At 60.4% G+C, this 56,324-nt stretch carries 51 protein-coding genes and 1 pseudogene (2 of these 52 running past the window's edge); 37 read left to right on the top strand and 15 right to left on the bottom strand.

Annotated features, from left to right (window positions below):
• Nucleotides 1–368, top strand: the 3' portion of a protein-coding gene (gene argA / locus J1G33_RS04530; RefSeq protein ID WP_005792368.1) for an amino-acid N-acetyltransferase. Its footprint begins 931 nt before the window's first position; only the last 368 of its 1,299 coding nucleotides appear in the window; its start codon lies beyond the left edge, outside the window; the stop codon is at nucleotides 366–368.
• Between the two features lie 113 nt (nucleotides 369–481).
• Here argA and tauA read toward each other — a convergent pair whose 3' ends face one another.
• The gene (gene tauA, locus J1G33_RS04525; protein ID WP_223017753.1) at nucleotides 482–1,468 is read right to left on the bottom strand and encodes a taurine ABC transporter substrate-binding protein; all 987 of its coding nucleotides are present in this window, start codon (nucleotides 1,466–1,468) and stop codon (nucleotides 482–484) included.
• A 370-nt stretch (nucleotides 1,469–1,838) separates the two neighbouring features.
• On the opposite strand from tauA, the gene J1G33_RS04520 reads away from it, so the two are divergent.
• From J1G33_RS04520 to J1G33_RS04485, 8 genes and pseudogenes are all read left to right on the top strand, one after another.
• Complete coding sequence (locus tag J1G33_RS04520; protein ID WP_032878849.1) at nucleotides 1,839–3,179, top strand: OprD family porin; 1,341 nt, start codon at nucleotides 1,839–1,841, stop codon at nucleotides 3,177–3,179.
• 273 nt (nucleotides 3,180–3,452) lie between these two features.
• Nucleotides 3,453–4,091 (top strand): peroxiredoxin, encoded by a 639-nt coding sequence (locus J1G33_RS04515; RefSeq protein WP_003195267.1) that lies wholly within the window; start codon nucleotides 3,453–3,455, stop codon nucleotides 4,089–4,091.
• Between the two features lie 317 nt (nucleotides 4,092–4,408).
• Nucleotides 4,409–4,989: pseudogene (gene ssuE / locus J1G33_RS04510) on the top strand (NADPH-dependent FMN reductase).
• 96 nt (nucleotides 4,990–5,085) lie between these two features.
• Complete coding sequence (locus tag J1G33_RS04505) at nucleotides 5,086–6,054, top strand: sulfonate ABC transporter substrate-binding protein (protein WP_032878852.1); 969 nt, start codon at nucleotides 5,086–5,088, stop codon at nucleotides 6,052–6,054.
• A gap of 25 nt (nucleotides 6,055–6,079) precedes the next feature.
• The gene (ssuD, locus tag J1G33_RS04500; protein ID WP_005792361.1) at nucleotides 6,080–7,228 is read left to right on the top strand and encodes an FMNH2-dependent alkanesulfonate monooxygenase; all 1,149 of its coding nucleotides are present in this window, start codon (nucleotides 6,080–6,082) and stop codon (nucleotides 7,226–7,228) included.
• A 9-nt stretch (nucleotides 7,229–7,237) separates the two neighbouring features.
• Entirely contained in the window at nucleotides 7,238–8,023 is a 786-nt protein-coding gene (ssuC, locus tag J1G33_RS04495; RefSeq protein WP_032878854.1) for an aliphatic sulfonate ABC transporter permease SsuC, read from the top strand.
• Nucleotides 8,020–8,826 (top strand): aliphatic sulfonates ABC transporter ATP-binding protein, encoded by an 807-nt coding sequence (gene ssuB, locus J1G33_RS04490; RefSeq protein WP_005792359.1) that lies wholly within the window; start codon nucleotides 8,020–8,022, stop codon nucleotides 8,824–8,826. The genes ssuC and ssuB overlap by 4 nt, the downstream gene beginning before the upstream one ends.
• A 19-nt stretch (nucleotides 8,827–8,845) precedes the next feature.
• Nucleotides 8,846–9,061, top strand: a complete 216-nt coding sequence (locus tag J1G33_RS04485; RefSeq protein WP_003176783.1) for a TOBE domain-containing protein — start codon at nucleotides 8,846–8,848, stop codon at nucleotides 9,059–9,061.
• Nucleotides 9,062–9,126: 65 nt separating this feature from the next.
• On the opposite strand, the gene J1G33_RS04480 is transcribed toward J1G33_RS04485, so the two are convergent.
• Nucleotides 9,127–9,789 (bottom strand): TetR/AcrR family transcriptional regulator, encoded by a 663-nt coding sequence (locus J1G33_RS04480; protein WP_223017752.1) that lies wholly within the window; start codon nucleotides 9,787–9,789, stop codon nucleotides 9,127–9,129.
• A gap of 230 nt (nucleotides 9,790–10,019) precedes the next feature.
• Entirely contained in the window at nucleotides 10,020–11,396 is a 1,377-nt protein-coding gene (locus J1G33_RS04475) for a glutamine synthetase family protein (RefSeq protein ID WP_003213894.1), read from the bottom strand.
• A 597-nt stretch (nucleotides 11,397–11,993) separates the two neighbouring features.
• On the opposite strand from J1G33_RS04475, the gene J1G33_RS04470 reads away from it, so the two are divergent.
• The 7 genes from J1G33_RS04470 (at nucleotide 11,994) to J1G33_RS04440 (ending at nucleotide 20,269) form a co-directional block, all read left to right on the top strand.
• Nucleotides 11,994–13,352, top strand: coding sequence for a glutamine synthetase family protein (locus tag J1G33_RS04470; protein ID WP_003195249.1), 1,359 nt, complete (start codon nucleotides 11,994–11,996; stop codon nucleotides 13,350–13,352).
• Between the two features lie 58 nt (nucleotides 13,353–13,410).
• Nucleotides 13,411–14,775, top strand: a complete 1,365-nt coding sequence (locus J1G33_RS04465) for an aspartate aminotransferase family protein (protein WP_103734202.1) — start codon at nucleotides 13,411–13,413, stop codon at nucleotides 14,773–14,775.
• A gap of 149 nt (nucleotides 14,776–14,924) precedes the next feature.
• Nucleotides 14,925–16,019 (top strand): polyamine ABC transporter substrate-binding protein, encoded by a 1,095-nt coding sequence (locus tag J1G33_RS04460; protein ID WP_032803992.1) that lies wholly within the window; start codon nucleotides 14,925–14,927, stop codon nucleotides 16,017–16,019.
• A gap of 149 nt (nucleotides 16,020–16,168) precedes the next feature.
• Nucleotides 16,169–17,263, top strand: a complete 1,095-nt coding sequence (locus J1G33_RS04455) for a polyamine ABC transporter substrate-binding protein (protein WP_005792355.1) — start codon at nucleotides 16,169–16,171, stop codon at nucleotides 17,261–17,263.
• Between the two features lie 65 nt (nucleotides 17,264–17,328).
• On the top strand, nucleotides 17,329–18,471 hold the full coding sequence (gene potA, locus J1G33_RS04450) for a polyamine ABC transporter ATP-binding protein (protein ID WP_003195240.1): 1,143 nt from the start codon (nucleotides 17,329–17,331) through the stop codon (nucleotides 18,469–18,471).
• Nucleotides 18,472–18,506: 35 nt separating this feature from the next.
• Nucleotides 18,507–19,388 (top strand): ABC transporter permease subunit, encoded by an 882-nt coding sequence (locus tag J1G33_RS04445; RefSeq protein ID WP_323134846.1) that lies wholly within the window; start codon nucleotides 18,507–18,509, stop codon nucleotides 19,386–19,388.
• Nucleotides 19,385–20,269: an ABC transporter permease subunit gene (locus tag J1G33_RS04440; RefSeq protein ID WP_078822585.1), complete on the top strand. Its 885-nt coding sequence runs from the start codon at nucleotides 19,385–19,387 to the stop codon at nucleotides 20,267–20,269. Before J1G33_RS04445 ends, J1G33_RS04440 begins: the two co-directional genes overlap by 4 nt.
• Nucleotides 20,270–20,397: 128 nt before the next feature.
• Here the strand turns inward: J1G33_RS04440 and J1G33_RS04435 are convergent, their stop codons facing one another.
• A complete protein-coding gene (locus J1G33_RS04435; protein WP_032878860.1) occupies nucleotides 20,398–21,039 on the bottom strand; it encodes an HD domain-containing protein in 642 nt (213 codons plus the stop codon).
• Between the two features lie 240 nt (nucleotides 21,040–21,279).
• On the opposite strand from J1G33_RS04435, the gene J1G33_RS04430 reads away from it, so the two are divergent.
• Nucleotides 21,280–22,245, top strand: a complete 966-nt coding sequence (locus J1G33_RS04430) for a GlxA family transcriptional regulator (RefSeq protein ID WP_103734203.1) — start codon at nucleotides 21,280–21,282, stop codon at nucleotides 22,243–22,245.
• Between the two features lie 10 nt (nucleotides 22,246–22,255).
• Here J1G33_RS04430 and J1G33_RS04425 read toward each other — a convergent pair whose 3' ends face one another.
• On the bottom strand, nucleotides 22,256–24,610 hold the full coding sequence (locus tag J1G33_RS04425; RefSeq protein WP_223017750.1) for a penicillin acylase family protein: 2,355 nt from the start codon (nucleotides 24,608–24,610) through the stop codon (nucleotides 22,256–22,258).
• Between the two features lie 26 nt (nucleotides 24,611–24,636).
• Nucleotides 24,637–25,212: a DUF6436 domain-containing protein gene (locus tag J1G33_RS04420; RefSeq protein ID WP_223017749.1), complete on the bottom strand. Its 576-nt coding sequence runs from the start codon at nucleotides 25,210–25,212 to the stop codon at nucleotides 24,637–24,639.
• Between the two features lie 99 nt (nucleotides 25,213–25,311).
• Here J1G33_RS04420 and J1G33_RS04415 point away from each other — a divergent pair, with 99 nt between their 5' ends.
• Nucleotides 25,312–26,253: an alpha/beta hydrolase gene (locus J1G33_RS04415; RefSeq protein WP_032881182.1), complete on the top strand. Its 942-nt coding sequence runs from the start codon at nucleotides 25,312–25,314 to the stop codon at nucleotides 26,251–26,253.
• Between the two features lie 40 nt (nucleotides 26,254–26,293).
• On the opposite strand, the gene J1G33_RS04410 is transcribed toward J1G33_RS04415, so the two are convergent.
• Nucleotides 26,294–27,046 carry a DUF2059 domain-containing protein gene (locus J1G33_RS04410; RefSeq protein ID WP_148853829.1) on the bottom strand — a complete coding sequence of 251 codons (753 nt, stop codon included), beginning with the start codon at nucleotides 27,044–27,046 and terminating at the stop codon, nucleotides 26,294–26,296.
• A 132-nt stretch (nucleotides 27,047–27,178) separates the two neighbouring features.
• On the opposite strand from J1G33_RS04410, the gene J1G33_RS04405 reads away from it, so the two are divergent.
• The gene (locus J1G33_RS04405; RefSeq protein WP_005792345.1) at nucleotides 27,179–27,811 is read left to right on the top strand and encodes a 2OG-Fe(II) oxygenase; all 633 of its coding nucleotides are present in this window, start codon (nucleotides 27,179–27,181) and stop codon (nucleotides 27,809–27,811) included.
• A 67-nt stretch (nucleotides 27,812–27,878) separates the two neighbouring features.
• Here the strand turns inward: J1G33_RS04405 and J1G33_RS04400 are convergent, their stop codons facing one another.
• Nucleotides 27,879–28,373 carry a transporter substrate-binding domain-containing protein gene (locus tag J1G33_RS04400; RefSeq protein ID WP_223017748.1) on the bottom strand — a complete coding sequence of 165 codons (495 nt, stop codon included), beginning with the start codon at nucleotides 28,371–28,373 and terminating at the stop codon, nucleotides 27,879–27,881.
• A 134-nt stretch (nucleotides 28,374–28,507) separates the two neighbouring features.
• Here J1G33_RS04400 and J1G33_RS04395 point away from each other — a divergent pair, with 134 nt between their 5' ends.
• On the top strand, nucleotides 28,508–28,948 hold the full coding sequence (locus tag J1G33_RS04395; RefSeq protein ID WP_032878870.1) for a DUF4399 domain-containing protein: 441 nt from the start codon (nucleotides 28,508–28,510) through the stop codon (nucleotides 28,946–28,948).
• A gap of 64 nt (nucleotides 28,949–29,012) precedes the next feature.
• Here the strand turns inward: J1G33_RS04395 and serA are convergent, their stop codons facing one another.
• Nucleotides 29,013–30,242: a phosphoglycerate dehydrogenase gene (gene serA, locus J1G33_RS04390; RefSeq protein WP_005792342.1), complete on the bottom strand. Its 1,230-nt coding sequence runs from the start codon at nucleotides 30,240–30,242 to the stop codon at nucleotides 29,013–29,015.
• 205 nt (nucleotides 30,243–30,447) lie between these two features.
• On the opposite strand from serA, the gene J1G33_RS04385 reads away from it, so the two are divergent.
• From J1G33_RS04385 to J1G33_RS04370, 4 genes are all read left to right on the top strand, one after another.
• On the top strand, nucleotides 30,448–31,842 hold the full coding sequence (locus tag J1G33_RS04385) for an FAD-binding oxidoreductase (RefSeq protein ID WP_005792341.1): 1,395 nt from the start codon (nucleotides 30,448–30,450) through the stop codon (nucleotides 31,840–31,842).
• A gap of 22 nt (nucleotides 31,843–31,864) precedes the next feature.
• Nucleotides 31,865–32,530, top strand: coding sequence for a fumarylacetoacetate hydrolase family protein (locus J1G33_RS04380; protein WP_223017747.1), 666 nt, complete (start codon nucleotides 31,865–31,867; stop codon nucleotides 32,528–32,530).
• 250 nt (nucleotides 32,531–32,780) lie between these two features.
• The gene (locus J1G33_RS04375; protein ID WP_223017746.1) at nucleotides 32,781–33,704 is read left to right on the top strand and encodes an SdiA-regulated domain-containing protein; all 924 of its coding nucleotides are present in this window, start codon (nucleotides 32,781–32,783) and stop codon (nucleotides 33,702–33,704) included.
• A 121-nt stretch (nucleotides 33,705–33,825) separates the two neighbouring features.
• Nucleotides 33,826–34,734 (top strand): SdiA-regulated domain-containing protein, encoded by a 909-nt coding sequence (locus tag J1G33_RS04370; RefSeq protein ID WP_032878873.1) that lies wholly within the window; start codon nucleotides 33,826–33,828, stop codon nucleotides 34,732–34,734.
• On the opposite strand, the gene J1G33_RS04365 is transcribed toward J1G33_RS04370, so the two are convergent.
• Nucleotides 34,735–36,681, bottom strand: a complete 1,947-nt coding sequence (locus tag J1G33_RS04365) for an autotransporter domain-containing protein (RefSeq protein WP_223017745.1) — start codon at nucleotides 36,679–36,681, stop codon at nucleotides 34,735–34,737.
• Nucleotides 36,682–36,998: 317 nt separating this feature from the next.
• Complete coding sequence (rpiA, locus tag J1G33_RS04360; RefSeq protein WP_099585891.1) at nucleotides 36,999–37,670, bottom strand: ribose-5-phosphate isomerase RpiA; 672 nt, start codon at nucleotides 37,668–37,670, stop codon at nucleotides 36,999–37,001.
• A gap of 138 nt (nucleotides 37,671–37,808) precedes the next feature.
• Between rpiA and ilvA the strand changes: the two genes are divergently transcribed.
• Complete coding sequence (gene ilvA / locus J1G33_RS04355; RefSeq protein WP_032878878.1) at nucleotides 37,809–39,323, top strand: threonine ammonia-lyase, biosynthetic; 1,515 nt, start codon at nucleotides 37,809–37,811, stop codon at nucleotides 39,321–39,323.
• A 40-nt stretch (nucleotides 39,324–39,363) separates the two neighbouring features.
• The gene (locus J1G33_RS04350) at nucleotides 39,364–39,777 is read left to right on the top strand and encodes a DUF2269 family protein (protein WP_078822576.1); all 414 of its coding nucleotides are present in this window, start codon (nucleotides 39,364–39,366) and stop codon (nucleotides 39,775–39,777) included.
• Nucleotides 39,778–39,871: 94 nt separating this feature from the next.
• Here the strand turns inward: J1G33_RS04350 and J1G33_RS04345 are convergent, their stop codons facing one another.
• Nucleotides 39,872–40,528, bottom strand: a complete 657-nt coding sequence (locus J1G33_RS04345; protein ID WP_032878883.1) for an HAD family hydrolase — start codon at nucleotides 40,526–40,528, stop codon at nucleotides 39,872–39,874.
• 143 nt (nucleotides 40,529–40,671) lie between these two features.
• Here J1G33_RS04345 and J1G33_RS04340 point away from each other — a divergent pair, with 143 nt between their 5' ends.
• Together J1G33_RS04340 and ptsP are read left to right on the top strand one after the other, a co-directional pair.
• Nucleotides 40,672–41,151 carry an RNA pyrophosphohydrolase gene (locus tag J1G33_RS04340; protein WP_003176750.1) on the top strand — a complete coding sequence of 160 codons (480 nt, stop codon included), beginning with the start codon at nucleotides 40,672–40,674 and terminating at the stop codon, nucleotides 41,149–41,151.
• A 22-nt stretch (nucleotides 41,152–41,173) separates the two neighbouring features.
• Entirely contained in the window at nucleotides 41,174–43,453 is a 2,280-nt protein-coding gene (gene ptsP, locus J1G33_RS04335; RefSeq protein ID WP_005792331.1) for a phosphoenolpyruvate--protein phosphotransferase, read from the top strand.
• Between the two features lie 98 nt (nucleotides 43,454–43,551).
• On the opposite strand, the gene J1G33_RS04330 is transcribed toward ptsP, so the two are convergent.
• Complete coding sequence (locus tag J1G33_RS04330) at nucleotides 43,552–44,298, bottom strand: NRDE family protein (RefSeq protein ID WP_223017744.1); 747 nt, start codon at nucleotides 44,296–44,298, stop codon at nucleotides 43,552–43,554.
• 216 nt (nucleotides 44,299–44,514) lie between these two features.
• Between J1G33_RS04330 and lgt the strand changes: the two genes are divergently transcribed.
• Both lgt and J1G33_RS04320 read left to right on the top strand, forming a co-directional pair.
• Nucleotides 44,515–45,327, top strand: coding sequence for a prolipoprotein diacylglyceryl transferase (lgt, locus tag J1G33_RS04325; protein WP_005792329.1), 813 nt, complete (start codon nucleotides 44,515–44,517; stop codon nucleotides 45,325–45,327).
• Nucleotides 45,328–45,378: 51 nt separating this feature from the next.
• Complete coding sequence (locus tag J1G33_RS04320) at nucleotides 45,379–46,212, top strand: thymidylate synthase (RefSeq protein ID WP_005792328.1); 834 nt, start codon at nucleotides 45,379–45,381, stop codon at nucleotides 46,210–46,212.
• Nucleotides 46,213–46,344: 132 nt separating this feature from the next.
• Here J1G33_RS04320 and cadR read toward each other — a convergent pair whose 3' ends face one another.
• The gene (gene cadR, locus J1G33_RS04315) at nucleotides 46,345–46,785 is read right to left on the bottom strand and encodes a Cd(II)/Pb(II)-responsive transcriptional regulator (RefSeq protein ID WP_103734214.1); all 441 of its coding nucleotides are present in this window, start codon (nucleotides 46,783–46,785) and stop codon (nucleotides 46,345–46,347) included.
• A gap of 85 nt (nucleotides 46,786–46,870) precedes the next feature.
• Here cadR and J1G33_RS04310 point away from each other — a divergent pair, with 85 nt between their 5' ends.
• The 7 genes from J1G33_RS04310 to J1G33_RS04280 all read left to right on the top strand — a co-directional run bounded on the left by J1G33_RS04310 (nucleotide 46,871) and on the right by J1G33_RS04280 (nucleotide 55,971).
• A complete protein-coding gene (locus J1G33_RS04310) occupies nucleotides 46,871–49,177 on the top strand; it encodes a heavy metal translocating P-type ATPase (protein ID WP_032878887.1) in 2,307 nt (768 codons plus the stop codon).
• Between the two features lie 16 nt (nucleotides 49,178–49,193).
• The gene (locus J1G33_RS04305) at nucleotides 49,194–50,057 is read left to right on the top strand and encodes a LysR family transcriptional regulator (RefSeq protein ID WP_005792324.1); all 864 of its coding nucleotides are present in this window, start codon (nucleotides 49,194–49,196) and stop codon (nucleotides 50,055–50,057) included.
• A gap of 161 nt (nucleotides 50,058–50,218) precedes the next feature.
• Complete coding sequence (locus J1G33_RS04300; protein ID WP_223017743.1) at nucleotides 50,219–51,283, top strand: putative 2-aminoethylphosphonate ABC transporter ATP-binding protein; 1,065 nt, start codon at nucleotides 50,219–50,221, stop codon at nucleotides 51,281–51,283.
• A gap of 1 nt (nucleotide 51,284) precedes the next feature.
• A complete protein-coding gene (locus J1G33_RS04295) occupies nucleotides 51,285–52,997 on the top strand; it encodes a putative 2-aminoethylphosphonate ABC transporter permease subunit (protein WP_223017742.1) in 1,713 nt (570 codons plus the stop codon).
• Nucleotides 52,998–53,019: 22 nt separating this feature from the next.
• On the top strand, nucleotides 53,020–54,042 hold the full coding sequence (locus tag J1G33_RS04290; protein ID WP_223017741.1) for a putative 2-aminoethylphosphonate ABC transporter substrate-binding protein: 1,023 nt from the start codon (nucleotides 53,020–53,022) through the stop codon (nucleotides 54,040–54,042).
• A gap of 125 nt (nucleotides 54,043–54,167) precedes the next feature.
• On the top strand, nucleotides 54,168–55,301 hold the full coding sequence (locus tag J1G33_RS04285) for a TIGR03364 family FAD-dependent oxidoreductase (protein WP_223017740.1): 1,134 nt from the start codon (nucleotides 54,168–54,170) through the stop codon (nucleotides 55,299–55,301).
• A gap of 154 nt (nucleotides 55,302–55,455) precedes the next feature.
• Nucleotides 55,456–55,971 carry a hypothetical protein gene (locus tag J1G33_RS04280; protein WP_032878892.1) on the top strand — a complete coding sequence of 172 codons (516 nt, stop codon included), beginning with the start codon at nucleotides 55,456–55,458 and terminating at the stop codon, nucleotides 55,969–55,971.
• 14 nt (nucleotides 55,972–55,985) lie between these two features.
• Here J1G33_RS04280 and J1G33_RS04275 read toward each other — a convergent pair whose 3' ends face one another.
• Nucleotides 55,986–56,324, bottom strand: the 3' portion of a protein-coding gene (locus J1G33_RS04275; protein WP_032878894.1) for a DUF3482 domain-containing protein. 1,029 nt of this gene lie beyond the right edge of the window; the window shows 339 of its 1,368 coding nt (coding positions 1,030–1,368); the start codon falls outside the window, past its right edge; the stop codon is at nucleotides 55,986–55,988.

Raw genomic sequence — 56,324 nt, 5'->3', positions numbered from 1 at the left:
TTCTGGTGCGTCGTTCGCGGGAAGTGCTGGAGCGGGAAATCGAACAGTTCAGCGTGGTCGAGCGCGAAGGCATGATCATCGCGTGCGCAGCGCTGTATCAGATTGCGGATTCGGATGCGGGCGAGCTGGCGTGCCTGGCGGTGAACCCGGAGTACCGCCACGGCGCACGCGGCGATGTGTTGCTCGAACGCATCCAGACCCGTGCACGTGCTCAGGGGTTGAAGACCTTGTTCGTGCTCACCACGCGCACGGCCCACTGGTTCCGTGAGCGCGGTTTTGTGCCGAGCAGCGTGGACCGCCTGCCGTCGGCGCGTGCGTCGCTGTACAACTATCAGCGCAACTCCAAGATCTTTGAAAAGGCCCTGTAAAAGAGTACGGCTCTGTGTGGGAGCTGGCTTGCCTGCGATAGCAGCGCCTCGGTTTATCTGAACGACCGAGATGCTGGCATCGCAGGCAAGCCAGCTCCCACCGAAGACTGTATTTATTGTGTGATGAACTTGTCGGTCACATAGGCCGAATAGTCCGGCAACACCGTCTCCACCTTGCCTTGCTCTTTCAAGAACTTCGCCGTCTCCCCAATCGCCTTCGCCGTGCCGCCCTTGAGCAGCGCTTCGGTCTGTTGTGCCTGCGCATCGGGAAACGTCGTGCCCGCCAGCAACTCTGGAATATCGTCGGCATTGGAGCCTGTCAATTTGGCGATCTTCTGCACCGGTTCCGAATCCACCGTCCAACTGTCTTTATGCGCGGCATAGTCGGCGAATGAATCGAGGGTGACCTTGGCAAACCTGGCCACTACCTCAGGATGTTTTTCGGCGAAATCCTTGCGCGCGACCCACACTTCAAACGTCGGTGCGCCCCATTGGCCCACCTGCGCCGCATCGGTCAGGGTTTTGCCGGTCTTGCGGATTTCGCCCAGGGCCGGTGACCACACGAATGCGCCGTCGATATCGCCGCGCTTCCAGGCGGCGGCGATTTCGGCCGGTTGCAGGTTCACCACTTTGACTTGTTTAGTGTCCAGCCCCCAATGCTTCAGGGCGCCGAGCAGGCTGTAATGGGAGGTTGAGACGAAGGGTGTGGCGATGGTTTTGCCGATCAGGTCTTCGGGTTTGTCGATGCCACCGCCATTACGCACTACCAGGGCTTCAGAAGCGTTGATCTGTGCCGATACGATAAACGCGACGATGGGTAGATTGCGCGAAGCGGCTGCGGCGAGGGGGCTGGAACCGAGGTTGCCGATTTGTACATCACCCGAGGCAATGGCCGTGACCACCTCCGGGCCACTGTTGAACCGGCGCCAGGCGATTTTCTCACCAATGGTTTTTTCGTAGAGACCGTCGGCCTGGGGGACTTTGCTGGGATCGATGCCGGTCTGGTAGCCGACCGTCAAATCGGCCGCGCTGACACCAAAAGAAAGTAATACCGATACAAAAACTGTAACAAATTGACGGGAGGATGTGCGTTTGGCCATGATGGCGTCGCCTTTTTGATCGTGAGTGACGTATGCAACCGTACGGTCACACTAATCGATCTAAAAAAGCACTGGTAAATACCCTTTAGGAATTAGCTTATGGAGCGGTTCGTGTCACTCGACCCACCCGCTTCACGCATCCGCTTATTCCCGAATCGTATGAAAAAGAATGAAACAATTCTTTTTGGGTGTATGAAAAACTCATTACCCTGCAGGGACCAAATCAACTGCGATTAGACGAAGGTAGTAGACACACAAGGTTACGATTGACTTGCTAGTCACTATCTGGCGCTAATCGCGCATCTGTGGATCCAGGGCGTCAGACCCGGGGCCAAAGAAATACAAAAATTAGAAACGAGAGGAGCGGTACATGAAGAAGTCCACCTTGGCTGTGGCTGTAGCTTTGGGCGCAATCGCCCAGCAAGCAGGCGCCGCCGGTTTCATCGAAGACAGCAAGGCCACACTGGGCCTGCGTAACTTCTACATCAACACCGATAACCGCGAAGGTGCTGGTGCGAACAAGAACGAAGAGTGGGGCCAAGGCTTCGATCTGCGTTTCATCTCCGGTTACACCCAAGGCACCGTCGGCTTCGGTCTTGACGCTATCGGCCTGCTGGGTGTTCGCCTGGATTCCGGCGGCGGCACCAACGGCGCGACCGCCAGCTCGTATGGCGGCACCATCTTCCCGAGCAAGTCCAATGGCGAAGCCGTTGATAACTACTCCAGCCTGGGCCTGACCGCCAAAGCGAAGATCTCCCAGACCGAACTGAAGCTGGGTACCTTGCAACCCAAGCTGCCGGTCATCGTCACCAACGATGGTCGTATGCTGCCGCAGACCTTCCAGGGTGGCCAGATCACCTCCAGCGACATCAAGGACCTGACCCTGGTTGCCGGCCAGATCGAAAAAGCCAAGGGCCGTAACTCCAGCAACAACGAAAGCCTGTCCATCTCCGGCGCCAACAGCCGTGGCGTGAACTGGCGTTCGAGCAACAAGTTCTACTACGCCGGTGGTGACTACAAGATCACCAAGGACCTGACCGCCCAGTACTACTACGGCAACCTGGAAGATTTCTACAAGCAACACTTCCTGGGCCTGACCCACAACTGGGCTATCGGCCCTGGCGTGCTGAAGTCTGATCTGCGTTACTTCAACAGCTCCGACGACGGTAACAACGGCAACCAGTCCGCCTACTTCTCCACAGGCAACTACGGTGGCGTCAACTCCGGTCGTGGCAAGGTCGACAACAACCTGTACAGCGGCCTGTTCCTGTACTCGGTTGCCGGCCACACCTTCGGTGGCGGTTACCAGGTCAGCAACGGCAGCAGCGACTTCCCTTGGCTGAACCAGGGTGACGGCTCGTCGGCCTACATCACTACCGACATGCAGATCCAGAAGTTCGCCCGTGCCGGCGAGCGCACCTGGCAAGCTCGCTACTCCTACGACTTCGCCAAGGTGGGCGTACCTGGCCTGACCGCTGGTGTGGTTTACCTGAAGGGTGATCATATCGACACCGTTGCCAGCAACCGTGCCGAGTTCACCGGCCAGTCCGAGTGGGAACGTGACATCACTGTTGCCTACGTCGTACCGGAAGGTCCGCTGAAAAACGTCGGCGTGGCGTGGAAAAACGCTATGTGGCGCAGCGACATCGCCAACGCACGTAACCAGGACGAAAACCGCCTGATCGTCAGCTACTCGATCCCGCTGTTGTAAGACTGTAAAGCCTTGCCCGGCGCAATGCCGGGCAAGGTGTACTGCTTTCAAGTCGGGCTCAACCCCCGCAAGCCCTTCCTGAAACCCTCTTTACTACAGCGACTCAAGGCCTTCTCGAACCTTGAAAACAATGTTGATCTTCGCCTGTGCCCAAGTCCAATGAACACATTTTTAATATTCCTTTATCGTCTAGATAAATCGATATTTATTCTTTTTAAATAACTCCAAATCCATGCACAGTGGGCTCCATAAGCACTCATCAGGAGCCACACCATGAGCCTAAGACTGGGCGACATCGCCCCCGACTTCGAACAGGATTCCAGCGCCGGCAAGATTCGCTTCCACGAATGGCTGGGCGACAGCTGGGGTGTGTTGTTTTCCCACCCGGCAGACTTCACCCCGGTGTGCACCACCGAGCTGGGCTTCACCGCCAAGCTCAAGGACGAATTCGCAAAACGTGGCGTCAAGGCCATCGCCCTGTCGGTAGACCCGGTGGACTCGCATCACAAGTGGATTGAAGACATCAATGAGACCCAGAACACCGTGGTCAACTTCCCGATCCTGGCCGACGCCGACCGCAAGGTCTCGGACCTCTACGACCTGATCCATCCCAACGCCAGTGACACCCTCACCGTGCGCTCTTTGTTCGTGATCGACCCGAACAAGAAGATCCGCCTGACTATCACCTACCCGGCCAGTACCGGGCGCAACTTCCATGAAATCCTGCGGGTGATCGACTCGCTGCAACTGACCGACAACCACAAGGTCGCCACGCCGGCCAACTGGCAGGATGGGGATGAGGTGGTGATCGTGCCGTCGCTCAAGGACGAGGAAGAGATCAAGAAGCGCTTTCCAAAGGGCTACCGCGCGGTGAAGCCGTACCTGCGCCTCACCCCACAACCCAATCGTTAAGGCGGATATCGCCATCGCGGGCAAGCCCGGCTCCCACAGTTGACCGCATTCCCCTGTGGGAGCCGGGCTTGCCCGCGATGGCGGCCTCATGAACAGCAAAGGCATCAAGTTGCAAACCGTCTCACACAGCAGGGGTTTTCAGGCCGTTTTCACGGCCTTTTTTTCGCCTGGCGATTGATAAACGGCTTATGTATTTATGGAATAAACAAATGAATAAATAAGATTTATAGATATATGAATCTACTGATATGGTCTGTTCCATCTTGGCGCCATCGCCGTACAGCGAACCGCCGACACTTGCTCAAGGAATTTCCTACATGCTGGTCGTAACACTTGGAGGCAGTCCCAGCCAGCGTTCGCGCTCCGGGGTGTTGCTGGATAAAACCCGTCAATGGCTGCAACAGCAGGGCGTAGAGGTGGTGAGTTACCAGATACGCGACTTCCCGGCTGAAGACTTGCTGCACGCACGGTTCGACAGCCCCAAGGTCATCGACCTGTTGCAACAGGTGGCCAATGCCGACGGCCTGGTGATCGCCACACCGGTGTACAAGGCATCGTTCTCCGGTGCGCTGAAAACCGTGCTGGACCTGCTGCCCGAACGTGCCTTGGCCCATAAGGTGGTATTGCCGATGGCTACCGGCGGCAGCATCGCCCACATGCTGGCGGTGGACTACGCCCTGAAGCCGGTGCTGTCGGCTCTCAAAGCCCAGGAGTTGCTCCACGGCATTTTCGCCGAAGACAGTCAGATCGCTTACGGCGAAGGCAGTGTTCAGGCGCAGTTGGTGCCAGTGCTTGAGAAACGTTTGCACGAAGCCCTGGAGCAGCTCTATAGCGCCATGGCGCGCTGGATCCGGACGTGTTGAATGAACGTTTGTTGAGTGCTCGCTGGAGCATCTGAGCCTTACCCCCGAATCGAGAAACACTCACCTTACTCAGCCGCCAACGGCCAAGCAGGTGCAGCCAAAACCCTAATCGCAACTGTGGAGAGAGCGCCATGCGCACTGTCATCTTGCGTCGTGGTCTGGTCGCACTGTTTGCTGCGGCTGTGTCCTTCGGCGCCATTGTTCAAGCCCAAGCCGCCGAGACCCTGCGGATCGGTTATCAGAAGTACGGCACCCTGGTGCTGCTCAAGGCCAAGGGCACCCTGGAAAAACGCCTGGCCGCCCAGGGCGTGCAGGTGCAGTGGACCGAGTTCCCCGGCGGCCCGCAGTTGCTTGAGGGCCTGAACGTCGGCTCCATCGACTTCGGCGTCACCGGTGAAACGCCACCGGTGTTTGCCCAGGCGGCCGGCGCCGACTTGCTTTACGTCGCCTACGAACCGCCCGCACCTACCAGTGAAGCGATCCTGGTGCCCAAAGACTCACCGATCAAATCGGTCGCCGAGCTCAAAGGCAAAAAGGTTGTGCTCAACAAAGGCTCCAACGTGCATTACCTGCTGGTGCGAGCCCTGGAAGATGCCGGCCTCAACTACACCGACGTGAAAACCGTATTCCTGCCACCTGCCGATGCCCGTGCCGCCTTCGAGCGCGGCAGTGTGGATGCCTGGGTGATCTGGGACCCGTACCAGGCCGCCGCCGAGAAACAACTGCAAGCCCGTACCCTGCGTGACGGCACCGGCATTGCCGACAACCATCAGTTCTACCTGGCCACCAAACCCTACGCCGAGCAACACCCTGAAGTGATCAGGGCGCTGGTGGAAGAAGTGCGCGCGGTGGGCGAGTGGTCCAAGGCCAACCCGCAGGAAGTCACCGAACAAGTCGCACCGCTGCTGGGCCTGCCCGCCGACATCACCCTGACCTCGGTGAAACGCCAGGGCTACGGTGCGCTGTTCCTGACCCCGGAAGTGGTCGCGGCCCAGCAGAAAATCGCCGACAGCTTCTACCAGCTCAAACTGATCCCCAAGCCCTTGAGCATCAAGGACGTGATCTGGACGCCACCCGCCGCGGTTGCCAAAGCGCCGTAATCCGATTCCTTCAGGAGACAACTCCATGAGCCTCAATATTTTCTGGTTCCTGCCTACCCACGGCGACGGCCATTACCTTGGCACCGCCGAAGGCGCCCGCGCCGTCGATCACGGTTATTTGCAACAAGTGGCCCAGGCCGCTGACCGCCTGGGTTTCGGCGGGGTGTTGATCCCTACCGGTCGCTCCTGCGAAGACTCGTGGCTGGTGGCTGCCTCGCTGATTCCAGTGACTCAGCGTTTGAAATTCCTGGTTGCTCTGCGCCCCGGGATCATTTCCCCGACGGTGGCCGCACGCCAGGCCGCCACCCTGGACCGGTTGTCCGGTGGTCGTGCGTTATTCAACCTGGTAACTGGCGGTGACCCGGAAGAGTTGGCTGGCGATGGCTTGTTCCTCAGCCACGAAGAACGCTATCAGGCATCGGTGGAGTTCACGCGCATCTGGCGCCGCGTGCTCGAAGGCGAAACCGTGGACTACGACGGCGAGCACATCAGCGTCAAAGGCGCCAAGCTGCTCTACCCACCGGTCCAGCAACCGCGCCCGCCGCTGTACTTCGGCGGTTCCTCCGAAGCGGCCCAGGACCTGGCGGCCGAGCAGGTGGAAATGGTCCTGACCTGGGGCGAGCCGCCGGCTGCTGTCGCGGAAAAAATCGCCCAGGTTCGCGCCAAGGCCGAGAAACTCGGGCGTACCCTGCGCTTCGGCATTCGCCTGCATGTGATTGTGCGCGAGACCAACGAAGAGGCCTGGAAAGCCGCCGACAAACTCATCTCCCATCTGGACGACGACACCATTGCCCGCGCCCAGGCGTCGCTGGCGCGTTTCGATTCGGTCGGTCAGCAACGCATGGCCGCTTTGCATGGCGGCAGCCGTGACAACCTGGAGGTCAGCCCCAACCTGTGGGCCGGCGTCGGCCTGGTGCGTGGCGGGGCAGGCACGGCGCTGGTCGGCGATGGCCCAACGGTTGCGGCGCGGGTCAAGGAATACGCGGACCTGGGTATCGACACCTTTATCTTCTCCGGTTATCCACACCTGGAAGAGTCGTATCGGGTCGCCGAACTGTTGTTTCCGCATCTGGATATCGAACGTCCCGAGTTGCCGAAAAGCGCCGGTTACGTCAGCCCGTTTGGCGAGATGGTCGCCAACGACATCCTTCCCAAAGCTGCGTCACAGAGTTGAGGCGCCGTTATGGACTTTGAAAAATTCAGCCATCGCGTGGCGCCCTGGGTGCTGCCGATCTTGTTGCTGGCGGTGTGGCAGTTGTCGGTGTCGGCGGGGTGGTTGTCGACGCGCATTTTGCCAGCGCCGAGTGCGGTGATCGAAGCCGGAGTCAACCTGGTGGTCAGCGGCGAAATCTGGACACACCTGGCCATCAGTGGCTGGCGTGCTGGCCTGGGCTTTGTGATCGGCGGCAGCATTGGTTTGGCCCTGGGCTTTATCACCGGGTTGTCGAAGTGGGGCGAGCGCTTGCTGGACAGCTCTGTGCAGATGATTCGTAACGTGCCGCACCTGGCGCTGATTCCACTGGTGATCCTGTGGTTCGGCATTGACGAGACCGCGAAGATTTTCCTGGTGGCACTCGGCACGTTGTTCCCGATCTACCTGAACACCTATCACGGTATCCGCAACGTCGACCCGGCGCTGGTGGAAATGTCGCGCAGCTATGGCCTGTCGGGGTTCAGCCTGTTCTGGCAAGTCATCCTGCCTGGCGCGCTGCCGTCGATCCTGGTGGGCGTGCGCTTTGCCCTGGGCTTTATGTGGCTGACGCTGATCGTGGCGGAAACCATCTCGGCCAGTTCCGGCATCGGTTACCTGGCGATGAATGCCCGTGAGTTCCTGCAAACCGATGTGGTGGTGCTGGCCATCGTGATGTACGCGATCCTCGGCAAACTCGCCGACCTGGCGGCGCGTGGCCTGGAACGGGTATGGCTGCGCTGGCACCCGGCGTATCAAGTCAAAGGAGGTGCGGCATGACAGCTCAACAACCCCCGCGCCTGCTCAAGGGCATTCCCCTGGCGGTGCGCAAGTTGCGCAAATCCTTCGGCACTCGCGAAGTGCTCAAGGACATCGACCTGCATATTCCGGCCGGTCAATTCGTGGCCGTGGTAGGTCGCAGCGGCTGCGGCAAGAGTACCTTGTTGCGCCTGCTGGCGGGGCTGGACAAGGCCAGTGGCGGCGAGCTGCTGGCCGGCTCCGCGCCGCTGCACGAGGCGATTGAAGACACACGATTGATGTTCCAGGAAGCGCGTTTGCTGCCGTGGAAAAAGATCATCGACAACGTCGGCCTCGGCCTTACGGGCAACTGGCGCCCCAGGGCGCTGGAGGCCCTGGAAGCGGTGGGCCTGGCCGAGCGCGCCAATGAATGGCCGGCGGCCTTGTCCGGTGGCCAGAAGCAGCGTGTGGCGTTGGCCCGTGCGCTGATTCACCAGCCGCGGCTGTTGCTGCTCGATGAGCCGCTGGGCGCACTGGACGCCCTGACCCGCATCGAGATGCAGCAACTGATCGAGAACCTCTGGCGCAAGCACGGTTTCACTGTGTTGCTGGTGACCCACGATGTCAGCGAAGCCGTGGCGATTGCCGACCGGGTGATTCTGATCGAAGACGGCGAAATCGGTCTCGACCTCGCCGTCGACCTGCCACGCCCACGGGCCCGTGGTTCACACCGCCTGGCCGCGTTGGAGGCCGAGGTGCTCAACCGCGTGCTGTCGCTGCCCGGTTCACCGCCGGAACCCGAACCTGTTTCACCGCTGCCGACGCAATTGCGTTGGGCTCAATAACCCACACAGGAAAAACATCATGACTATTAAAGCCATCAACGTGCGTAACCAGTTCAAAGGCACCATCAAGGAAATCGTGGTCGGTGACGTACTGTCGGAAATCGATGTACAGACTGCCTCGGGCATCGTCACTTCGGTGATTACCACTCGCTCGGTGAAAGAGCTAGAGCTGGTGATTGGCAGTGAAGTGATTGCCTTTGTGAAATCGACTGAGGTGTCGATTGCAAAATTGTGATTCGCGTCGCTCTTGAGCTCGCTATCGCAGGCAAGCCAGCTCCCACATTTGAATGTATTCACAGATCAAAAATGTGGGAGCTGGCTTGCCTGCGATGAGGCCCGTTTGGACAAATATGCGGGTAAGTAGAGCCCCACATAGGCATCAAACACCCGCATTCCTTCCTCAGCCATACGCGGCGTAATCAGCCCATGCTGATGCACTGAGCGCGCATACACGCGGTCGCTCAACTCCAGCGCCAGGGCAAATACATCCACATCCTTGGGCAAGCTCGGCACTTCGAAGTGGCGGTTGAACACCTCCAGCATCAAGTCCCCCAACTCCAGGTCATGCTGACGATCGGCCTGGGTGACTTCGGTCAGCCCGTGTTGGGCCAGGATCAACTGGCGTGCAGCGGCGTCCTGGTCATAAACGGTGAGCATGCGTTGTTCAACGATGCAGGACAGGTCGCGCCAATGCCTGAGTGACTCATGCTCGATAGGCGCCTGGATGGCAGCGCGAAAGGCTGCGTGAACGTCAGCCGTCAATGCTTCCAGCAATGCCGGCACGCTGGCGAAAAAGTGATACACCGACGATGGTGGGATTTGCGCACGTTCGGCCACGCTGTAGATCGACAAACCGGCCACGCCTTCGGCGGCCAGCAAGGTGCGGGCGGCTTCAAGGATCGCGTCGATCCGCGCCTGGCTGCGGGCGCGGGGTTTGCGAGGGGCGGCGGGGCGGGTGGGCATGGAGTTCTCCTACAAGGCAGCGGGCATTGTATGAGCAGGGAGGTGTGTTGTCTGCCAGGCCGCCATCGGGAGCAAGCCCCCTCCCACAGTTGACCCCATTCCAAATCTGGAACTCGGTCAGTGTGGGAGGGGGCTTGCTCCCGATGAGGCCAATTCGGTCCCCCGGAATAAGCCCATAAAAAAACGCCACAGACCCTAAGCCTGTGGCGCTTCTTCAATGCCGCAACCGCTTACACGGTATGCAGGTACCAGTTGTACTCAAGGTCGGAGATGGAGTGTTCAAACTCTTCCAGCTCACTTTCCTTACAGGCAACAAAGATATCGATGTATTTAGGATCGATGTACTTGGCCATCACCTCGCTGTCGTCCAACTCGCGCAGGGCATCGCGCAGGTTGTTCGGCAGGCTTTGCTCGTTCTGCTCGTAGCTGTTGCCTTCCACCGGAGCGCCCGGTTCGATCTTGTTGGTCAGACCGTGGTGTACACCCGCCAGGACCGAAGCCATCAGCAGATAAGGGTTGGCATCGGCACCGGCCACGCGGTGTTCGATACGCACGGCATCGGAAGAGCCGGTGGGTACGCGAATCGCTACGGTGCGGTTGTCCAGGCCCCAGCACGGCGAGTTCGGCACATAGAACTGTGCGCCGAAACGACGGTAGGAGTTGACGTTGGGGCACAGGAACGCCATTTGGGCGGGCAGGGTCTCCAGCACACCGCCGATCGCGTGACGCAATGCGGCGTTCTGCTCGGGATCCTCGCTGGCAAAGATGTTCTTGCCGTCCTTGTCCAGAATGGAGATGTGTACGTGCAACCCGTTGCCTGCCTGCCCTGGGTAAGGCTTGGCCATGAAGGTGGTGTCCATCTCATGGTCGTAGGCGATGTTCTTGATCAGGCGCTTGAGCAGTACTGCGTAGTCGCAGGCCTTGATCGGGTCGGCCACGTGGTGCAGGTTCACTTCGAACTGCGCCGGGGCACTTTCCTTGACGATGGCATCGGCCGGAATGCCTTGCTCCTTGGCACCTTCCAGAATGTCCTGGAGGCAGTCGACGTATTCGTCGAGGTCGTCGATCAGGTAGACCTGTGTCGAGTGCGGGCGTTTGCCGGAGATCGGCGAGCGGGGCGGTTGTGGGCGGCCGTTCACGTTCTCCTGGTCGATCAGGTAGAACTCAAGCTCGAAGGCGGCGCAGATGGTCAGACCGAGGTCGTCAAACTTGCTTACAACTTGGCGGAGCACTTCGCGCGGGTCGGCGAAGAAAGGTTCACCTTCAAGTTCGTGCATGGTCATCAGCAATTGCGCGGTAGGGCGCTTTTGCCAGGGTTCATTGCACAGGGTGTCGGGGATTGGATAACAGATTCGGTCAGCATCACCGATGTCCAGGCCCAGGCCGGTGCTTTCCACCGTCGAGCCATTGATATCCAGGGCAAATAAAGAGGCAGGCAGGTTAATGCCCTTCTCGTAAACCTTGTGGAGGCTGGTGCGTTCGATGCGCTTGCCGCGCACCACACCATTCATATCCGCAATTAGAAGGTCTACGTACAGAACCTCAGGATGATCCTTAAGGAACGCGTTCGCTTCGTTAAGCTGAACGGCACGCGGGGGTACCGACATGATGCAACACCTTTGTTGTTAAAAATATCAATCATTGATCTTTTCTGGTTTCAGTCAACCCGAACGGCTTGCCGAAGTCAAGCGAGGCATTTTTTGCCCTAAAAAAGCGCCATGAAGCCTTTTTTGGGGCTTTTTGGGGCGGTTTTTTGGGTTTAAAGGTCTTTGGACCTGCAGGCTTGAGCGGGCCGTGTTGTATTTTTTACGGGGGTGTTGTGTAAAAAAATGAACAAGGCTAAGCTCGATTCAAACCCATAACAGCAATAATACCGGGGTGCTTCATGTTTCACCTGCCGCCATTCGGCGTCTCTGCGTGCTTGCGCCACACATTGTGCGCAGTCCGTTCGTCCCGCGTGAATGCTCACGCACCGGCCAATATTCTTGACGGCCCGTCCGACCTCCTCTTTGCCAACGCCTGCGCCACCCACCCGCCCATATTCGCCGTGCCGATCATGATTCTGCACAACTTTGGCGTGAGGAATGCAACCCTTGGGCAAATGGCAGGTAAGCTCCTACCCTGAATGAACAAACGACGCGGATGCTGCGTCAACCAACGCCTGGCTTTTAACGGATGCCAGGAAACCCAGCCCAGAGGCATTTATGAGTAACAACCTCGACCAGCTCACCGATTGGTTGAAAGACCACAAGATCACAGAAGTCGAATGCATGATTGGCGACCTCACCGGTATTACCCGGGGCAAGATCTCGCCGACCAACAAGTTCATCGCCGAAAAAGGCATGCGCCTGCCCGAAAGCGTTCTGTTGCAGACCGTGACCGGCGACTATGTCGAAGACGACATCTATTACGAATTGCTCGACCCGGCCGACATCGACATGATCTGCCGCCCCGACCAGAACGCGGTATTCCTGGTGCCCTGGGCCATCGAGCCCACTGCCCAGGTGATCCACGACACCTACGACAAGCAAGGCAACCCGATCGAGCTGTCGCCGCGCAACGTGCTCAAGAAAGTCCTCAAACTCTACTCCGACCGCGGCTGGCAGCCCATCGTGGCGCCGGAGATGGAGTTCTACCTGACCAAGCGTTGCGAAGACCCGGACTTTCCGCTGCAACCGCCGATTGGCCGTTCCGGGCGCCCGGAGACTGGCCGCCAGTCTTTCTCTATAGAAGCGGCCAACGAATTCGACCCGCTGTTCGAAGACGTCTACGACTGGTGCGAACTGCAGGAGCTGGACCTCGACACCCTGATCCACGAAGACGGCACCGCGCAGATGGAAATCAACTTCCGTCACGGCGATGCCCTGTCCCTGGCCGACCAGATCCTGGTGTTCAAGCGCACCATGCGTGAAGCCGCGCTCAAGCACGACGTGGCTGCCACCTTTATGGCCAAGCCGATGACCGGCGAGCCCGGCAGCGCGATGCACCTGCACCAGAGCATCATCGACATCGCCACCGGCAAGAACGTCTTCTCCAATGAAGACGGGACCATGAGCCAGCTGTTTCTCAACCACATTGGTGGCCTGCAGAAGTTCATCCCTGAATTGCTGCCGCTGTTCGCCCCGAACGTGAACTCGTTCCGCCGCTTCCTGCCCGACACCTCGGCGCCGGTGAACGTGGAGTGGGGCGAAGAGAACCGCACCGTCGGCCTGCGCGTTCCAGATGCCGGCCCACAGAACCGCCGCGTGGAGAACCGCCTGCCGGGCGCCGATGCCAACCCCTACCTGGCGATTGCCGCCAGCCTGCTGTGCGGCTACATCGGCATGGTCGAAGGCCACAACCCGAGCGCGCCAGTAGTCGGCCGTGGTTACGAGCGCCGCAATCTGCGTCTGCCGTTGACCATCGAAGATGCCCTTGAGCGTATGGAAAACAGCAAGACCATCGAGAAATACCTGGGGCAAAAGTTCATCACAGGCTACGTCGCGGTCAAGCGGGCCGAGCATGAAAACTTCAAGCGCGTGATCAGTTCGTGGGAGCGGGAATTCCTGCTCTTCGCCGTCTGATGCGCCGGGCGCGTCCTTCAAACGGCGCGCCCTTCACTGAAAAGTCTAGGAGATTGGTATGTCCAGCAACAACCCGCAAACCCGTGAATGGCAAGCCTTGAGCAATGATCACCACCTGGCGCCGTTCAGCGATTTCAAGCAATTGAAAGAGAAAGGCCCAAGGATCATCACCAAAGCCCACGGTGTTTACCTGTGGGACAGCGAAGGCAACAAGATCCTCGACGGCATGGCCGGCCTGTGGTGCGTGGCGATCGGCTATGGTCGCGACGAACTGGCTGACGCCGCCGCCAAACAGATGAAAGAGCTGCCGTACTACAACCTGTTCTTCCAGACCGCACACCCGCCGGTGCTTGAACTGGCCAAAGTCATTTCCGAAGTCGCGCCCGCCGGCATGAACCATGTGTTCTTCACCGGCTCCGGCTCCGAAGGCAACGACACCATGTTGCGCATGGTCCGCCACTACTGGGCGATCAAGGGCCAGCCGAACAAGAAAACCATCATTGCCCGCAAGAACGGCTACCACGGTTCCACCGTGGCCGGCGCCAGCCTGGGTGGCATGACTTATATGCATGAGCAGGGCGACCTGCCTATCCCGGGCATCACCCACATCGCTCAACCCTACTGGTTTGGCGAAGGCGGCGACATGAGCCCTGAAGAATTCGGGATCTGGGCCGCCAACCAGCTGGAAGAGAAGATTCTGGAGTTGGGCGTGGACAACGTCGGCGCCTTTATCGCCGAGCCGATCCAGGGAGCTGGTGGTGTGATCGTGCCACCCGCCACCTACTGGCCGCGCATCAAGGAAATTCTCGCCAAGTACGACATCCTGTTTGTCGCCGACGAAGTGATCTGCGGTTTCGGCCGTACCGGTGAGTGGTTCGGTAGCGATTTCTACGACCTCAAGCCACACATGATGACCATCGCCAAGGGCCTGACCTCAGGCTACGTGCCCATGGGCGGCCTGATCGTGCGCGACGAAGTGGTGGCGGTGCTCAACGAAGGGGGCGATTTCAACCACGGTTTTACCTACTCCGGCCACCCGGTCGCCGCGGCTGTGGCCCTGGAAAACATCCGTATCCTGCGCGATGAAAAAATCGTCAGCCGTGTACACGACGAAACGGCACCGTATTTGCAGAAACGTCTGAGGGAACTGGCTGACCACCCGCTGGTGGGCGAAGTGCGCGGCGTGGGTATGCTCGGTGCGATCGAGCTGGTGCAGGACAAGGCCACGCGCAAGCGTCATGAAGGCAAGGGCGCCGGCATGATCTGCCGAACCTTCTGCTTCGAGAATGGCCTGATCATGCGCGCCGTGGGCGACACCATGATCATTTCACCGCCGCTGGTGATCAGCCAGGCAGAAATCGACGAGCTGGTGACCAAGGCCCGTCATTGCCTGGACCTGACGTTGGCGGCATTGCAGGGCTGAGTAGATAAATGCGGGGGCCGGTTGAAAGCGGGCCCCTGAACTTGCCAGACTGTCGTCCTGTTTTGTTGCCCTTTGGCTGGGCCCGAAACATAAACAATGTGCGGCCCAAAAAAGAAAAATCGGAGCATCACCCAATGAAGGCATTAGGTTTGAAAAACGCTGGCAAGACCCTCCTCGCCTTGTCCCTGATGGGCGCAATGGCGGGCGCGGCCCAGGCAGACAATAAAGTGCTGCACGTGTACAACTGGTCTGACTACATTGCACCGGACACCATCGCCAACTTTGAAAAAGAGTCGGGCATCAAGGTGGTGTACGACGTGTTCGACAGCAACGAGACCCTGGAAGCCAAGTTGCTGGCAGGCAAGTCCGGCTACGACATCGTCGTGCCGTCGAACAACTTCCTGGCCAAGCAGATCAAGGCCGGCGTGTACCAGGAGTTGGACACGTCCAAGCTGCCTAACTACAGCAACCTGAACAAATCCCTGCTCAAGGCCGTGTCGGTCAGCGACCCGGACAACAAGCACGCGTTCCCGTACATGTGGGGTTCGATCGGCATCGGCTACAACCCGGAGAAGGTCAAGGCCGCGCTGGGCGTGGACAAGATCGATTCGTGGGATGTGCTGATGAAGCCGGAAAACATCGCCAAGCTGAAAAGCTGCGGCGTGAGCTTCCTCGACTCGCCAACCGAAATGCTGCCAATCGCGCTGCATTACCTGGGCCTGCCGACCGACAGCCAGAAGAAAGCCGATCTCAAGCAGGCTGAAGACCTGTTCTTGAAGATCCGTCCTTCGATCGGTTACTTCCACTCGTCCAAGTACATTTCCGACCTCGCCAACGGCAACATCTGCGTGGCCGTGGGTTACTCGGGTGACATCCAGCAGGCCAAGTCCCGTGCGGCTGAAGCCGGTGGCAAAGTCAAAGTGGCCTACGACATTCCGAAAGAAGGCGCCGGCAGCTTCTTCGACATGGTCGCTATCCCCAAGGATGCCGAAAACGTCGAGGCCGCCTACACCTTCATGAACTACCTGCTCAAGCCCGAAGTCATGGCATCGATCACCAACAGCGTGCGTTTCCCGAACGGTAACGAGAAAGCCACCGCACTGGTGGACAAAGACATCACCAGCGACCCGGGCATCTACCCGTCGGCGGACGTGCAGGCCAAGCTCTACGCGATTGCCGACTTGCCGGCCGCGACCCAGCGTGAAATGACCCGTAGCTGGACCAAGATCAAGTCGGGCAAGTAAGCCCTGGCAGCTGTGGGAGGGGGGTAAGCCCCTCTTCCACAAATTAGATCAAAGAAAGTTTTGCCGGATCGGTTTATCGAGGGTAAGTTGCGCGCCGGTTTTGTTGCCGGGCAACAACTTTGGGCCCAACTATTTAAGAGGACCTCCACTTGCCAATTTCTTTATTTCGCAAAGCCTTGCTGGTGGGTGCAGGTATCACGCTGGCTGTCAGCGTGCAGGCCGCATCGACGGTGCATGTTTATAACTGGTCGGACTACATCGGCCCCGACACCCTGGCCAACTTTGAAAAGGCCACCGGCATCAAGCCCGTGTATGACGTGTTTGATTCCAACGAAACCCTGGAAGGCAAGTTGCTCGCCGGGCGTACCGGCTATGACGTGGTCGTGCCGTCCAACCATTTCCTCGGCAAGCAGATCAAGGCCGGGGCGTTCCAGAAGCTCGACAAGTCACTGCTGACAAATTACGCCAACCTCGACCCGGCCCTGCTCAAGCGCCTGGAAAAGAACGACCCGGGCAACCAGTACGCGGTGCCGTACCTGTGGGGCACCAACGGCATTGGCTACAACGTCGATAAGGTCAAGGAAGTGCTGGGCGTCGACCATATCGATTCCTGGGCGGTGTTGTTCGAACCGGAAAACATGAAGAAGCTCGCCACCTGCGGTGTGTCGTTCATGGATTCGGCCGATGAAATGCTGCCGGCAGTGCTCAACTACATGGGCCTGGACCCTAACAGCACCAACCCGGCCGACTACAAGAAGGCCGAAGAGAAGCTGCTCAAAGTGCGGCCCTACGTGACTTACTTCCACTCCTCCAAATACATCTCGGACCTGGCCAACGGCAACATCTGCGTGGCTGCCGGTTTCTCCGGTGATGTGTTCCAGGCCAAGGCCCGCGCGGCCGAGGCGGGCAAGGGCGTGAACATCGCCTACGCAATTCCCAAGGAAGGCGGCAACCTCTGGTTTGACGTACTGGCGATCCCCAAGGATGCGAGCAACGTTAAAGAGGCTCATGCCTTCATCAACTATTTGCTGCAACCTGAGGTGATCGCCCAGGTCAGTGATTACGTCGGTTACGCCAACCCTAACCCCGGGGCGGACAAGCTGATGGAACAATCGATACGCACCGACGCAGCGGTTTACCCACCGCAGGCGGTTCTCGAGCGGACATTCGTCAACTTCGAGCTACCCCCGAAAGTGCAGCGTTTAATGACCCGTAGCTGGACCAAGGTCAAGACGGGCAAGTAAGGCTCAAACTATCCAAGGCTGGCCCGTATTGGGCGAGCTGCACTCTTTTTTTGGGAGTTTCGTAAATGGCAGTTGCCTCCGGCGCCTATAAGAAAGCCCTCGAGGGCGACCAGACACCGAAAAAGGTGCTGGTCAAAATCGACCGGGTCACGAAGAAGTTCGACGAGACGATTGCGGTGGACGATGTGTCCCTGGAAATCAAGAAAGGCGAGATCTTCGCCTTGCTCGGCGGTTCGGGTTCAGGCAAGTCCACCTTGCTGCGTATGCTCGCAGGTTTCGAGCGCCCAACCGAAGGCCGCATCTACCTGGACGGCGTGGACATTACCGACATGCCGCCCTACGAGCGGCCGATCAACATGATGTTCCAGTCCTATGCGCTGTTCCCGCACATGACCGTGGCGCAGAACATCGCGTTCGGCCTGCAGCAGGACAAGATCCCCAAGGCCGAAGTCGACGCCCGCGTGGCCGAGATGCTCAAGCTGGTGCAGATGAGCCAATACGCCAAGCGCAAGCCGCACCAGCTGTCCGGCGGCCAGCGCCAGCGTGTAGCCCTGGCCCGTTCCCTGGCCAAGCGCCCCAAACTCTTGCTGCTCGATGAGCCAATGGGCGCCCTGGACAAGAAGCTGCGCTCGCAGATGCAGCTTGAGCTTGTAGAGATCATCGAGCGCGTCGGCGTGACGTGCGTGATGGTGACCCACGACCAGGAAGAGGCCATGACCATGGCCGAGCGTATTGCGATCATGCACCTGGGCTGGATCGCCCAGATCGGCAGCCCGATCGACATCTACGAAACCCCTACCAGCCGCCTGGTGTGCGAGTTCATCGGCAACGTGAACATCTTCGACACCCAAGTGGTGGACGACGCCGAAGGCCATGCGGTGCTCAAGTGCCCGGACCTGGATCGCGACATCTACGTGGGCTACGGCATCGCTACTTCGGTGGAAGACAAGTCGGTGACCTACGCGATTCGCCCGGAAAAACTGCTGGTCACCACCGAAATGCCAACCTGCGAGCACAACTGGTCCAGCGGCAAGGTGCACGATATCGCCTACCTGGGCGGTCACTCGGTGTTCTATGTGGAGCTGCCGAGTGGCAAGCTGGTGCAGTCCTTCGTCGCCAACGCCGAACGCCGTGGCCAGCGCCCAACCTGGGGTGATCAGGTTTACGTGTGGTGGGAAGACGACAGCGGCGTGGTACTTCGCTCATGAACATGAAGAAATTCAAGCGGCGCTTGGATCGCATAATCCCCAATGGCAAGCAGGTGGTCATCGGGGTTCCATTCCTCTGGCTGTTTCTGTTTTTCGCACTGCCGTTTTTCATCGTATTGAAAATCAGCTTTGCCGAAGCCGACGTGGCGATCCCGCCCTATACCGAGATCTACACCTACGTTGAGCAAAAGCTGCAAGTGGTGCTGAACCTGGCCAACTACAGCCTGTTGGCGGGCGACGAGTTGTACATCGCCGCCTACCTGGGCTCGTTGAAGATGGCGTTCTTCAGCACGCTGCTGTGCCTGCTGATCGGCTACCCGATGGCCTACGCCATCGCCACGGCGCGCAAAGAGATGCAGACCGTGCTGGTGCTGCTGATCATGATGCCGACCTGGACCGCGATCCTGATCCGCGTGTATGCGTGGATGGGCATCCTCAGCAACAACGGTTTGCTCAACGGCTTCCTGATGTCCATGGGGCTGATCAGTGAACCGTTGCAGATCCTCAACACCAACATCGCGGTGTATATCGGCGTGGTCTACTCGTACCTGCCGTTCATGATCCTGCCGCTGTACGCAAATCTGGTCAAACACGACCAGAGCTTGCTCGAAGCTGCCTCCGACCTCGGTTCGAGCACCTTCAACAGCTTCTGGAAAATCACCGTGCCGCTGTCCAAGAACGGCATCATCGCCGGCTGCATGTTGGTGTTTATCCCAGTGGTGGGCGAGTTCGTGATCCCTGAACTGCTCGGCGGCCCGGAAACCCTGATGATCGGTAAAGTGTTGTGGCAGGAATTCTTCAACAACCGTGACTGGCCGGTGGCTTCTGCCTTGGCCGTGGTGATGCTGGCGATCCTGATCGTGCCGATCATTCTGTTCAACCGCAGCCAGGCCAAAGAGCTGGAGGGCAAGATATGAAGCGCTTTCGTTTCTCCAGCTTCATGCTGGTCGCAGGCTTGTTGTTTATCTACCTGCCGATGTTGATCCTGGTGATCTACTCGTTCAACGAATCCAAGCTGGTGACGGTGTGGGGCGGTTGGTCGATCAAGTGGTACGTGGGCCTGCTGGACAACACCCAGTTGATGGGCTCGGTGGCCCGTTCCCTGGAAATCGCCTGCTACACGGCGGTGGCCGCGGTGGCGCTGGGCACGTTGGCGGCCTTTGTGCTCACGCGTATCAGCCAGTTCAAGGGCCGTACGCTGTTCGGCGGCCTGGTGACGGCGCCGTTGGTCATGCCTGAAGTGATCACCGGCCTGTCGCTGTTGCTGCTGTTCGTGGCCATGGCGCAGATGATCGGCTGGCCCCAGGAACGTGGCATCGTCACCATCTGGATCGCCCACACGACGTTCTGTGCGGCGTATGTGGCGGTGGTGGTGTCGGCGCGCTTGCGTGAGCTGGATTTGTCGATCGAAGAAGCCGCGATGGATTTGGGCGCGCGGCCGTGGAAGGTGTTTTTCCTGATCACCATCCCGATGATCGCGCCGTCGCTGGCGGCGGGCGGCATGATGTCGTTTGCGCTGTCCCTGGATGACCTGGTACTGGCCAGCTTTGTATCGGGCCCGGGTTCCACCACCTTGCCGATGGAAGTGTTCTCGGCGGTGCGCCTTGGGGTTAAACCCGAGATCAACGCGGTGGCGAGCCTGATCCTGTTGGCGGTGTCGTTGGTGACCTTCCTGGTGTGGTTCTTCAGCCGTCGGGCCGAAGAGCATCGCAAGAAGGCCATCCAGCAAGCCATCGAAGAAGCCGCGGCTGACGGCTGGCAACAGCCGGACAAGCGCCGCGCTCCAGCCCCGATCTAAAGCTGGGTGAGGTCCAAATGTGGGAGGGGGCTTGCTCCCGATAGCGGTGTATCAGTATCAGATTTGCTGACTGACACACCGCCATCGGGGGCAAGCCCCCTCCCACATTTGATCGCATTTCAACTCAGCTACGCCAACCACGGCGACGTGCGAATCACCTCGACAAAATTCATCGGCCTGAACCCCGGCTCCTGATCCACCAGCACATCCGTCTTCACGTTGCCAAACGTGGTCTGCGGGCGATGGCGCAAGCCGTCGGCGAAGGCGCAGATGATGCACTCCTTGAACCCTTCACCGCGTGGATGCGCATGCACCACCGCTTCGCGCTGCACCGTGGAAAATGCGGCGTAGTCCATGCCCAGCACGTCCATCTCCACCCCGGCGGTCACCAGCGCCACGGTGGGGCGCAGGTGTTGCGGCACACCCGGTGTGGTGTGCAGGGCGATGGACAACCACACTTGTTCGATATCGTCATCGCTCAGCCCGTAAGGCTTGAGGAACGCGGCGGCGGCATTGGCACCGTCCACTTCGAAACGCTGGTCGTCACTGCGATGACCTTCCACCAGGCCCAGGTCGTGGAACATTGCGCCGACATACAGCAGCTCCGGGTTGTAGGCCAGTTGCTTGCGCTCTCCGCTCAAGGCGCCGAACAGAAATACCCGGCGCGAGTGGTGGTACAGCAGGTCGGATTCGATGTCGCGGATGTATTCAGTGGTGGCTTTGGCCAAGGCGCTGTCGGGGATTTTGATGCCGGCGATGGTGGTGTTCATGGTGGTGCTCCTCTGGAAAGCATCCAGTCTGTTCGCGCTTGGGCGACGCAGCTATCGAGACGAGGGCGCGTTTTCGGCCAATGTGCTGCCACATCGCGCCAAGGCTGCGCGCGATCTAATGTGGGAGTTGGCTTGCCTGCGATAGCATCACCTCGGTATACCTGATGAGCCCAGGTGTCTGCATCGCAGGCAAGCCAGCTCCCACAGGGTTTTGCGTCAGCCCAGAGATAAAGGTCTCCCATGCACAAAACCGTCGCGATCCTGATCTTCCCCGGCGTCCAGTCACTGGACGTGACCGGGCCCATGGATGTGTTCTGCGAGGCCAACCGCTTCCTGGCGCCCGACGATCACTACCGCCTGGAGGTGATCGGTTTCGGCCACGGCACTCTGGCTGCCTCCAATGGCCTGTCATTGCAGGCGCACAAGCACTACAGCGAAGCCCGGCAGCCCTACGACCTGTTGCTGGTAGCGGGCGGCCCGCAACTGCCTTTCGAAGATTTCGGCCCTCAGTTTGATGAGTGGCTGCGCGGTGCCGCTGCCAGGGCACAGCGCTTCGGCTCGATCTGCAACGGCGCCTTCATGCTGGCCCGCGCCGGTCTGCTGGACGGTAAAACTGTCACTACCCACTGGAATGACGCCGCCAGCCTGGCGCGCCTGTGCCCTTCTGCCCAGGTCGAGGCCGACCGTCTCTATGTGCAGGACGGTAACCTCTACACCTCGGCCGGGGTCACGGCGGGTATCGATCTTTCGCTGTACCTGCTGGCCCAGGATCACGGCCCGGAAGTGGCGCTGAGCGTGGCCAAGCGCCTGGTGGTGTTCACCCAACGCTCGGGCGGGCAATCGCAGTTCAGCCCGTTTCTCACTCCCCATGCCGAGGCCACTTCGGCGGTGGCGCTGGTGCAGTTGTACGTGCTGGCCAACCTGACCGGGGATTTGACCATTGCCGATTTGGCCAGGGCGGCCAATATGAGTGCGCGCAATTTCTCCCGGGTGTTCGCCCGTGAAGCGCGGATCACGCCGGCGGAATTTGTCGAGAGAGCGCGGGTGGATGCGGCGCGGGTGATGCTCGAAAGCAGCCCGGCGCCACTCAAGACGGTGGCCTATCAATGCGGATTTCGCGACGCCCAGCACATGCGCAGCGTGTTCAATCGCCGCCTGGGCGTCACGCCGCAACAGTTCAGGCTTAACTTTGCGGCGCCGGTGTAGCGATAAACAGCTATCTGGCAGGCAACAGTTTCAGGGTGCCTCGGGTATTGGCCGTCACTTCCTCATCACTGAAATGCGCCTGCTCATACCCGCCTTCGATATAGCTTTGCGCCTGATCACCATAGTGAGCATCAAACGGTACGCCGCTTTGCCCCACTGGGTTGATGGTCAGTGCGTGGGCAGGGTCGGCGAAGTCGATCAGGCGCCGTGTCGAAGGCCCATAGGTCACCGGCCATGGCGCCGGGCCGATCGCGGCGGTCTGGTTGTTCGGCACTTCGTGGCTGCCCGGTGCGGCGAACGGGCCGACGTTGAAGAGCTTATCCAGCGGTTTCTGCATGCCCAGCGGATGACCATGGGTCAAGGTGTGCGCCTTGCCCCACTGCCACTGCGCCGGGTCGTCGCCGAAGGTCGTCTTGAGGTGGGCCAGGCTGTTGTCCCAGGCGAGCTTGACGATATCCGCGCGCTTGCCCTCCCACCAGGGTGAGTCCGCCGAGGCTGCCAGGCGTGGCAACGCCGCGTCGATCACACGGGTGGTGATCAGGGTCTTGAACAGTGCATCGCCCAGCTTCGGGTGGAAGGTCGCGTCGGCAAGGTTGAACAGGAACTGGTTGAACAGCGTGGCGCTGGTGGAGTCCAGCGGGTAGTCGCCTTTCCAGCTTGCGAGCTGTTCCACCAGCTTGAGCTGAGCCGGGTCCTTGATCCCTTCGCGCAGCACCGGCAGCAGCGGTGCGAGCAGGCGTGGGCCGTAGGCGGTGGTGGTGCCCAGTTGCAAAGCCTGGCTGTTGCTTACATCCCACTTCACGCTGTTGTCGCTCAACTGCGCGTTCAACTGCTGGCCACGGTCCGCGAGGTTGTAGTAGCCCGGGATCTCCATGCCGGTGGGCGATACCGGTTGGGCGTTGGCGGAGACCACATAGCCACGTGCCGGGTTCTCTTCCTGGGGGTTGGCGCTGAACGGGTAGAAGCCCAACTTGTCGGCCTGGGCGGTGCTGCCATCGAGGATGAACGCCGGGTTGACGCCGGCCGGGCGGATCGGCAACTGCGCTGCCGCCCACCAGCCGATATCGCCCTTGGCATTGGCCCATATGATGTTCAGGCCCGGTGCCGACACCTTGGCGGCCGCGGCACGTGCCTTGGCCAGGGTATCGGCGCGGTTGAGTTGGTAGAAGCCGTCGAGGATCGGGTTTTCGGTGTCCAGGAACGCCCACCACATGGCAATTGGCGTGCTGCCCGCGTTCTCGCCGAGCACGTCATTGATGATCGGGCCGTGGGGCGAACGGCGCAGCGTGAGGGTCACCGGCGCCTGTCCCTTGACCTGGATCTGTTGCTCGCTGCTGGTCATGTCGACCCATTGGCCGTGATACCAGACCTGGTTGGGGTTGTCCGGGTTGACCTTCTCGGCGACCAGATCAAGGTCGTCGTTCTGGAACATGGTCAGGCTCCAGCCGAAGTCCAGGTTGTGCCCCAGGAACGCCACCGGCACCAGCGCGTTGTGATAGCCGTACAGCTCAAAGCCTGGCGCCTGCAACTGCGCCTCGTACCACACCGATGGCACCGAGAAGCGAATATGCGGGTCACCCGCCAGCAACGGCTTGCCGCTTTTGGTATGGCTGCCGCTGACGGCCCAGGCGTTGCTGCCCTCGAACTGCGGCAGGCCGTTGTCGGCCAGGGCCTGCTCACTCAGGGCGGCGATGGCGCCGAGGGTTTGCCAGTCACTGGCCGCCAGGTTGAGCGCACCCTTGGGTTGCCAGTCGAGATCGAACACTTTCAGGTAGTCGCTGCCCAGATGGTCGCGCACGTAAGTCAGCACCGGCTCGGTACGAAAGGCGGCGGCAAAGCTGTAAGCCATGTACCCGGCGACGCTGATGCTGTCCTCGACGGTAAAGCGGCGCTTGGGGATGCCCAGCACGTCGAACTCCATGGGGCTGGCGTGGCTGTCCTGATATTGGTTGATCCCGTCCAGATAGGCTTGCAGGGCTTTGGACGACGCTGAGTCGGGGTCCATGTGCTCTGCGTAGCTCAAGGCGCGCTCACGAATGCGCAGGCTGCGAAACAGCTTGTCGGTCTCAAGCAGTTTGGGCCCCAGCACTTCGGCCAGTTCGCCACGGGCCAGGCGCCGCATGACCTCCATCTGGAACAGCCGGTCCTGGGCATGCACATAGCCCAGGGCGCGGTACAGGTCAGCCTCGTTCTCGGCACGGATATGCGGTACGCCACGGTCGTCGTAGCGCACCGTGACCGAGCTTTGCAGGTGGGCCAGCGGCACTGTGCCCTGACGCGTGGGCTGCTTGCTGTAGACATACCAACCGGCGCCGAGGGCGACCAGCGCAATCAGCACCGCGAAAATCTGCAAGACGCGCTTCATGAACATTCCTTACCAGAGTGGACGGGCTACAGATCCTCAGGCCACGAACAATAGCAGCCTACCGCGAGGGTGTGAGTGGCATTCACTTCGCGTCCGGTTCCAAGGGCCTTGAGAATGGGTTCGATAAAACTGTTGCTGGCATTGCACGTCAGCCCTTCGCTGTAGGGGCCGAAATAGGCCAGTTTGCCTGTGCGGTCCCAGATGCCCACGGCCGGGCTGGCGGGTATGCGATCGGCGCCGGGCAGGGCGTCGAGGATTTTCATGTGGCGCAGGTTGTCGGGCAGGGTGCCGTGGCTACCGGCTTTTTGCAGGGCGTAAAACTCGACCCCTTGGGGCTCGTACTGCTCGATCAGCTCACCCAGGTGTTGCTGGTTGCCGACATTGCACGGGCAGGCCGGGTCCCAGAAGTGCACCAGGCGAATCGGGCCAGGGCCGCTGAGGGCGGCGGGCAGTTGCAGCGCATCGCCGGAGAATACCGCCGTGTGCTCGCTGAAGGCGCGCAGGTAGCGGCCCTGGAACCAGTCATACGCGGCCCACAGCACGCCGGCGCAGATAACCAGGATCAGGCTGGCGAACAGGGCGTTGCGGTAAGGCGGTCGCATTCAAAGGTATCCTCGCAGGTCGCGTAGCTTGCCATGCTTGTCCTGACAGATGAATATCGCAGCTCGATATTCATCTTCACCGCCAGTCTGGAAGCCTTTATGCCCGTCACCTTTGACCCTGATCATCTGCGCGAAAGCTTGCGGCCCCTGGTGGACGCGCAACCGCTTAGCGCCGAGGCAAGGGTCTATCAACGTTTCTATGGGCTTGACCTGGCCGCTCGCAAGGTGCCGGCGGTGAGCCGGTTAGGGCGCCTGGAAGTGGACGGGTTTGAAGTGGTGGCCCAGGTATGGTGGCCGCCTGCGCCGGTGGCAACGATGTTCATGTTCCACGGTTTCTACGACCACATGGGGTTGTACCGCCATGTGGTGGATTGGGCGCTGGACCAGGGCTTTGTGGTGATCGCCTGCGACTTGCCGGGCCACGGCTTGTCCAGCGGCCCGCGCGCCAGCATCGATGAGTTTGCGGTGTACCAGAGCGTGGTGCAGGCGTTGTTCGCTGAGGCCAAGGCGCTGCAATTGCCGCAACCCTGGCACCTGTTCGGGCAAAGCACCGGCGGCGCCATTGTGGTGGATCACTTGCTCAACCACGGCGCCGACAGCCCGGCCCAGGGCAAGACCTTCCTGCTCTCACCGCTGGTGCGGCCGCGTGCCTGGGGATGGTCGCAGGTCAGCTATTACCTGCTGCGCCCGTTCGTCAAAGGCATCGCCCGACGCTTCAGCGATAACTCCAACGACCCTGCGTTCAAACCGTTCCTTGAAGCCGACCCACTGCAGCCGCGCCAATTGCCCACCGCTTGGGTAGGGGCGCTGGCGCGCTGGATCAAACGCATCGAAGCCGCACCCCGCAGCCCACGGCGGCCGGTGATCGTGCAGGGTGAGGAAGATATGACGGTGGATTGGCAACACAATTTGCAGGTGCTACGCGGTAAGTTCGACCGGCCCGAGGTGTTGATGCTGCCGCGGGGCAGGCATCACCTGGCCAATGAGATTCCAGAGATTCGTAATGAGTACTTCAAGTACCTCACCGATCACCTGAACTAACGCATTTTAAATGTGGGAGGGGGCTTGCCCCCTCCCACAATTACTGCGTCAGGCTTGAGGTGCTTTGGCCGACAGCCAGCCCTGCGCGAATGGCTGCCAGGGCCGCCTGGTAATACGCCTTACCTTCCGGCGATTCGGCAAACGTAGCGAACTCTTCCAGCTCCGGGTCGGACAAATCCCGGTAGACGTACAACAGCGTGTTGTTCAGGTCCTTGTCGATTTGTTGCATCAACCGTTCGCGCTGCCCATTCAACATACCCTGGGCCTGACCGCCGCCAAGCAAACCGGGGATCATCTGGCTCAAGCTGTCGGCCGCTACACCGGCAATCGCCAGGCTGACTTCTGCACCGGCCTCGCGCGCGGGCAGGGCTTGGGCCAGATGGCCGATGATCAGGCTGCGGGTGGCGTCGGCCTGGATTTTCGGCAAGCCCTGGGCGTTTTTCGCCAACTGGTCGCGGCGCGTGGCCAGCAATTCTGCGGCGACGATCTTGCGGCCCAGGGGCGATTGGAAGAACGCCAGGGCCGGTTTCGGGTTGGCCAGGTGCTTGCGCAGTTGCGCCTCGGCACGCTGATCCATGGCTTGGGCGCCAAAGCGCTTATTACTATTGTCCACCAGCGCCTGATACACCGCCGGCGGCAGGCTATTGCGGTAGCGCTGCTGGGCGGCACTGAGGGCGTCATTGAAATGCGCACGTTGTTCGGCCCAGCCGGCAACCTTGTACAACTGGTCATGGCCGTCTGCCCAGGCGGGCAAAACGCAGAACATCAACACGGTAAAAAACAAACGACGCATATGGACTCCTGTCAGTCGGCCACTATTGTCCGTGTCGGGCGTAGGATTTGTCGAGAAGTCCTATCAGACAGCTGATTTAAAGTGCATTCGGGCGCTCGACGGCGCTGTCGGATTCTCAGGCGTATGGATACTATGCGCGCCATGCAAATATCCCTCGATGACCCGCTGCTGCAACGTATCGTTGACGACTTGGCCGAAAAAGGCTGGTCGCAGCAGAATGGCTTCCTGCCCCAGGCTCTGACCCTGGAACTGGCGGCTGAGTGCCATAAACGTGCGGCCGAAGGTGAGCTGGCACCGGCGGCAGTCGGGCGCGGGCCGGCCCAGGAGATTCGCGAGGGTATTCGCGGTGATCATATTCAGTGGCTGGAAGAGGGCGACGCGGCGGTTTGCGACACCTATATGGCCGTCATGGACAGCCTGCGCCTGGCAATGAACCGCAGCCTGTTCCTTGGGCTGGAAGATTTCGAAAGCCACTTCGCGATGTACCCACCCGGTGCGTTTTACCTCAAGCATGTGGACCGCTTTCGTGACGACGACCGGCGCATGGTCTCGGCGGTGATCTACTTGAACGACGCCTGGCTGCCCGAGCATGGCGGCCAGTTGCGCATGTACCTCAAGGGCGGCGTCGAATATGACGTGGTGCCCACCGGCGGCTGCCTGGTGGTGTTTTTGTCGGGCGAGGTGCCCCACGAGGTACTGCCGGCCACGCGCGAACGCCTGTCCCTGACCGGCTGGTTTCGCCGGCGGGGCAACGAGCCGTTTTAGGCAGGCAAAGGATTCTAAAGTCTTGCCTTGGACAAAATGTGGGAGCAAGCCCCCTCCCACATTTGATCTACTGTGCCTTGGCTGCCGGTGTGTCGCTGTCGAACCACTTCTGCGCCATCGCCTTCAATCTGCCATCCGCCTTCACCCGCTCTAGGGCCATGTCCAGGCTGCTCTTGAACGCTGGGTTACCTTTCTGGAATGGGATCACAAGGTCCGGCTTCTCGCGATAAGCCGTGCTGTAATCGAACCGATCCTTGAGTTCGGCAGTCATAGCGATATGGTTTATTGCCACGTCGTACTTGCCAGTTTCCACACCTGGCAACAGGTTACTGTCGTCGGTGGTGATAAAAGAAGGGCGTACGTCCATTTCCTTGGCCAGTTGCTCACCCAGTTCCACTTCAAAGCCGGTGAGCTTGTCGCCTTCCTTGAAATTGAACGGCGGGGTGTTGGCTTCCAGGGCTATACGCAGTTCGCCGCGATCATTGACGTCATCGATCAGCTCGGCATGGGCCAATGGGCTCAGAAGGGCAAGCAACAGTAACAGGCCAGGCGAAAAGCGCATGGTCACTCCTAGAGAATTCGAATGGACGAGGCGCTGTTCAGCATCGTTTTGCTATGGTGTCGGGTGCCTTGGACCGCAATTTATCGCGAAGTTGTCATAACCCTACAGATTTCACTGAAAAACTGGAGAAGCGAATGAAAGCCCTTTTGTCCCGTGCAACCCTGGCGTCCCTGCTGCTGGGTGCTTCGATGTTGGCCAGTGCTGCCGACCTGCCGCGCACACCGGCTCCTGCTGGTGCTGAAGTGTTCATTGTCTCGCCCAAAGACGGCGCTACTGTCGACAAAACCTTCACCGTCAAATTTGGCATCAAGGGCCTGGACCTGGAGCCGATCGACAAACAGGTACCGGGCGCCGGCCATCATCACCTGCTGGTAGATCAGGAAGTGGGGGCGCTCAACGCAAACGAAGCGATCCCGGCCACCGCTACCTCGATTCACTTCGGCAAGGCGCAAACCGAGACCGAGCTGACCCTCACGCCAGGCAAGCACACCTTGCAACTGGTGGCTGGCGACAACGTGCATCGCCAGTTCGAGCCTACGGTAGCCTCGAAAGTCATCACGGTTAACGTCAAGTAAGATTTGTTCAGATGCAAAAAAGGGAGCCCCTCGGGGCTCCCTTTTTCGTGGTGCGGTTGAAACCTTAGAACAACACGCGGCTACGGATAGTGCCGTTGATGTGCTGCAGCTTCTCTTGCGCCAGGTCCGAGTACTCGGCGTCGACGTCGATGACCACGTAGCCGACCTTCTCGTTGGTCTGCAGGAACTGACCGGAGATGTTGATGCCGTTTTCCGCGAAGACCTTGTTGATCTCCATCATCACGCCCGGGATGTTCTGGTGGATGTGCAGCAGGCGGTGCTTGCCCGGGTGAGCCGGCAGGGCCACTTCCGGGAAGTTGACCGACGATACCGAGGTACCGTTGTCGCTGTACTTGACCAGTTTTTCCGAGACTTCCAGGCCGATATTGGCTTGGGCTTCAGCAGTGGAGCCGCCGATGTGCGGGGTCAGGATCACGTTGTCCAGGCCACGCAGCGGGCTTTCGAAGATGTCGTCGTTGGAGCGTGGCTCCACCGGGAACACGTCGATGGCGGCGCCGATCAGGTGCTTGTCCTTGATCGCGTCGGCCAGGGCATCGAGCTTGACCACAGTGCCGCGAGCGGCGTTGATCAGGATCCCGCCTTTCTTGATCGCGCGGATTTCCTTCTCGCCGATCATCCACTGAGTCTCGGCGGTTTCCGGAACGTGCAGCGTGACGATATCGGACATGCCCAGCAGTTCGGTCAGGCTGGCGACTTGAGTCGCGTTGCCCAATGGCAGCTTGGTCAGGGTGTCATAGAAGAACACCTGCATACCCAGGCCTTCGGCCAGCACCGACAGTTGAGTGCCGATCGAGCCGTAACCGACGATACCCAGCTTCTTGCCGCGGATCTCGAAGGAGTTGGCCGCGCTTTTGATCCAGCCGCCACGGTGGCAGGAGGCGTTCTTCTCTGGGATACCGCGCAGAAGCAGGATGGCCTCGGCCAATACCAGCTCCGCTACGGAACGGGTGTTGGAGTACGGGGCGTTGAACACCGCGATACCGCGTTCGCGCGCTGCGTTGAGGTCAACCTGGTTGGTGCCGATGCAGAAACAACCGACCGCCACGAGTTTCTTGGCGTGGTCGAAGATCTCTTCGGTCAGCTGAGTGCGGGAGCGAATGCCGATAAAGTGCGCGTCGGCGATCTTTTCCTTGAGCTGGGCTTCCGGCAGAGAACTGGTGATGTACTCAATGCTGGTGTACCCGGCGGCTTTCAGAACGTCGACAGCCGATGGGTGGACGCCTTCCAGAAGAAGGAACTTGATCTTGCTCTTATCGAGAGAAGTCTTGCTCATCTGCGTAAACCTGTATCCCGGAGAAAATTGGCAGGGAGTCGAGCAGCGCAAGCTGACCCGGACGGCAGGAAAGCCGTCACCGCAGAAACGCCCTTTGGGTCTGTCCTGCGGGGGCGGTATGCTAGCATACGCACCCCGCTAAACACCTATTCCTGCGACGTGAAGCGTTCTCAGGATGACCATGAATTGTTCGAGAGTTCTGTCGATGACCCATCCTGCACTGATTGATGAGCTAAAGACCCTGGTTGAGCCCGGCAAAGTGCTGACCGATGCCGACTCCCTGGAGGCTTACGGCAAGGATTGGACCAAGCACTTCGCCCCCGCGCCCAGCGCTATCGTGTTTCCCAAGACCACTGAGCAGGTGCAGGCCATCGTCCGTTGGGCCAACGAGCACAAGGTAGCACTGGTGCCGTCCGGTGGGCGCACCGGCCTGTCGGCAGCGGCAGTCGCGGCCAATGGCGAAGTGGTGGTGTCGTTCGACTATATGAACCAGATCCTCGACGTGAACCTCACCGATCGCACCGCCGTGTGCCAGCCGGGCGTGGTCACCAAGCAATTGCAGAACGTCGCTGAAGAAAACGGCCTGTACTATCCGGTGGATTTTGCCTCGTCCGGTTCCAGCCAGATTGGCGGTAATATCGGCACCAATGCCGGCGGGATCAAGGTGATTCGCTACGGCATGACCCGCAATTGGGTGGCCGGCATGAAAGTCGTTACCGGCAAGGGCGATGTGCTGGAACTGAACCGCGACCTGATCAAAAACGCCACCGGCTACGACATGCGCCAGCTGTTTATCGGCGCTGAGGGCACCCTGGGGTTTGTGGTCGAAGCCACCATGCGCCTGGACCGTGCCCCGAAAAACCTCACCGCCATGGTACTCGGCACCACTGACTTCGACTCGATCATGCCGGTGCTGCACGCGTTCCAGAGCAAGCTGGACCTGACCGCCTTCGAATTTTTCTCCGACAAGGCCCTGGCCAAAGTCCTCGGCCGTGGCGATGTGCCGGCGCCATTCGAAACCGAGTGCCCGTTCTACGCGCTGCTGGAATTCGAAGCCACCACTGAAGAAGTCGCCAACCATGCGCTGGAAACGTTCGAGCATTGCGTCGAGCAGGGCTGGGTACTGGACGGTGTGATGAGCCAGAGTGAAACCCAGTTGCACAACCTGTGGAAGCTGCGCGAGTACATCTCCGAGACCATCTCCCACTGGACACCGTACAAGAACGATATTTCGGTCACCGTCTCCAAAGTGCCGGCATTCTTGAGCGAAATTGATGCGATCGTCGGCGAACACTACCCGGATTTCGAAATCGTCTGGTTCGGTCATATCGGTGACGGTAACCTGCACTTGAACATCCTCAAGCCCGAAAACCTGAGCAAGGACGAGTTCTTCGCCAAGTGTGCCACCGTGAACAAGTGGGTGTTCGAAACCGTCGCCAAGTACAACGGCTCGATTTCCGCCGAACACGGCGTGGGCATGACCAAGCGTGATTACCTGACCTACAGCCGCTCGCCGGTTGAAATCGAGTACATGAAGGCTGTGAAGGCCGTGTTCGACCCGAACGGGATCATGAACCCTGGCAAAATCTTCGCGGTTTAACCGCACCTGAAGGAGTCGTTCCATGAGCTACCAGCACAAGTATGTCGACGGCACCAACATCCACTTCCCTGTGGGCAAACTGGTGTGCATCGGGCGTAACTACGTCGAACACGCCAAGGAGCTGGATAACCCGGTGCCCACCGAGCCTTTGCTGTTCATCAAGCCCGGTAGCTGCGTGGTGCCGTTGGAAGGTGGTTTTGCGATTCCCACCGAACGCGGTTCGGTGCATTACGAGGTGGAAATCGCGGTGTTGATCGGCAAGCCGTTGTCGAACAAGCCAAACCGCGAAGAAGTCCTCGACGCCATCTCCGGCTTCGCCCCGGCGCTGGACCTGACCCTGCGCGACAAACAGGCCGAGCTGAAATCCAAGGGCCTGCCGTGGGAAATCGCCAAGTGCTTCGACGGCGCGGCGGTGCTTGCCCCTTTCGTGGTCAGCAGTACCTTTGCGGACGTGACCGACATCGGCATACGCCTGACCATCAACGGCGAAGTGCGCCAGGATGGCAACAGCACGCAGATGCTCAACCCGATCGTACCGATGATCCAGCACATGGCTGGCTGCTTCTCCCTGCAGGCGGGTGATGTGATTCTCACCGGCACCCCGGCGGGTGTTGGCCCATTGAATGTGGGGGATGAACTGGTGTTGGAGCTGGCGGGTGTGAACCGTTTCGAAAGCGTCGTGCGCTAAGTAACGGCCAAACTGTGGGAGGGGGCTTGCTCCCGATAGCGGTGGGTCAGCTACAAATAAGCTGGCAGACAGACCGCAATCGGGAGCAAGTCGAATCGTCGCACCGCCCCTCCCACATTGGTTTTGTGTATATCCCAAGTATGGGCTTTTGCATTTTTTTCACACGCCATCCGGATAATCCCAGCCTCTTGCGCGCAGGCCGTTGAATCCTGTGCTATCCCATACAGCTGACTTTCCGGAAAAGCGCTCAATGGCCGTGCCTCTACCCACTTCGAAAACCTCGCTTCGCTCGCGCTTGTCCATGCGCTGGTATTCCTGGGTATTTTTGGCCGGTGCCGTTCTGTATGGCGTGGCCTGGGCCATGCACTGGGATGATCGCGGTGTGCTGTGGGTGCTGGAGCGCTTCGAGAGCCCGGTTGAACGCCAGGAGAGTGTTTGGCTCCCGGACTATCAGGCGGTCATCGACGCCAAGCCGCTGCCCGGTATGGAGAAGGATGAGGCTTCCGACCTGTCCTACAACCCCCAGACCAAAACACTGTTTTCCGTGATGGGCAAAAACCCGTTTCTCGTGGAGCTGAGCCTGCAAGGCGACGTATTGCGCAAGATGCCGCTCAATGGCTGGAACAATCCTGAGGGCGTGACGGTGATGGAAAACGGCTTGATGGCCGTGGTAGATGAACGCGATCACACCGTGACCGTGGTAAAGGTGGACGCCGGCACCACGGCGCTGAACAAAGCTGATTTCCCAAGCCATGACCTGGGCCCCTCCAAAGACCAGAACAAAGCCTTTGAAGCGATCGCGTGGGACAAGCGCAATCAGCAGCTTGTACTGGGCGAAGAGCGGCCGCCGGCCTTGTTCACGTGGAAGAGCGATGGCAACACGCTGACCGGCGACAAGCAAAAGCTGGCCAGCACCGAACTGGATGTGCGCAACCTTTCGGCCTTGTCCATTGACCCGCGCACTGGGCACTTGCTGGTGCTGTCGGCCGATTCCCACCTGTTGCTGGAACTGGACGAAACAGGCGAGCAAGTCAGCTTCATGACCTTGCTCGGTGGCTTCAACGGCCTGAAAGACACCATCCCGCGCGCCGAAGGGGTGACCCTGGATGAGAGCGGCAACCTGTACATGGTCAGTGAACCCAACTTGTTCTATCGTTTTGAAAAGCAGAAATAACTGACGAATTACGTCAGACTTTTCTTTATAAACGGCATTCGCCAGACAGTTCGGCGCGTTTAAGTTTAAATTCAGGCGACCTTGATATCTATTCGCCAGTTTTTTCACTGAGCCCGCCCCGATGCGTCGACTTGCCCGCCCCAAACCTGCTGTTTTCATCTTGCTGTTGCTTGCCCTGGTTGCCGCCGGGGTCGTTGCGCAGCAGTTTCGTCTGTTCGAGCGTGCCTGGTTCAACTGGCAGGTGTGGCGCCAGCCTGCCGATGAGCGCGCCATTGGCCTGGCAGATTACCGCGTGACCCTGGAAGGCCAGGTGATCGAAGGGCTCGACGATGATGTCTCGGCCCTCACTTACGATCCGGTGCGCAAAAGCCTGTTTACCGTCACCAATAAAAACGCCGAGCTGGTGGAGCTGTCCCTGGAGGGCAAGATCCTGCGGCGCATTCCACTGGTGGGGTTTGGCGATGCAGAGGCTGTGGAGTTTATCAGTGACAACATTTACGTCATCAGCGATGAGCGCCAGCAGCGGCTGATCAAGGTGCATGTGGACGACGACACAACCTTCCTCGACGCCGCCGACGCGGAGCAGATGACCCTCGGCGTACATATCGGCAGCAACAAGGGGTTCGAGGGCCTGGCCTATGATTCGGTGGGCAAGCGTCTGTTCGTCGCCAAGGAGCGCGACCCGATGCTGATCTATGAAGTGCATGGCTTCCCGCATTTCAAGGCGGAAAAAACCTACTCGGTGCACGTGATCAACAACCCCAAGCGCGATGCCGGACTGTTTGTGCGCGACCTGTCGAGCCTGCAATACGACGAGCGCAGCGGCCATCTGCTGGCGCTGTCGGATGAGTCGTTCCTGGTCTTGGAACTGGACATCGACGGTCGCCCCTTAAGCAGTTTGTCGTTGCTTAAAGGGCGCCATGGTCTGAGCAAGCGTGTGCCTCAGGCCGAAGGGATTGCCATGGATGACGAGGGCACGCTGTATATGGTCAGCGAGCCGAACCTGTTTTACGTGTTCAAAAAAACCTGATCAGAACATCCATTGCACGCCCAGCGTATAGCCGGTCTGGCTGCCTTCGGCATGACCCAGGCGGCCATTGACCTCGGCATACACCCCCAGCTGCGGGGTGATCGCCAATTGGCTGCCGATTTGTGCGCGACCAAAGCTCTTGTCCGCTGAGCCGAGCCGAGCGGTGCGCGCCTGGCCATCGGCGCGGGCTGTCAGTTGCAGGTCATCCAAGCGGCCATCGGCCAGTTCCTTGACCCAGGCGATGTCTGCATACGGCATCAGACTCAGGCTGTAGGGCAGGGCGACAGCGCCACGCACGCGCCAGCCGAGGCTGGCTTGCAGGGAGTCGAAAGACTGCTCTTCATACTGCAGGGCGGTGCGCAGGTTCTGTTTTTCGTGGAACGTGTCGATGCGGTAGTGGCTGTAGTCCAGGCCGGCGAAAGGCCCGCTCTTGAGCGCACCGAAGTCAAAGTCGTAGCCGCCCAGCACCCGCGCGCCCAACGCCAGGGCATCAGTCTCGCCCGTCAGTTGCTGATTGAGCAGGATCGGCCCGCCATTGGCCTGGATGATCAGGTTGCGTTTGGAATCGAAACGCGTGTGGCCGATGCTCAGGTCACCGGCCAGCCAGCTTGGCCCGCCATCATTGAGCAGCGCGTACACGGCTGCCTGCCAGGTGTCGCTGTCCAGTTTGCCGCGATGCTCCAGTTTGTCGCGCCCGTTGAGGTAGCTCAGGCTGGCACCGATATTCAGGCTTGGGGTCAGCTGATAATCGCCAAGGGCGTGCAGGCCCAGGCGTCGGGCTTCGGGGTTGGGGGCCGTGTCGAAACCGCTGTCCGGGCTATATTCGCCGTCCACGCCGATCTCGCCATCAAAGCTGCCCACCTCGCGGCTGGCCGCCTGCAGGGTCAGCCAGCGGCGATCGTGCAGGCGCACCATGGCTTGATGCTGACGTTGCAGGTTGTCCTGCATGTTGCGTGCGACGGCACCGCCGGACGCCGTCGAGGCCATCAGATCGGCGTTGGTGAGTTCCAGCACCAGGCGGCTGAGCAAGCGTGAATAGTCACGCAGGCGCTGGTCGATGCGCGCCTGGCCGAAGGCGTCGGTGAGTACGCCTTTGTTGTCTTCGCTCGGGTCGTGCCAGGTCGAGCCGCCTGGGATTTTCGGGTTGTCGGTCTGGGTATAACCGTCCAGATCGCCCAGTTCCCAGTTGGTGGCTTCTACATAAAGGATCGGGATATTCAGCGGCTCGAAAGGTTCACCATCACTGCAGCAGCCTGTGCCTTTGGGGTATTGCGGGTCCAGGCCGGGGTTGGTGAATAGCGGGATATTCAACTCCTTGGCGATCTGAAACGTGTGCTCGCGCAATGACGCCAGGGCCGGGTTGTCGGTGCTGTTCTGGCCGGCGTGGGCATACATCATGTCGCCGGTGATCAGGCTGTCGAGATTGATCATCGCAAGCATATTGGCGCGCTGGCTGGCGCTCAGCGAGTCAACAAAGGCCCGGGAGCCGCGCAAACCTTCTTCTTCCGCGCCGAATCCGACGATTTGCAGGCCATTTTCCAATGACAGGCCGCCGAGGTTCTTCGCCACCTCGGTCAGCACGCTGGCACCGGAGCCATTGTCATCCAGGCCTTGCAGGGTCGGGCGGCCGAAGTAGGTGTCGAAATGCGCGCCAATCACCACGTACTGCGGCTTGGTGCCGGCGGCGTAGGCCACCACGTTTTGCGCAGCACGGCTGCCGCTGCTCCAGGTGAAGTTCTGGCGGCTGATGGAATAGGCCGCGCCCATCTGGCTCTGCATCCAATCAGCAGCGCCGGCAAAATTGGCCGTGCCGCGATAACGACCGGGGTAGTCATTGATCAGTTTTTCCAGGGTGGTGTTGGCGTGCTGGCCGTACTCGTAAGCTTGGGCTTGCGCGGACAGCAGGGCACCGGCAACGCTGATGGCGATGGCTAGGGGCTTTATCACAAGGTCTTCCTTGAGGTGATGGGAATGTTCAAAGCCCAGACCCTTTGCACAATGCGCGCCTCATTCCGTGGGCGGCTGCAAATTGACGCATTGTTAAACGCGTGGGTCGCGTGGCTGTAATTTGTATCCGATTGGATACCAGGCGGGACTTGGCGTGCCGTGACCGAGCGCACGGTTTTGGATAGGAGTGCTGCAAATGTGGGAGGGGGCTTGCTCCCGATTGGGTGTATCAGTACCAGATATTCTGACTGACACACTGCTATCGGGAGCAAGTCGAATCGTCGCACCGCCCCTCCCACATTGGAGTTGTGGTGTTGTTAAGCCTTGAGGGTTTTCACGCCTTCCGGGGTGCCCAGCAGCAGCACATCCGCCGGGCGTGCGGCGAACAGGCCGTTGGTGACCACGCCCACGATGGCGTTGATCTGCGTCTCCAGCTCAACGGGGTTGGTGATCTGCATATTGAACACGTCGAGGATGATGTTGCCGTTGTCGGTCAATACACCTTCGCGGTACACCGGGTCGCCGCCCAGTTTCACCAGTTCGCGGGCTACGTGGCTGCGGGCCATGGGGATAACTTCCACCGGCAGCGGGAACGCACCGAGCACAGGCACCAGCTTGCTCGCGTCGGCGATGCAGATGAAGGTCTTGGCCACGGCCGCGACGATTTTCTCGCGGGTCAGGGCCGCGCCGCCGCCCTTGATCAGGTTCAGGTGTTCGTCGCTTTCATCGGCGCCGTCCACGTAGAACTCCAGGTCGCTCACGGTGTTGAGCTCGTACACTGGAATGCCATGGCCTTTAAGGCGGGCGGCGGTGGCTTCGGAACTCGCCACGGCGCCGTCGAACGCGCCCTTGTGCTGGGCCAGCGCGTCGATAAAGCAGTTGGCAGTGGAGCCGGTGCCGACACCGACGATGCTCTTGTCGTCGAGTTTGGGAAGGATTAAATCGACGGCGGCCTGGGCCACTGCCTGTTTGAGTTGATCCTGGGTCATGCGGGCTCCGGAACGGGCGGGGAGTTATCGAGGGGCGCGAGTATAACCCAACAAAACCTCCGGATTCGTGTGGTCGCCCGCCTAAACGCTGGGTTAGACTCCTTGGCCCTGCCCAACTCGTGAAGTAGATGCCTGCCGATGCTTGAAGACTACGTCAAAAAGATCCTCACCTCGCGCGTGTATGACATCGCCGTGGAAACTCCCTTGCAGACTGCCCGCCAGCTCTCCGAGCGGTTGGGCAACAAGGTCTGGCTCAAGCGCGAAGACTTGCAGCCGGTGTTCTCGTTCAAGATTCGCGGCGCCTACAACAAGCTGACCCAATTGAGCAGCGAGGAACGCGCCCGTGGCGTGGTCACGGCATCGGCGGGCAACCATGCCCAGGGCCTGGCCCTGGCGGCCAAGGTGCTGGGGGTCAAGGCCACCATCGTGATGCCCAAGACCACCCCGGAGATCAAGGTCGAAGGCGTGCGCTCGCGGGGCGGCAAAGTGGTGCTGCACGGTGATTCCTTCCCGGAAGCCCTGGCCTATTCGCTCAAGCTGGTCGACGAAAAAGGCTACGTCTACATTCACCCTTACGATGATCCACACACCATTGCCGGGCAGGGCACCGTGGCGATGGAAATCCTGCGCCAGCACCCGGGGCCGCTGGACGCGATTTTCGTACCGGTGGGCGGCGGCGGGCTGATCGCCGGTATTGCGGCGTATGTGAAATACCTGCGTCCGGAAATCAAGATCATCGGCGTCGAGCCGGACGACTCCAACTGCCTGCAAGCCGCCATGGCGGCAGGCGAGCGCGTGGTGCTGCCGACCGTGGGAATCTTTGCCGATGGCGTGGCGGTGGCGCAGATCGGTCAACACACCTTCGACATCTGCAAGGATCATGTGGATGAAGTGATCACCGTCAGCACCGATGAAATCTGCGCGGCGATCAAGGATATCTACGACGACACGCGCTCCATCACCGAGCCGGCAGGCGCGTTGGGCGTGGCCGGGATCAAGAAGTACGTCGAGACTCGCGGCGTCAGCGGCCAGACCTTTGTCGCCATCGACTCTGGCGCCAACGTCAACTTCGATCGCCTGCGCCATGTGGCCGAGCGTGCCGAGCTGGGTGAAGGCCGCGAAGCCATCATCGCGGTAACCATCCCCGAGCAGCCGGGCAGTTTCAAGGCGTTCTGCGAGGCCGTGGGCAAGCGCCAGATCACCGAATTCAATTACCGCTACCACTCTGGCAGCGAAGCGCACATCTTCGTCGGCGTGCAGACCCACCCGGAAAACGATCCGCGCAGCGCACTGATCGCCAGCCTGACCAGCCAGGGTTTCCCCGTGCTGGACCTGACCGAAAACGAACTGGCCAAGTTGCACATTCGCCATATGGTGGGCGGCCATGCGGCCAAAGTCAGCGATGAGGTGGTGTTTCGCTTCGAATTTCCGGAGCGTCCGGGCGCCTTGTTCAACTTCTTGCACAAGCTGGGCGGGCGCTGGAACATTTCGATGTTCCACTATCGCAACCACGGTGCAGCGGACGGGCGTGTGGTCGCCGGGCTGCAAGTGCCGGCGGACGAGCGCCACCTGGTGCCGGCAGCCCTGGCTGAAATCGGCTACCCGTACTGGGATGAAAGCGAAAACCCGGCCTACCAGTTGTTCCTCGGTTGAGCGACTACGCTGACTGAGCGGCCTTTAAGGAATCGAGACCATGGAAACACTGACCACCCTCAAGGTTATCCACATCACCGCCACCGTGTTGCTGCTGCTCAGCGGCCTCGGCCTGGCCGTACTGGCCTGGCGTAAACGCAGTGCCGGCCCGGCGGTCATCGTGCAACGCCCATGGGCGTTCGTGTGGCTGCTGATGGGCATTTGCCTGGTCAGTATGCCGTTCACCGGTTGGTGGCTGGTGCACCTGATCGGCTGGCCCCTGGGGCAAACCTGGATTTTAGGCTCCAGCATCCTCTACACCGTGGCGGCGCTGGCGTGGTTCTGGCTGGTGGCGCGTCTTAATCGCCTGCGCAAAGGTGAGGGCGGCAGCCTGAATTTTACCCTGGTGCTGGCGGTGGTCAGCCTGGTGGGGTTTGTGGCGATTGCAGGGCTGATGGGCGCCAAGCCGGTTTAAAGCGTTAGATCGCGTCGCCTTCATCGCAGGCAAGCCAGCTCCCACAGGGGAATGCATTCCAAATGTGGGAGCTGGCTTGCCTGCGATAGCGTCATCAGCTGCGCAGAGTGATCACCGGCCAGCCCCGCTTCTGCGCTTCAGCGCGCAAATTCGGATCCGGATCCACCGCCACCGGATGCGTCACCTGCTCCAGCAACGGCAAATCATTCATCGAGTCGCTATAGAAGTAGCTGTCTTCCAGGCTGTACCCAGTCTCTTCCAGCCAGCGATTCAAGCGCGTCACTTTGCCTTCTCGAAAGCACGGCACATCAGTGCTGCGCCCGGTGTAGCGGCCGTTTTCCATCTCGCATTCGGTGGCGATCAGGGTGTCAACGCCTAGCCGTGCGGCAATTGGCGCAGTGACGAAGCGGTTGGTGGCGGTGATGATCACCAGCTTGTCGCCCGCGGCGTGGTGCTGGGCCAGCAGTTCCACCGCCTTGGGCAGCACGATCGGCTCGATGCAGTCGCGCATATAGTCGTTGTGCCACTCGTCCAGTTGGGCCATCTCGGTGCGGCCGAGGATTTCCAGGCAGAAGTTCAGGTAAGCGGCGTTATCCAGCTTGCCGGCCAGATAGTCCTGGTAGAACTCGTCGTTGCGGGCCTTGTAGGCCACCGGGTCGAGAATCCCACGCTCACACAGGTAATCGCCCCAGGCGTGATCGCTGTCACCGCCGAGAAGGGTGTTGTCCAAGTCGAATAAAGCCAGGCGCATTGCAGTTACTCGCTGAAAAGTCTGTAAAAAGGCGTCCAGAATACGGTCTTTTCACAAGAGTGCACATAAGGTAAGAAGCCTCGTTGCCGCTGGAACAATCTTTGTGGAACAATGCGGCGACATGCGTTTGCGAGGTTGTTGCCGTGATCGACCCCGATGGTTTCCGTCCTAATGTCGGGATTATTCTTACGAATGATGCCGGACAGGTGCTATGGGCTCGCCGAATCAACCAAGATGCCTGGCAGTTTCCTCAAGGTGGGATAAACCCCGACGAAACCCCTGAAGACGCCTTGTACCGTGAGTTGAACGAAGAAGTCGGCCTTGAGCGTGAAGATGTGCAGATTCTGGCCTGTACCCGTGGCTGGTTGCGCTATCGTTTGCCGCAACGCCTGGTGCGTACCCACAGCCAACCGCTGTGCATCGGCCAGAAGCAGAAATGGTTTCTTTTGCGCCTGATCTCCAACGAGCAGCGGGTGCGGATGGATTTGACCGGTAAACCGGAGTTCGATGGCTGGCGCTGGGTCAGCTATTGGTACCCGTTGGGCCAGGTGGTGACATTCAAGCGCGAGGTTTACCGCCGCGCTCTCAAAGAGCTTGCCCCGCGCCTTTTAGCGCGCGACTGACGACGGAGTTCGACCCCGAGCCATGCTCAATACGCTGCGCAAGATCGTCCAGGAAGTTAACTCCGCCAAGGATCTCAAGGCGGCGTTGGGGATTATTGTGTTGCGCGTCAAGGAAGCCATGGGCAGCCAGGTCTGCTCGGTTTACCTGCTGGACCCCGAGACCAACCGTTTTGTGCTGATGGCCACGGAGGGCTTGAACAAGCGCTCCATCGGCAAGGTCAGCATGGCGCCCAATGAAGGTCTGGTGGGCCTGGTGGGGACGCGTGAAGAACCCCTGAACCTCGAACATGCGGCCGACCACCCGCGTTATCGCTACTTCGCCGAAACCGGTGAAGAGCGCTACGCCTCGTTCCTGGGGGCGCCGATCATCCACCACCGCCGCGTTGTCGGCGTGTTGGTCATCCAGCAAAAAGAACGTCGCCAGTTCGATGAAGGTGAAGAAGCCTTCCTGGTGACCATGAGCGCGCAGTTGGCCGGGGTTATCGCCCACGCCGAAGCCACCGGCTCGATCCGCGGCCTGGGGCGCCAGGGCAAGGGTATCCAGGAAGCCAAGTTCGTCGGCGTGCCCGGTTCGCCGGGTGCTGCGGTGGGTACGGCGGTGGTCATGCTGCCGCCGGCCGACCTCGATGTGGTGCCGGACAAGACCGTCCACGACATCGAAGCCGAAATCAAACTGTTCAAGACCGCCCTGGAAGGCGTGCGCGCCGACATGCGCAACCTGTCGAACAAGCTGGCCACCCAGCTGCGCCCTGAAGAGCGTGCGCTGTTCGACGTGTACCAGATGATGCTCGACGACGCGTCCCTGGGTAACGAAGTCAAAACCGTGATCAAGACCGGCCAGTGGGCCCAGGGCGCGTTGCGCCAGGTGGTCACCGATCACGTCAACCGTTTCGAAATGATGGACGACGCCTACCTGCGCGAGCGGGCTTCGGATGTGCGCGACCTGGGTCGCCGCCTGCTGGCGTACCTGCAGGAAGACCGCAGCACCAACATGGTCTTCCCCGATAACACCATCCTGGTCAGCGAAGAGCTGACGGCCACTCAGCTCGGCGAAGTGCCTGAGGGCAAGCTGGTGGGCCTGGTCTCGGTATTGGGCTCGGGTAACTCCCACGTCGCGATCCTGGCCCGGGCCATGGGTATCCCGACGGTGATGGGCCTGGTGGACCTGCCGTACTCCAAGGTCGACGGTATCGACATGATCGTCGATGGTCATCGCGGCGAGGTATTTACCAACCCCAGCGACGTGCTGCGCAAGCAATACGCCGAAGTGGTGGAAGAAGAGAAGCAACTGGCCCAGGGCCTCGATTCGTTGCGCGAGCTGCCGTGCGTCACCCTCGACGGCCACCGCGTGCCGCTGCTGGTCAACACCGGCCTGCTGGCGGATGTGGCCCGCGCGCAACAACGCGGCGCCGAAGGGGTGGGGCTGTACCGCACCGAAGTGCCGTTCATGATCAACCAGCGTTTTCCGAGCGAGAAGGAGCAGCTGGCGATTTATCGCGAGCAACTGCAGGCCTTCCACCCGCTACCGGTGACGATGCGCAGCCTGGACATTGGCGGCGACAAGTCACTGTCGTATTTCCCCATCAAGGAAGACAACCCCTTCCTTGGCTGGCGTGGCATTCGCGTTACCCTCGACCATCCTGAAATCTTCCTCGTCCAGACCCGCGCCATGCTCAAGGCCAGCGAGGGGTTGAACAACCTGCGTATCCTGCTGCCGATGATCTCCGGCACCCATGAGCTGGAAGAAGCCCTGCACCTGATCCACCGCGCCTGGGGCGAAGTACGCGACGAAGGCGCCGACGTACCGATGCCGCCGATTGGCGTGATGATCGAAATTCCCGCAGCGGTATACCAGGCCAAGGAGTTGGCGCGGCAGGTGGACTTCCTCTCGGTGGGCTCCAACGACCTGACCCAGTACCTGCTGGCGGTGGACCGTAACAACCCACGGGTGGCCGACCTCTACGACTACCTGCACCCGGCGGTGTTGCAAGCGTTGCAACACGTGGTGCGCGACGCCCATGCCGAAGGCAAGCCGGTGAGTATCTGCGGTGAGATGGCTGGCGACCCGGCCGCTGCGGTGTTGCTGATGGCGATGGGCTTTGACAGCCTGTCGATGAACGCCACCAACTTGCCGAAGGTGAAGTGGATGTTGCGCCAGGTTGACCTGGGCATGGCCAAGGATTTGCTCGCGCAGTTGATGACCATCGACAACCCGCAAGTTATCCACAGCTCGTTGCAGTTGGCGCTGAAGAACCTCGGGCTGACCCGGATGATCAACCCGGCCTCGGCGAAAACCCTCTAGACCGAGGCGCCTTCATCGCAGGCAAGCCAGCTCCCACAGGGAACTGCATTCCAAATGTGGGAGCTGGCTTGCCTGCGATGACGTCAGTCCAAGCGCCGTCAGATTTCCAGTTCGACCTCGCCCAGCCGCCCGCCGTGTGGGCCAAAGCTACGCTCCAGCATCCTGCGCGTCCCATCGGCATTCACAATCAGCGCCGTGCTGGCCCGTGTCCCATAACTGGGGCTGGCGATAAACACGCTCGATAGCAGGTTTTCGGTCGCCAGGCCTACGCCGGTGTCCGGCAGTTCAGCAAACGGGGCGGTCTGCGGGTCGCTGAGAATTCCCAGCAGTGCCTTAGGCTCGGGGTTCTCCAGTACTGCGCTGAACGCCGCCTTGGCCTTCACCAACTTAGGCCAGGGCGTATCCAGCCCGGCATTGGATAACCCGTAAACCCCAGCCTTCAGCAGCGTAGGCTCGGTATCATTGGCGTTGTAATGCCACAGCTCGTCCCGCGTCCCCACCAGCAGGTTAAACCCGGCATATTCAATCGAACGTCGATTAACGTCGGCTAAGTAGTCATCAATGGGCAGCGACCCACTGAGAAAGCGCGCCACCAGCTCGCCCCGCGACTTGCGTGCCGGTGGCTGGTGCGGGTCGCGGATATTGGTCAGCGCAGCGAAACGCCCATCCGAGTTGACACCCAACCAAGTGCCCCCGGCCTCCTGATCGCGGCCAGCATAGACCTGCGGCGCATCCGGCCACTGGGCCAGCGGCAGGCTGGGGCGGGCATAGAACTCATCGCGGTTGGCCGCGACGATCAGCGGTTGGGCATGGCCTGGTCGCCAGGCGAAAACAATCAGGCACATCGGGTGACCCCTTTTGTGTTTTTGCCACTCTACCCACAGATGTGCAGGCGTTCCATCGTAACGAAGTTGGGCCGTTCACCTTCCATCCGTTAACATGCCGGGCTATTTGGCGTGTATGTGAACTTCTTAATTTGATCTCGCCGCTGTAACGCAGGCTTAATCGCACATCGGCATGGTCCGGTGCGTCATGACTAAATGTTTTAACGAGGAGTCGCAATGCTGCCTTACCCGCAGATCGACCCGGTGGCCCTGGCCATTGGTCCGCTGAAAATCCATTGGTACGGGTTGATGTACCTGATCGGCATCGGCGGTGCCTGGCTGTTGGCTTCCCGGCGCCTGAACCGTTTCGACCCGACCTGGACCAAGGAGAAGCTCTCCGACATGGTGTTCTGGATGTCGATGGGGGTGATCGTCGGCGGGCGCCTGGGGTATGTGCTGTTCTACGACCTGTCTGCGTATATCGCCAACCCGACGCTGATTTTCGAAGTGTGGAAGGGCGGCATGGCATTCCACGGCGGGTTTGTCGGCGTGATGATCGCTGCGTGGTGGTTCGGGCGCCGCAACGGCAAGTCGTTCTTCCAGTTGATGGATTTTGTGGCGCCGTTCGTGCCGATCGGCCTGGGTGCCGGGCGCATTGGCAACTTTATCAACGCCGAGTTGTGGGGCAAGCCGACCGACGTGCCGTGGGCCATGGTGTTCCCGCCGTTCAGCGACCCGGCGCAACTGCCGCGCCACCCGTCGCAGCTGTATCAGTTCGCGTTGGAAGGTGTGGCGCTGTTCCTTATTCTTTACCTCTTCTCGCGCAAGCCACGCCCTACCATGGCCGTGTCGGGTATGTTCGCGCTGTTCTACGGGATTTTCCGCTTTATCGTCGAGTTCGTTCGGGTGCCGGATGCGCAGTTGGGCTACCTGGCGTGGGGCTGGCTGACCATGGGTCAGGTGCTCAGCCTGCCGATGATCCTGGCGGGCCTGGGCATGTTGTGGTGGGCTTACAACCGCCCGCAGCCGCTGAAGAACGCCGCGCTTTAAATTCGAACGCCGAGGTTTGCCCGCCTCGGCTTCAACGATACAGGTACTCACATGAAGCAATATCTCGAACTGCTGCACGACGTCGTGACCAATGGCCTGACCAAGGGCGACCGCACCGGCACAGGCACCAAGGCCGTGTTCGCCCGTCAGTATCGGCATAACCTGGCCGACGGCTTCCCGCTGCTGACTACCAAGAAACTGCACTTCAAAAGCATCGCCAACGAACTGATCTGGATGTTGAGCGGCAACACCAACATCAAATGGCTCAACGAAAATGGCGTGAAGATCTGGGATGAGTGGGCCACCGAAGACGGTGACCTGGGCCCGGTGTATGGCGAGCAGTGGACCGCCTGGCCTACCAAGGACGGCGGCACGATCAACCAGATCGACTACATGGTGCACACGCTCAAGACCAACCCCAACAGCCGCCGCATCCTGTTCCACGGCTGGAACGTCGAGTACCTGCCGGACGAAACCCAGAGCCCGCAGGAAAACGCGCGCAACGGCAAGCAAGCCCTGCCGCCGTGCCACTTGCTGTATCAGGCGTTCGTGCATGACGGCCATCTGTCGATGCAGCTGTATATCCGCAGCTCTGACGTATTCCTGGGGCTGCCGTATAACACCGCCGCGCTGGCGTTGCTGACCCATATGCTGGCCCAGCAATGCGACCTGATCCCTCACGAGATCATTGTCACCACTGGCGACACCCACGCTTACAGCAACCACATGGAACAGATCCAGACCCAGTTGGCGCGCACGCCGAAAAAGCTGCCGGAGCTGGTGATCAAGCGCAAGCCTGCTTCGATCTACGACTACAAGTTCGAAGACTTCGAGATCGTGGGTTACGACGCGGACCCAAGCATCAAGGCAGACGTGGCTATCTAACGGCCCATCGCGGTAAAAAACTGTGGGAGCTGGCTTGCCTGCGATAGCGGAGTGTCAGGCGACATCAATGTCGCGGGCCCACCGCTATCGCAGGCAAGCCAGCTCCCACATGGGTTGCGTGTTCGCTTGAGTTTAGTGGCCGTGGCTTCTGCCCACATGTGAAGGCTCGGCCTCACTGGCCGCAATCCCGCCGCTGACCTCCAACTGCTGCAAAATCCCGCACTGATCCCCACCGCCGCAACGTTGGCGCAGGTCCAGCAGTTGTTCCTGCAAGGCCAGCAATCCGTCGATCCGCGCTTTCACGTGGTGGATATGTTCGTCGATCAACGCATTCACGCTTTCGCACTGGTCCTGGGGGCTGTCGCGCAGCCCTAACAGGCTGCGGATTTCTTCGAGGGTCATGTCCAGGCTGCGGCAGTTGCGGATAAAGATCAGCCGCTCGGTGTGCGCCTGGGTATAGACCCGGTAGTTGCCCTCAGTGCGCGCAGGAGGTGGCAGCAGGCTTTCCTTCTCGTAATAACGGATGGTTTCCACCGGGCAGTCGGTGAGTTTGGCCAGTTCGCCGATCTTCATCGCAGCAATCTCCAAATGGGTGCTTGACCCTATAGTGGCTACAGGGTCTTTACTTGGCAACAGGCACCTTTACGGACGCGACCTGATGAGCCACTCCATTCACACCCCGCACAAGCACGACCACAAGCACGATCATGACCATGCTCATGACCACCCGCACGATCATGGTCACGATCACCCACATGATCACGCCCCTGCAAAACTCACGCCGGTGGATAGCCACGGCCACTCGGGCTCCTGCTGTTCCGGCGCTGCCGGGCCTGCCGTGGTGACCCTGAGCGAAGCGCCCACCGCCGGCTCGCGCCTGAGCACTTTCCGCATCGAAGCCATGGACTGCCCCACCGAGCAGACGCTGATCCAGAACAAACTGGGCAAGCTCGCCGGCGTGCAGCAACTGGAATTCAACCTGATCAACCGCATCCTCGGTGTCACCCATGACCTGCCGAGCACGGCGCCGATCATTGCGGCGATCAAGTCCATCGGTATGCAGGCCGACCCTATCGAGGAAGGCAGCCCCACCGCCGCGCCGCCGGCCAAGAAGCATTGGTGGCCATTGGCAGTGTCGGGCGTGGGCGCCCTGGGTGCCGAAGTGCTGCACTTCACCGGTGTGGCACCGACTTGGGTGATCGCACTGGTGGCGCTGGTGTCGATCCTCAGCGGCGGCTTGACCACCTACAAAAAGGGCTGGATTGCCCTGAAAAACCTCAACCTGAACATCAACGCGCTGATGAGCATCGCGGTGACCGGCGCCATCCTGATTGGTCAGTGGCCGGAAGCGGCGATGGTGATGTTCCTGTTTACGGTAGCCGAGTTGATTGAGGCCAAGTCCCTGGACCGGGCGCGCAATGCCATCAGCGGCTTGATGCAGATGACCCCGGAGCAGGCCACCGTGCGCCAGGCTGACGGCTCATGGATGGAACAAGAGGTCAAAAGCATTGAACTTGGTGCGATCGTCCGAGTAAAACCCGGCGAGCGTATCGGCCTGGACGGTGAAGTCACTGCCGGTCAATCCACCATCGATCAGGCACCGATCACCGGGGAAAGCCTGCCGATTGAAAAGACCATCGGCGATAAAGTCTTCGCCGGCACCATCAACCAGGCCGGTTCCCTGGAGTACAAAGTCACTGCGGCGGCCAACAACTCGACCCTGGCGCGAATCATCCACGCCGTGGAACAGGCCCAAGGCGCACGGGCGCCGACCCAGCGCTTTGTCGACAGTTTTTCCAAGGTCTACACCCCGGCGGTGTTCCTGTTTGCCCTGGGCGTGGCGGTGATTCCGCCGCTGTTCATGGCGGGCGTGTGGTTCGACTGGATCTATCGCGCCCTCGTGCTGCTGGTGGTGGCATGCCCGTGTGCCTTGGTGATCTCCACACCGGTGACCATCGTCAGCGGCCTGGCCGCCGCAGCGCGCAAAGGCATCCTGATCAAGGGCGGCGTGTACCTGGAGGGCGGTTACAAGCTCGACTACCTGGCGCTCGACAAGACCGGCACCATCACCCACGGCAAACCGGTGCAAACCGATTACCTGCCGCTGTTCCCGAATCTTGAAGACAGCGCCCCGGCCCTGGCCGCCAGTTTGGCCGGGCGTTCCGACCACCCGGTGTCCCTGGCGATCGCCAACGCAGCTGTGGATAAAAACCTGGCGCTTCACGTTGTGGATAACTTCGAGGCTCTGGCCGGGCGCGGTGTGCGCGGCGACATCAACGGCCAGACCTATCACTTGGGCAACCACCGCCTGGTGGAAGACCTCGGCCTGTGCTCAGAGGCGTTGGAAGAAAAACTCTTCGCCCTGGAAAAACAAGGCAAGTCCGTCGTGCTACTGCTGGACAAGTCCGGCCCCCTGGCGCTGTTTGCCGTGGCCGACACGGTCAAGGACAGTAGCCGCGAAGCCATCCAGCAACTTCACGACCTGGGCATCAAAACCCTGATGCTCACCGGCGACAACACCCACACCGCCCAGGCGATTGCGACCCAAGTCGGCATCGACCAGGCCCAGGGTGACCTGTTGCCCACCGACAAGCTGCAAGCCATCGAAACCCTCTACGGCCAAGGCCATCGGGTGGGCATGGTCGGTGATGGCATCAATGACGCGCCGGCTCTGGCCCGTGCCGAGATTGGCTTCGCCATGGCTGCAGCAGGCACCGACACCGCCATCGAGACCGCCGACGTGGCGCTGATGGATGATGATCTGCGCAAGATTCCGGCTTTCATTCGGCTGTCGCGCCAAACGTCGAGTATCCTCAAGCAGAACATCGCCCTGGCGCTGGTGATCAAGGCAATTTTCCTGGCCGTGACCTTCATGGGCATGGCGACCATGTGGATGGCGGTCTTCGCCGACATGGGCGTGAGTTTGCTGGTGGTGTTCAATGGCCTGCGCCTGTTGCGCAAATAGAGGATGAGAGGGTGGTGTGCTGAGTGCTGAGTTAAAGGCGTTTTTCATGGTCGCCCGCCTGGGCAGTATCACCCAGGCGGCGAAAAAACTCGGCCTGAGCCAGCCCACGGTGACCACCCAGATTCGCAACCTGGAAAGCCAATACGGCGTTGAGCTGTTCTATCGCGGTGGCCGTCGCCTGACGGTCAGCGACGAAGGTGCGCGGCTGTTGCCGATGGTCAAGACGCTGTTGCAGCAGGAAGCGGATATCGAGTTTTTCCTGCGCAACAATGGTCAGGTCCAGGGCGCGCTGCGGATCGCCGCGACGGCGCCGTATTACATTCTCGACCTGGTCAAAGCCTTTCGTGAACGCCTGCCGCACGTGGAAGTGTCGGTGGAAATCGGCAACTCCCAGCAGGTACTCGAAGCGCTGGATGATTACCGCGTCGACGTTGCGGCCTCTTCGCAATTGCTGGACGACCCGCGCCTGATCCGCCGCGTGCTGGGCACCGACCCGCTGGTGCTGGCGGTACATCGCAATCACCCGTTGGCCAAGCTTGAGCATGTGTCGTTGAGCGCGCTGGCCGGGCACACGTTGTTGATGCGTGAAGCCGGCTCCACCACCCGCAGGCTGACCGAAGAACTGTTGAAAAGCGGCGGCGTGGGGTATGGGCCGTTGCTGGAGATTGGCAGCCGTGAGTCGATTCGCGAGGCGGTGCTGCGCAATATCGGCATCAGCATCATTGCTCGCCAGGAAGTGCCCCATGATCCGCAATTGCGTGTGCTGACCATCGAGAATGCGCCGCAGATTCCGGAGTATCTGTATTGCCTCAAAGAGCGTAAAGGTGCACGGCTGCCGGCGGCATTCCTTGGCCTGGCTCAGGAAATGTCGCCAATTTAAGTTCTGCGGCTTGCTCCCGATTGCGGTAGGCCAGGCAACTCATCTCCATGAGTCCTACACAAATCTACCAATACCACTATCACCTCCTTTTGCCTTTCTGCCACACCAACTACGCATTGCCTCCCTAGCATGGCCTTCATCCGTTCGATGAGGTGCCTTGCATGAACACAGCCCTGACCCAACCCGGCGCGCCCATGAAGGTGCGCGGGATCCAGAAACGCTTTGGCGCTTTCACCGCGCTGGACAACGTGTCCCTGGACGTCGCCGCCGGCGAGCTGGTGTGCCTGCTGGGCCCGTCCGGCTGCGGCAAGACCACGTTGCTGCGCTGCATCGCCGGCCTGGAGCGTCAGGATAGCGGTGAGCTTTACCTGGGCGAGCGGGACGTTTCCCTGCTGCCGCCCCAGGCGCGAGACTACGGCATCCTGTTTCAGTCCTACGCGTTGTTCCCCAATCTCACGGTTGAAGCAAACATTGGCTACGGCCTCACAGGCAGCGGCCGCGATGAAGTGCGCAAGCGCGTCGGGCAGATGCTTGAACTGGTCGGTTTGGTCGGCAGCGAAAAGAAATACCCCGCCCAACTCTCCGGCGGCCAGCAGCAGCGCGTCGCTCTGGCCCGTGCATTGGCGCCGGCCCCTTCGTTATTACTGCTGGATGAACCGATGTCGGCCCTCGACGCCCGTGTGCGCGAGCATTTGTGCACCGAGCTGCGCCAATTGCAGCGGCGCCTGGGTATTACCACCTTGATGGTGACCCACAACCAGGACGAAGCCATGTTGATGGCCGACCGCATTGCCGTGATGAACAACGGTAAGGTCGAGCAGTACGCCACGCCCCAGGAGATCTACGACCGCCCGGCCACACCCTTCGTGGCCGAGTTTGTTGGCCAGGGCAACTGGTTGCCGTTCAGCCGTAGCAGCGCCAGCCATGCCCAGGTCGGCGGAATGAATATGCGCCTGGCCGACGATGCCGGTGTGGCCCGGTCCGGCCGCCTGTTCTGTCGCCCGGAAGCGATCAGCGTCAACCCGACGGTGCATGAAGAAAACCTGTTCCCGGCCAAGGTTCGCGAAATTACTTTCCTCGGCAACCGCTGCCGCATGAGCTTTGAGTTGGAGCAGTTGCCGGGCCATCCGTTGCTGGCCGAACTGGCGCCCGAAGCCATGCCGCGCCTGGGCGCCCAGGACATCTGGGTGGCCTTGCCGCCGCGCAGCCTGCAGGTGTTTGCCTGAGATGGCCGCCGTCATGACATTGCCGGTACCGCGTCAGGTGTCCCGCGCCGAGTGGGGCGACCGCCTCTTTGTGGTCGGCGGTAAATGGCTCTGGCTCGGCCTGCTGGTGGTGGCGGTCCTGCTGCCGCTGCTGGCGATCTTCTGGCGCGGCTTCAGCAGCGAAGCCGGGCAGGGCGGTGGCCTGGTTGCAGCGCGGGAGCTGCTGACCAGCGCCAACTTCCACTGGTTGCTGGGAAATAGCCTGAAAGTTTCCCTCAGTGTGGCGGCCATCGTCGTACCGCTGGCTTACCTGTTTGCCTACGCCCTGCAACGCACGTTGATTCCTGGCAAGACCGTCTGGCGCGGGTTGTCATTGCTGCCCTTGATGGCGCCGTCGATGCTGCCGGGCATTGCCCTGGTCTATCTGTTCGGCAACCAGGGCATGTTGCGCGGTTTGCTCTCGGACAATATCTACGGCTTCTGGGGCATTGTGCTCGGTGAAGTGATCTACACCTTTCCCCATGCCTTGATGATCTTGCTCTCGGCGCTGTCCCTGGCGGATGCACGCTTGTTCGATGCGGCGTCGAGCATGGGCGCCAGCCCGGCCCGGGCGTTTCGCAGCATCACCTGGCCGGCCACGCGCCAGGCGGTGTTCGCCGCGTTCTGCCTGGTGTTTACCCTGACCATCACCGACTTCGGTGTGCCGGTGGTGGTGGGCGGTGATTACCAGGTGTTGGCGCTGGAAGCCTACAAGGCGGTGGTCGGTCAGCAACAGTTCGGGCGCGGCGCGTTGATCGGCATGGTGTTGCTGCTGCCGGCACTGTTCAGCTTCGGCGTGGATGCCTGGTTGCGCCGTCGGCATGGCGACTCGATGAGCGGTCGCGCCCAGGTGTTTCTGCCCGCGCCATCGCGGCTGCGCGACGGTTGCTACCTGCCCATCGTGTTGCTGATTTGCGCGGTGTTGCTGCTGGTGTTCGGCATGGCGGTGTATTCGTCGCTGGTGAAGTTCTGGCCGTACAACCTGTCGCTATCGCTCAACCACTATCAGTTCGAAGACACCGCCGGCGGCGGCTGGCTGGCCTACCGCAACAGCCTGACCATGGCGCTGTGCACGGCGTTGATCGGCAGTGTGTTGATCTTCACCGGTGCCTACCTGATGGAGAAGACCAAGGGCCAGAAGGGCCTGAACCTGGCGCTGCGCATGCTCAGCTTCGTACCGATGGCGGTGCCGGGGCTGGTGCTCGGCTTGGGCTACGTGTTCTTTTTCAACCTCAACGGCAACCCGCTGCACGTGTTCTACGGGAGCATGGCGTTGCTGGTGGTGTGCACCATTGCGCACTACCTGACCACCGCGCAGATGACCGCGACCACCGCCCTGCGCCAGCTGGACGCCGAGTTCGAAGCGGCGGCGTTGTCGCTCAAGGCGCCGTTGTACCGCCACTATTGGCGCGTCACGGTGCCGATCTGCCTGCCGGCGCTGCTGGATATCCTGCGCTACCTGTTTGTGTCGGCGATGACCACCGTGTCCGCCGCGATCTTTCTCTACAGCCCCGACACCATCCTCGCCGCCGTCGCCGTGCTGAACATGGACGACGCCGGCAACGTGGGCGGCGCGGCGGCCATGTCGACCCTGATCCTGTTCACCTCAGTCGGCGTCTCGCTGTTGCTGGCGTGGGCCTCACGTGGCGCGCTGCGTCGCTCCCAAGCCTGGCGCCAGACCGCGCCCGGCCAATAAACATCCCTGAAGGAGGTGCTCCATGTTCAAGCCCCTGGCGCTGGTCGCTGCGGTACTCACGGCATTCAGCCTGAATGCCTTCGCCAAGACCGAGTTGACCGTGTACACGGCCCTCGAAGCCGAGCAATTGAAGACCTACAAAAAAGCCTTCGAGCAGGCCAACCCCGACATCGAGATCAAGTGGGTACGCGATTCCACCGGCATTATCACCGCCAAGCTGCTGGCTGAAAAAGACCGCCCGCAGGCTGACGTGGTGTGGGGCCTGGCCGCCTCCAGCCTGGCGATCCTCGATCAGCAAGGCATGTTGGACAACTACGCGCCCAAGGATTTGGACAAGATCGGCAAAAACTACCGAGACGCCGCCAACCCGCCCGCCTGGGTGGGCATGGACGTGTGGGCTGCGACCATCTGCTTCAACACCATCGAAGCCGAAAAGCAGGGCCTGACCAAACCGGTGAGCTGGCAGGACCTGACCAAGCCTGAGTACAAGGGCAAGATCGTCATGCCTAACCCGGCGTCCTCCGGCACCGGCTTCCTGGATGTCAGCGCCTGGTTGCAGACCTTCGGCGAGAAGCAGGGCTGGCAGTACATGGACGACCTGCACCAGAACATCGGCCAGTACGTTCACTCCGGCTCCAAGCCGTGCAAGTTGGCGGCGTCCGGTGAGTTCCCGATCGGGATTTCCTTTGAATACCCGGCGATTCAACTCAAACGCCAGGGTGCGCCGCTGGACATCATCCTGCCGAAAGAGGGCCTGGGCTGGGAGATCGAAGCCACCGCCGTAGTCAAGGGCAGCGCACACGCCGATGCGGCAAAAAAACTCGCTGACTTTTCCGCCAGCCCAGCGGCGATGGAGCTGTACAAGGCTAACTTCGCCATCCTCGCCCAGCCGGGTATCGCCAAGCCGCAGACCGAATTGCCGGCCGACTACGAGCAGCGCCTGATCAAGAACGACTTTGCCTGGGCCTCGAAAAACCGCGACAGCATCCTGACTGAATGGCGCAAGCGCTATGACGGTAAGTCGGAGAAGGTGGCGGGTCAGTAAGGTTTTCGTTAGGGCTTATGGCCCCTTCGCAGGCAAGCCAGCTCCCACATTTGAAGGTATTCACACATCAAAATGTGGGAGCTGGCTTGCCTGCGATAGCGGCTTCGAATTCAGGACATCATTCCATGACACACCACAGCGACCTGCTGATCATCGGCGCCGGCATTCTCGGCCTGTCCCACGCTTATGCCGCCGCCAAACGCGGCCTCAAGGTCAAGGTGTTCGAGCGCAGCGCCACGCCATTGGGCGCCTCGGTGCGCAACTTCGGTCAGGCGCTGGTCACCGGTCAACCGCCGGGCCAGATGCTCGACCTGGCGCGGGAAAGCCGTGATATCTGGGCACAGTGGGCGCAGTTGGCTGGTCTGCAGCTCAAACGCAACGGTTCATATCTGTTCGCCCGCACCGAAGCCGAAGAGCATCTGTTGGAAGCCTTCTGCAGCGCTCGTGCGCAGGAACACGGCTATAACGTGGAGCTGCTGCAAGGCGCTGCGATGAAGGATCTGTACGCCGGCCAGTTCCGCCATCACCGCGCCGCGTTGCATGGCAAAGACGACCAGCAACTGTATTCCCGCGAGGCGATCCCGGCGCTGATCCAGTACTTGAGTCAGGCGTTGAAGGTGGAGTTTCACTTTTCCACTCTGGTGCGCGACGTCGAACCGGGCCAATTGCACAGCACGGCCGGCAGCTTTCGCGGCGAGCAGATCATCGTCTGCTCCGGCCACGACTATCAGACCCTGTTGGCCGAATCCATCGCCCCGCTCAACCCGCAAACCTGCCGCCTGCAAATGCTGCGCGCCCGGCCGGCGGTCAACCTGAACCTGCAACACGCCCTGCTCACCGGCCTGAGCTGCGTGCACTACGGCGCCTTCGCCGACCTGCCGGAGGCTGCCGCAGTGCAGGCGCAGATCCTGCGCGAAACGCCGCATCTGCAGGAACACGGCATTCACCTGTTGATCAGCCCTACACCCCATGGCGAACTGATCATCGGTGACTCCCACCATTACGACAGCGACCCGTCGCCCTTCAATGCCGAGCAGGTAGATGACTGGATGATCGAGCTGGCCGAACAGACCCTGGGCTGCAAAATCCAGGTGGTCGAACGCTGGCAAGGCGTCTACGGCGCTCGCGGGCCCGGGCCGTTCTCGTTTGTGCAGGCAGCATCCGGTGTCAGCGCTGCGTTGATGCACACCGGCGTGGGCATGAGCGTGGGGCCGGCGATGGCCGAGCGAAATATCAGTACCTTGTGGGGAGAGATGTGATGAGCCCGGTGCTCGAACTTGATGTACTCAAGGCCAAGGCGGCGAGGCTACTGGCAGCGAAGATGGGCCTTACACAATAAGCCGATACGCCGCCTGGAGCCCTTGTTGTTACCTCACTAAGGTGCTTGCTTCACCCATTAAGAGAGCAACACTGATGCACTATTTGAAAGCCATCGCCCAAGACCTGCAAGGCAACGGTCATGCCGATACGGTCATTTTGCATTTCTATCAGCAACGGCCGGGTCGTCCCGATGAGCTGATCCACGATATCGTCGGACAGGAAATGACCTCGAATGCAAAATGGGGAGGGCATAGTAAACCCGGTTCGCTGGACCTGGATAAGCGCCGGATCGCGACTTTCGCCGACAGCTTCGTGAAACTCAATTGGTTTAACCCGGCAAGCCATTGGCAGTGTGCGCTCGTCATCTATGTGGATGATTTCAGCGACGCGGGACGGCCGGATTCGGTGAGGCTGGAGTTCCGTGAGAGCAAGGTGTCCGAGGGGAAAACATTACTGGTCTCCAGAACCATGGACTATGACGTCGACAGCGACAGCGTGTTGGAAACCGCTACCACCAATAGTGATATCGACCGCAACGGGGTAGCTGAAAACGCTGATAAAGAACTGGTTCGCTCGCTATGCAAGGCGTTCCTGGGGTTGAATTGGTGAGCGCTTTAAGCGCGTCACGCTTCGTTGAGCTGTTCAGCCAATGTTTCGACCTGTTCCTGACGCTCGGCCTGGCTCAGCTTGGCGTGGGGGTTGAGGGATGACCATTGCGGATAGGCGCGGGCCTTGTGCAGCGCGTCGGGCAGCTTGCCCTCGCGCCAGGTTTTGTCCTGGGGCGTGTCGACCTTGATGCTATGCATCGCCGCATGCCCGCGCAGACTAAGGGCCTTGAGCAACTGACGTTGGCGCAAGGCGAGCAGGCGCAGCACGCTGTCGTCGACGGTCAGCTCGCGTTGGCCTTTGATCTTGCCCAGCAGGCGGCTGCCGTAGCTGCGTGCGGTTTGCAGGGCGCCACC

It is taken from the genome of Pseudomonas sp. P867 (genome assembly GCF_019891455.1).
GTDB lineage: Bacteria > Pseudomonadota > Gammaproteobacteria > Pseudomonadales > Pseudomonadaceae > Aquipseudomonas > Aquipseudomonas synxantha_A.
Note: the sequence above shows the minus strand (reverse complement) of the source record. Positions and strands in the feature narration are given on the sequence as shown.

What these genes read in the sequence shown, in the direction of transcription:
- tauA (WP_223017753.1), bottom strand. Translation starts at nt 1,468, where the DNA reads ATGGCCAAACGCACATCCTCCCGTCAATTTGTTACAGTTTTTGTATCG.
- J1G33_RS04520 (WP_032878849.1), top strand. Translation starts at nt 1,839, where the DNA reads ATGAAGAAGTCCACCTTGGCTGTGGCTGTAGCTTTGGGCGCAATCGCC.
- J1G33_RS04515 (WP_003195267.1), top strand. Translation starts at nt 3,453, where the DNA reads ATGAGCCTAAGACTGGGCGACATCGCCCCCGACTTCGAACAGGATTCC.
- J1G33_RS04505 (WP_032878852.1), top strand. Translation starts at nt 5,086, where the DNA reads ATGCGCACTGTCATCTTGCGTCGTGGTCTGGTCGCACTGTTTGCTGCG.
- ssuD (WP_005792361.1), top strand. Translation starts at nt 6,080, where the DNA reads ATGAGCCTCAATATTTTCTGGTTCCTGCCTACCCACGGCGACGGCCAT.
- ssuC (WP_032878854.1), top strand. Translation starts at nt 7,238, where the DNA reads ATGGACTTTGAAAAATTCAGCCATCGCGTGGCGCCCTGGGTGCTGCCG.
- ssuB (WP_005792359.1), top strand. Translation starts at nt 8,020, where the DNA reads ATGACAGCTCAACAACCCCCGCGCCTGCTCAAGGGCATTCCCCTGGCG.
- J1G33_RS04485 (WP_003176783.1), top strand. Translation starts at nt 8,846, where the DNA reads ATGACTATTAAAGCCATCAACGTGCGTAACCAGTTCAAAGGCACCATC.
- J1G33_RS04480 (WP_223017752.1), bottom strand. Translation starts at nt 9,789, where the DNA reads ATGCCCACCCGCCCCGCCGCCCCTCGCAAACCCCGCGCCCGCAGCCAG.
- J1G33_RS04475 (WP_003213894.1), bottom strand. Translation starts at nt 11,396, where the DNA reads ATGTCGGTACCCCCGCGTGCCGTTCAGCTTAACGAAGCGAACGCGTTC.
- J1G33_RS04470 (WP_003195249.1), top strand. Translation starts at nt 11,994, where the DNA reads ATGAGTAACAACCTCGACCAGCTCACCGATTGGTTGAAAGACCACAAG.
- J1G33_RS04465 (WP_103734202.1), top strand. Translation starts at nt 13,411, where the DNA reads ATGTCCAGCAACAACCCGCAAACCCGTGAATGGCAAGCCTTGAGCAAT.
- potA (WP_003195240.1), top strand. Translation starts at nt 17,329, where the DNA reads ATGGCAGTTGCCTCCGGCGCCTATAAGAAAGCCCTCGAGGGCGACCAG.
- J1G33_RS04440 (WP_078822585.1), top strand. Translation starts at nt 19,385, where the DNA reads ATGAAGCGCTTTCGTTTCTCCAGCTTCATGCTGGTCGCAGGCTTGTTG.
- J1G33_RS04435 (WP_032878860.1), bottom strand. Translation starts at nt 21,039, where the DNA reads ATGAACACCACCATCGCCGGCATCAAAATCCCCGACAGCGCCTTGGCC.
- J1G33_RS04430 (WP_103734203.1), top strand. Translation starts at nt 21,280, where the DNA reads ATGCACAAAACCGTCGCGATCCTGATCTTCCCCGGCGTCCAGTCACTG.
- J1G33_RS04425 (WP_223017750.1), bottom strand. Translation starts at nt 24,610, where the DNA reads ATGAAGCGCGTCTTGCAGATTTTCGCGGTGCTGATTGCGCTGGTCGCC.
- J1G33_RS04420 (WP_223017749.1), bottom strand. Translation starts at nt 25,212, where the DNA reads ATGCGACCGCCTTACCGCAACGCCCTGTTCGCCAGCCTGATCCTGGTT.
- J1G33_RS04415 (WP_032881182.1), top strand. Translation starts at nt 25,312, where the DNA reads ATGCCCGTCACCTTTGACCCTGATCATCTGCGCGAAAGCTTGCGGCCC.
- J1G33_RS04410 (WP_148853829.1), bottom strand. Translation starts at nt 27,046, where the DNA reads ATGCGTCGTTTGTTTTTTACCGTGTTGATGTTCTGCGTTTTGCCCGCC.
- J1G33_RS04405 (WP_005792345.1), top strand. Translation starts at nt 27,179, where the DNA reads ATGCGCGCCATGCAAATATCCCTCGATGACCCGCTGCTGCAACGTATC.
- J1G33_RS04400 (WP_223017748.1), bottom strand. Translation starts at nt 28,373, where the DNA reads ATGCGCTTTTCGCCTGGCCTGTTACTGTTGCTTGCCCTTCTGAGCCCA.
- J1G33_RS04395 (WP_032878870.1), top strand. Translation starts at nt 28,508, where the DNA reads ATGAAAGCCCTTTTGTCCCGTGCAACCCTGGCGTCCCTGCTGCTGGGT.
- serA (WP_005792342.1), bottom strand. Translation starts at nt 30,242, where the DNA reads ATGAGCAAGACTTCTCTCGATAAGAGCAAGATCAAGTTCCTTCTTCTG.
- J1G33_RS04385 (WP_005792341.1), top strand. Translation starts at nt 30,448, where the DNA reads ATGACCCATCCTGCACTGATTGATGAGCTAAAGACCCTGGTTGAGCCC.
- J1G33_RS04380 (WP_223017747.1), top strand. Translation starts at nt 31,865, where the DNA reads ATGAGCTACCAGCACAAGTATGTCGACGGCACCAACATCCACTTCCCT.
- J1G33_RS04375 (WP_223017746.1), top strand. Translation starts at nt 32,781, where the DNA reads ATGGCCGTGCCTCTACCCACTTCGAAAACCTCGCTTCGCTCGCGCTTG.
- J1G33_RS04370 (WP_032878873.1), top strand. Translation starts at nt 33,826, where the DNA reads ATGCGTCGACTTGCCCGCCCCAAACCTGCTGTTTTCATCTTGCTGTTG.
- rpiA (WP_099585891.1), bottom strand. Translation starts at nt 37,670, where the DNA reads ATGACCCAGGATCAACTCAAACAGGCAGTGGCCCAGGCCGCCGTCGAT.
- ilvA (WP_032878878.1), top strand. Translation starts at nt 37,809, where the DNA reads ATGCTTGAAGACTACGTCAAAAAGATCCTCACCTCGCGCGTGTATGAC.
- J1G33_RS04350 (WP_078822576.1), top strand. Translation starts at nt 39,364, where the DNA reads ATGGAAACACTGACCACCCTCAAGGTTATCCACATCACCGCCACCGTG.
- J1G33_RS04345 (WP_032878883.1), bottom strand. Translation starts at nt 40,528, where the DNA reads ATGCGCCTGGCTTTATTCGACTTGGACAACACCCTTCTCGGCGGTGAC.
- ptsP (WP_005792331.1), top strand. Translation starts at nt 41,174, where the DNA reads ATGCTCAATACGCTGCGCAAGATCGTCCAGGAAGTTAACTCCGCCAAG.
- J1G33_RS04330 (WP_223017744.1), bottom strand. Translation starts at nt 44,298, where the DNA reads ATGTGCCTGATTGTTTTCGCCTGGCGACCAGGCCATGCCCAACCGCTG.
- lgt (WP_005792329.1), top strand. Translation starts at nt 44,515, where the DNA reads ATGCTGCCTTACCCGCAGATCGACCCGGTGGCCCTGGCCATTGGTCCG.
- J1G33_RS04320 (WP_005792328.1), top strand. Translation starts at nt 45,379, where the DNA reads ATGAAGCAATATCTCGAACTGCTGCACGACGTCGTGACCAATGGCCTG.
- cadR (WP_103734214.1), bottom strand. Translation starts at nt 46,785, where the DNA reads ATGAAGATCGGCGAACTGGCCAAACTCACCGACTGCCCGGTGGAAACC.
- J1G33_RS04310 (WP_032878887.1), top strand. Translation starts at nt 46,871, where the DNA reads ATGAGCCACTCCATTCACACCCCGCACAAGCACGACCACAAGCACGAT.
- J1G33_RS04300 (WP_223017743.1), top strand. Translation starts at nt 50,219, where the DNA reads ATGAACACAGCCCTGACCCAACCCGGCGCGCCCATGAAGGTGCGCGGG.
- J1G33_RS04295 (WP_223017742.1), top strand. Translation starts at nt 51,285, where the DNA reads ATGGCCGCCGTCATGACATTGCCGGTACCGCGTCAGGTGTCCCGCGCC.
- J1G33_RS04290 (WP_223017741.1), top strand. Translation starts at nt 53,020, where the DNA reads ATGTTCAAGCCCCTGGCGCTGGTCGCTGCGGTACTCACGGCATTCAGC.
- J1G33_RS04285 (WP_223017740.1), top strand. Translation starts at nt 54,168, where the DNA reads ATGACACACCACAGCGACCTGCTGATCATCGGCGCCGGCATTCTCGGC.
- J1G33_RS04280 (WP_032878892.1), top strand. Translation starts at nt 55,456, where the DNA reads ATGCACTATTTGAAAGCCATCGCCCAAGACCTGCAAGGCAACGGTCAT.